44 protein-coding genes (1 of these 44 running past the window's edge) are annotated in these 57,671 nt (G+C 70.6%); 32 read left to right on the top strand and 12 right to left on the bottom strand.

The window, feature by feature from the left end; all coding sequences use genetic code 11:
- From ACWF79_RS08655 to ACWF79_RS08630, 6 genes are all read left to right on the top strand, one after another.
- A protein-coding gene (locus tag ACWF79_RS08655; RefSeq protein WP_453727315.1) for an ATP-binding protein crosses the window boundary here: on the top strand, positions 1-2,872 show its 3' portion. Its footprint begins 128 nt before the window's first position; 2,872 of the gene's 3,000 nt are visible here — the last part of the coding sequence; its start codon lies beyond the left edge, outside the window; it ends in the stop codon at positions 2,870-2,872.
- Between the two features lie 39 nt (positions 2,873-2,911).
- Positions 2,912-3,451 carry a hypothetical protein gene (locus tag ACWF79_RS08650; protein WP_453727314.1) on the top strand — a complete coding sequence of 180 codons (540 nt, stop codon included), beginning with the start codon at positions 2,912-2,914 and terminating at the stop codon, positions 3,449-3,451.
- Between the two features lie 62 nt (positions 3,452-3,513).
- Positions 3,514-5,772: a hypothetical protein gene (locus ACWF79_RS08645; protein WP_453727313.1), complete on the top strand. Its 2,259-nt coding sequence runs from the start codon at positions 3,514-3,516 to the stop codon at positions 5,770-5,772.
- A gap of 12 nt (positions 5,773-5,784) precedes the next feature.
- On the top strand, positions 5,785-6,402 hold the full coding sequence (locus ACWF79_RS08640) for a hypothetical protein (protein ID WP_453727312.1): 618 nt from the start codon (positions 5,785-5,787) through the stop codon (positions 6,400-6,402).
- Between the two features lie 121 nt (positions 6,403-6,523).
- Complete coding sequence (locus ACWF79_RS08635) at positions 6,524-7,966, top strand: WhiB family transcriptional regulator (protein ID WP_453727311.1); 1,443 nt, start codon at positions 6,524-6,526, stop codon at positions 7,964-7,966.
- A gap of 13 nt (positions 7,967-7,979) precedes the next feature.
- A complete protein-coding gene (locus tag ACWF79_RS08630; RefSeq protein ID WP_453727310.1) occupies positions 7,980-8,219 on the top strand; it encodes a hypothetical protein in 240 nt (79 codons plus the stop codon).
- A gap of 183 nt (positions 8,220-8,402) precedes the next feature.
- Here the strand turns inward: ACWF79_RS08630 and ACWF79_RS08625 are convergent, their stop codons facing one another.
- Positions 8,403-9,509 (bottom strand): threonine synthase, encoded by a 1,107-nt coding sequence (locus ACWF79_RS08625; protein ID WP_453727309.1) that lies wholly within the window; start codon positions 9,507-9,509, stop codon positions 8,403-8,405.
- A 190-nt stretch (positions 9,510-9,699) separates the two neighbouring features.
- Here ACWF79_RS08625 and ACWF79_RS08620 point away from each other — a divergent pair, with 190 nt between their 5' ends.
- A complete protein-coding gene (locus ACWF79_RS08620) occupies positions 9,700-11,274 on the top strand; it encodes a S8 family peptidase (RefSeq protein WP_453727308.1) in 1,575 nt (524 codons plus the stop codon).
- A gap of 75 nt (positions 11,275-11,349) precedes the next feature.
- Here the strand turns inward: ACWF79_RS08620 and ACWF79_RS08615 are convergent, their stop codons facing one another.
- Positions 11,350-12,843 carry a translation initiation factor 2 gene (locus ACWF79_RS08615; RefSeq protein ID WP_453727307.1) on the bottom strand — a complete coding sequence of 498 codons (1,494 nt, stop codon included), beginning with the start codon at positions 12,841-12,843 and terminating at the stop codon, positions 11,350-11,352.
- Positions 12,844-12,934: 91 nt separating this feature from the next.
- On the opposite strand from ACWF79_RS08615, the gene ACWF79_RS08610 reads away from it, so the two are divergent.
- On the top strand, positions 12,935-14,251 hold the full coding sequence (locus ACWF79_RS08610) for a DUF4190 domain-containing protein (protein WP_453727306.1): 1,317 nt from the start codon (positions 12,935-12,937) through the stop codon (positions 14,249-14,251).
- A gap of 166 nt (positions 14,252-14,417) precedes the next feature.
- Here the strand turns inward: ACWF79_RS08610 and ACWF79_RS08605 are convergent, their stop codons facing one another.
- On the bottom strand, positions 14,418-15,788 hold the full coding sequence (locus ACWF79_RS08605; protein WP_453727305.1) for a glycoside hydrolase family 18 protein: 1,371 nt from the start codon (positions 15,786-15,788) through the stop codon (positions 14,418-14,420).
- Positions 15,789-16,013: 225 nt separating this feature from the next.
- Between ACWF79_RS08605 and ACWF79_RS08600 the strand changes: the two genes are divergently transcribed.
- From ACWF79_RS08600 to ACWF79_RS08575, 6 genes are all read left to right on the top strand, one after another.
- Entirely contained in the window at positions 16,014-16,766 is a 753-nt protein-coding gene (locus ACWF79_RS08600; protein WP_453727304.1) for a GntR family transcriptional regulator, read from the top strand.
- A 220-nt stretch (positions 16,767-16,986) separates the two neighbouring features.
- On the top strand, positions 16,987-18,696 hold the full coding sequence (locus ACWF79_RS08595; protein ID WP_453727303.1) for a purine-cytosine permease family protein: 1,710 nt from the start codon (positions 16,987-16,989) through the stop codon (positions 18,694-18,696).
- A 156-nt stretch (positions 18,697-18,852) separates the two neighbouring features.
- On the top strand, positions 18,853-19,032 hold the full coding sequence (locus ACWF79_RS08590; RefSeq protein ID WP_453727302.1) for an SPOR domain-containing protein: 180 nt from the start codon (positions 18,853-18,855) through the stop codon (positions 19,030-19,032).
- A 45-nt stretch (positions 19,033-19,077) separates the two neighbouring features.
- Complete coding sequence (locus ACWF79_RS08585; protein ID WP_453727301.1) at positions 19,078-19,521, top strand: (deoxy)nucleoside triphosphate pyrophosphohydrolase; 444 nt, start codon at positions 19,078-19,080, stop codon at positions 19,519-19,521.
- Between the two features lie 187 nt (positions 19,522-19,708).
- Positions 19,709-20,128, top strand: a complete 420-nt coding sequence (locus ACWF79_RS08580; protein ID WP_453727300.1) for an ATP-binding protein — start codon at positions 19,709-19,711, stop codon at positions 20,126-20,128.
- A 147-nt stretch (positions 20,129-20,275) separates the two neighbouring features.
- On the top strand, positions 20,276-22,855 hold the full coding sequence (locus ACWF79_RS08575; protein ID WP_453727299.1) for a SpoIIE family protein phosphatase: 2,580 nt from the start codon (positions 20,276-20,278) through the stop codon (positions 22,853-22,855).
- Between the two features lie 76 nt (positions 22,856-22,931).
- Here the strand turns inward: ACWF79_RS08575 and ACWF79_RS08570 are convergent, their stop codons facing one another.
- Both ACWF79_RS08570 and ACWF79_RS08565 read right to left on the bottom strand, forming a co-directional pair.
- Positions 22,932-23,639: a PspA/IM30 family protein gene (locus ACWF79_RS08570; protein ID WP_453727298.1), complete on the bottom strand. Its 708-nt coding sequence runs from the start codon at positions 23,637-23,639 to the stop codon at positions 22,932-22,934.
- A 35-nt stretch (positions 23,640-23,674) separates the two neighbouring features.
- Positions 23,675-25,747 (bottom strand): TPM domain-containing protein, encoded by a 2,073-nt coding sequence (locus ACWF79_RS08565; protein WP_453727459.1) that lies wholly within the window; start codon positions 25,745-25,747, stop codon positions 23,675-23,677.
- Positions 25,748-25,906: 159 nt separating this feature from the next.
- Between ACWF79_RS08565 and ACWF79_RS08560 the strand changes: the two genes are divergently transcribed.
- Positions 25,907-26,926, top strand: coding sequence for a hypothetical protein (locus tag ACWF79_RS08560; protein ID WP_453727297.1), 1,020 nt, complete (start codon positions 25,907-25,909; stop codon positions 26,924-26,926).
- A gap of 112 nt (positions 26,927-27,038) precedes the next feature.
- Here ACWF79_RS08560 and ACWF79_RS08555 read toward each other — a convergent pair whose 3' ends face one another.
- From ACWF79_RS08555 to ACWF79_RS08540, 4 genes are read right to left on the bottom strand one after another with little or no spacing between them, the layout of a single operon-like run.
- The gene (locus ACWF79_RS08555) at positions 27,039-27,809 is read right to left on the bottom strand and encodes a succinate dehydrogenase/fumarate reductase iron-sulfur subunit (protein ID WP_453727296.1); all 771 of its coding nucleotides are present in this window, start codon (positions 27,807-27,809) and stop codon (positions 27,039-27,041) included.
- Positions 27,806-29,689: a fumarate reductase/succinate dehydrogenase flavoprotein subunit gene (locus tag ACWF79_RS08550; RefSeq protein WP_453727295.1), complete on the bottom strand. Its 1,884-nt coding sequence runs from the start codon at positions 29,687-29,689 to the stop codon at positions 27,806-27,808. Before ACWF79_RS08550 ends, ACWF79_RS08555 begins: the two co-directional genes overlap by 4 nt.
- A gap of 1 nt (position 29,690) precedes the next feature.
- Positions 29,691-30,527, bottom strand: coding sequence for a hypothetical protein (locus tag ACWF79_RS08545; RefSeq protein ID WP_453727294.1), 837 nt, complete (start codon positions 30,525-30,527; stop codon positions 29,691-29,693).
- 47 nt (positions 30,528-30,574) lie between these two features.
- Entirely contained in the window at positions 30,575-30,802 is a 228-nt protein-coding gene (locus ACWF79_RS08540) for a hypothetical protein (RefSeq protein ID WP_453727293.1), read from the bottom strand.
- A 264-nt stretch (positions 30,803-31,066) separates the two neighbouring features.
- On the opposite strand from ACWF79_RS08540, the gene ACWF79_RS08535 reads away from it, so the two are divergent.
- From ACWF79_RS08535 to ACWF79_RS08475, 13 genes are all read left to right on the top strand, one after another.
- Positions 31,067-33,574 (top strand): ABC transporter substrate-binding protein, encoded by a 2,508-nt coding sequence (locus ACWF79_RS08535; protein ID WP_453727292.1) that lies wholly within the window; start codon positions 31,067-31,069, stop codon positions 33,572-33,574.
- A gap of 314 nt (positions 33,575-33,888) precedes the next feature.
- Positions 33,889-35,790, top strand: a complete 1,902-nt coding sequence (gene typA, locus ACWF79_RS08530) for a translational GTPase TypA (RefSeq protein WP_453727291.1) — start codon at positions 33,889-33,891, stop codon at positions 35,788-35,790.
- Positions 35,791-36,201: 411 nt separating this feature from the next.
- Positions 36,202-37,821 carry a peptide ABC transporter substrate-binding protein gene (locus ACWF79_RS08525; protein ID WP_453727290.1) on the top strand — a complete coding sequence of 540 codons (1,620 nt, stop codon included), beginning with the start codon at positions 36,202-36,204 and terminating at the stop codon, positions 37,819-37,821.
- Positions 37,822-37,949: 128 nt separating this feature from the next.
- Complete coding sequence (locus ACWF79_RS08520; protein WP_453727289.1) at positions 37,950-38,879, top strand: ABC transporter permease; 930 nt, start codon at positions 37,950-37,952, stop codon at positions 38,877-38,879.
- Positions 38,872-39,816, top strand: a complete 945-nt coding sequence (locus ACWF79_RS08515; protein WP_453727288.1) for an ABC transporter permease — start codon at positions 38,872-38,874, stop codon at positions 39,814-39,816. The genes ACWF79_RS08520 and ACWF79_RS08515 overlap by 8 nt, the downstream gene beginning before the upstream one ends.
- Before the next feature lie 14 nt (positions 39,817-39,830).
- Complete coding sequence (locus tag ACWF79_RS08510; RefSeq protein ID WP_453727287.1) at positions 39,831-40,889, top strand: ABC transporter ATP-binding protein; 1,059 nt, start codon at positions 39,831-39,833, stop codon at positions 40,887-40,889.
- Positions 40,882-42,030, top strand: a complete 1,149-nt coding sequence (locus tag ACWF79_RS08505; protein ID WP_453727286.1) for an ABC transporter ATP-binding protein — start codon at positions 40,882-40,884, stop codon at positions 42,028-42,030. The genes ACWF79_RS08510 and ACWF79_RS08505 overlap by 8 nt, the downstream gene beginning before the upstream one ends.
- A gap of 151 nt (positions 42,031-42,181) precedes the next feature.
- Complete coding sequence (locus ACWF79_RS08500; RefSeq protein WP_453727285.1) at positions 42,182-43,810, top strand: peptide ABC transporter substrate-binding protein; 1,629 nt, start codon at positions 42,182-42,184, stop codon at positions 43,808-43,810.
- An 82-nt stretch (positions 43,811-43,892) separates the two neighbouring features.
- Positions 43,893-44,816, top strand: a complete 924-nt coding sequence (locus ACWF79_RS08495) for an ABC transporter permease (protein WP_453727284.1) — start codon at positions 43,893-43,895, stop codon at positions 44,814-44,816.
- Positions 44,809-45,795 (top strand): ABC transporter permease, encoded by a 987-nt coding sequence (locus ACWF79_RS08490; protein WP_453727283.1) that lies wholly within the window; start codon positions 44,809-44,811, stop codon positions 45,793-45,795. The genes ACWF79_RS08495 and ACWF79_RS08490 overlap by 8 nt, the downstream gene beginning before the upstream one ends.
- A gap of 6 nt (positions 45,796-45,801) precedes the next feature.
- Positions 45,802-46,776 (top strand): ABC transporter ATP-binding protein, encoded by a 975-nt coding sequence (locus tag ACWF79_RS08485; RefSeq protein ID WP_453727282.1) that lies wholly within the window; start codon positions 45,802-45,804, stop codon positions 46,774-46,776.
- Positions 46,769-47,827, top strand: a complete 1,059-nt coding sequence (locus ACWF79_RS08480) for an ABC transporter ATP-binding protein (RefSeq protein WP_453727281.1) — start codon at positions 46,769-46,771, stop codon at positions 47,825-47,827. The genes ACWF79_RS08485 and ACWF79_RS08480 overlap by 8 nt, the downstream gene beginning before the upstream one ends.
- 230 nt (positions 47,828-48,057) lie before the next feature.
- Positions 48,058-48,981, top strand: coding sequence for a hypothetical protein (locus ACWF79_RS08475; protein ID WP_453727280.1), 924 nt, complete (start codon positions 48,058-48,060; stop codon positions 48,979-48,981).
- Positions 48,982-48,987: 6 nt separating this feature from the next.
- On the opposite strand, the gene ACWF79_RS08470 is transcribed toward ACWF79_RS08475, so the two are convergent.
- Positions 48,988-51,186, bottom strand: coding sequence for a prolyl oligopeptidase family serine peptidase (locus ACWF79_RS08470; RefSeq protein ID WP_453727279.1), 2,199 nt, complete (start codon positions 51,184-51,186; stop codon positions 48,988-48,990).
- Between the two features lie 174 nt (positions 51,187-51,360).
- Between ACWF79_RS08470 and ACWF79_RS08465 the strand changes: the two genes are divergently transcribed.
- The 4 genes from ACWF79_RS08465 (at position 51,361) to ACWF79_RS08450 (ending at position 55,322) form a co-directional block, all read left to right on the top strand.
- A complete protein-coding gene (locus ACWF79_RS08465; protein ID WP_137993529.1) occupies positions 51,361-51,555 on the top strand; it encodes a hypothetical protein in 195 nt (64 codons plus the stop codon).
- A 55-nt stretch (positions 51,556-51,610) separates the two neighbouring features.
- Positions 51,611-52,513: an N-acetyl-1-D-myo-inositol-2-amino-2-deoxy-alpha-D-glucopyranoside deacetylase gene (gene mshB / locus ACWF79_RS08460; protein ID WP_453727278.1), complete on the top strand. Its 903-nt coding sequence runs from the start codon at positions 51,611-51,613 to the stop codon at positions 52,511-52,513.
- The gene (locus ACWF79_RS08455) at positions 52,510-52,854 is read left to right on the top strand and encodes a DUF6113 family protein (RefSeq protein WP_453727277.1); all 345 of its coding nucleotides are present in this window, start codon (positions 52,510-52,512) and stop codon (positions 52,852-52,854) included. The genes mshB and ACWF79_RS08455 overlap by 4 nt, the downstream gene beginning before the upstream one ends.
- A 185-nt stretch (positions 52,855-53,039) precedes the next feature.
- A complete protein-coding gene (locus tag ACWF79_RS08450; protein ID WP_453727276.1) occupies positions 53,040-55,322 on the top strand; it encodes a hypothetical protein in 2,283 nt (760 codons plus the stop codon).
- Between the two features lie 83 nt (positions 55,323-55,405).
- Here the strand turns inward: ACWF79_RS08450 and ACWF79_RS08445 are convergent, their stop codons facing one another.
- Positions 55,406-56,980: an alkaline phosphatase D family protein gene (locus ACWF79_RS08445; protein ID WP_453727275.1), complete on the bottom strand. Its 1,575-nt coding sequence runs from the start codon at positions 56,978-56,980 to the stop codon at positions 55,406-55,408.
- On the bottom strand, positions 56,977-57,555 hold the full coding sequence (locus tag ACWF79_RS08440) for a phosphoesterase (RefSeq protein ID WP_453727274.1): 579 nt from the start codon (positions 57,553-57,555) through the stop codon (positions 56,977-56,979). Before ACWF79_RS08440 ends, ACWF79_RS08445 begins: the two co-directional genes overlap by 4 nt.
- Positions 57,556-57,671: the final 116 nt, after the last annotated feature.

The following is a 57,671-nucleotide window of genomic DNA, read 5'->3' as shown; positions in this document are numbered from 1 at the left end:
GAATCGCCCCTCGCGGCCCCAGGGCGGCCGTGCGCAGGCGCGGCGTGAGGAGATGCGGCTGCCGTACCGCTACGCCGACGACATGATCTTCGTGCACGGCGACTCGGTGTGGACCGGCATCGTCCTGCCCACCTCGATCGACGAGTACCTGAACGCCACCGAGCTCCAGGCCATGGCCGAGGCGCCGGCCCGCGCGCTGCTCAACCTCGCGCGCGGCGACCGTAACGTCGAGTGCCACTACCGCAAGGTGTACCGGCCGATCACCGCCGTCGGCTGGGCCGAGGAGCTCAACGCCGTCGCCTGGGACCCGACCGAGAACTACAAGGCGTACAACTTCCGCAAGGCGGAGTACCAGGAGCGCATCGGGGCGATGCGCGAGCGGAACATCCTGCTGGTCAAGCTGGGTTCGCTCAAGCGCGGCTCCGGTGACGGCAGCGGTGTGCTGCCCGGCGGGGACGACCCGGTCGAGGACCTGGCCCTGTCGCGCGCCCTGACGGGTACGGCCGACAAGGCGACGGCCGCCGCGACCGGTGTCCACAACGAGTATCTGTCGCCCGTGCTGCTGGCCCAGTGGACGCAGGTGGCGCGTGAGGTGCACGAGAGCCTGGAGAGCCTCGGCGGTACGCCGCTGGCCCGCGAGGAACTGGTCTGGCTGATCCGCAAGCCCCTCCACGGCGACCTGCCGGTGCCGCCGGAGCCGGTGCTCGGCTCGCGGTCGTGGGGTCCGGACCAGTTCGACCTGGTCGTGGACTTCTCCGGCGAGAACCGCAAGACGCACATCGTGCTGCACCAGTACGACGAGGTCACGGGCGAGCAGCACACCAGCTACACGACGACACTGGTCGCCGCCAACTGGCCGACGGAGACCCGCTTCCGCCAGTCCACCGCGTGGGCGCGGTACGCGGCGCAGAACGTCGAGTTCCCCGTCGAGATCGACATGCGCTTCACGCTCATCCCGTACATGAGGTTCAAGGACCGCGCCGGGAAGATGAGCGGCAACCTCCTCGACGAGATGAACGACATGGCGAACTCGGGCCGTTCGCCCGACACCAAGCTCGCCAACCAGGTCACCCGCGCCCAGCACCTCGTGGACGACATCGAGGAGCACAAGATGCCGGGGATGGAGGCGCAGATCCGTTTCACGATCTCCGCGTCCGACCCGACGGAGCTGGAGCGGCGGCGCCGCATCCTGGAGATGCAGTTCAAGCAGGACCTGAAGGTCACCCTGCTGCGTCCGACGCGCCAGCAGTGGCGGCTGCTCCAGTCGCAGCTGCCGGGCAACGCCCCGAAGCTGCCGATCGCGCCGTACCTGCGGCTCCAGGAGGTGGAGCAGCTCGGCGCCGGCCTGCCGACGGCCGGCACGGAGCTGGGCGACAACCCCGAGCAGCGGTCCGGGAAGAAGCTCGGCTGGGTGGGCAACCTGGTCGGCTGGGCGGGCAAGATGCCGGTCCACTACTCCCTGCACGTCGGCCCGGCCCGTAACGACGGCGGTGGCCTCGCCATCGTCGGCGCGTCCGGTGGTGGTAAGTCCTCGCTGGCGCTGCAGAAGTTCTACGAGGAGTCGGAGTCGGGCGTCCGTTGCCTGGTCATCGACCCGAAGACGGACTTCGCGCAGCTCTGCTACTACCTGGGCTTCGGCGCCCAGGTGAACGACCCGGAGTTCGCGGCGGACGCGGAGCGGGGTGTGCTGGGGACGCCGGAGAGCCGGTTCCAGCCGGTGAACCCGGAGTTCTGGGCGGAGACGGAGGTCGTCGACCTTCTCAAGGGCCAGGCGGGTGTGCTCGACCCGTGGGTGATCGCGCGCGACGTCCCGTCGGGCCGGCTGCTGGCGGAATCGATGCTGCGTGGCTTCCTGGGCGACGAGGACTACCAGCGCGTACGCCTGCCCGTCATCGAGGCGATGGCGACGGTCGTCGGCTGGTACAACTCGGCGATCCGGCAGGCGACGGAGCAGGGCCTGAGCGCCCGCGAGGCCGAGGAGCGGGTGCCGAGGCCGACGCTGTGGAACGTTGTCGACGAGGTTGTACGGGCGTACGAGCACGCGCTCGCGACGAACGACCGCGAGGCGGCGAAGGACCTGAAGCTGGCGCAGATGCTCCTGACGGAGCTCAGGACGCTCCCGTACGCCCGCCTCGCCTTCGCGGAGAAGCCGCAGACGCTGTCCGCGATGCGCAAGCGCCGTACTGTCATCACGCTCCGTGGCTTCCAGTCGCCGGCCGCCTCCGACCCGCGTAACTGGAACCCGGCGGAGCGGCTCGCGGCGACGGCGCTGATGGCGGTCGTGGAGCTGGGCAGCCAGATGCTCGACGTCGGTTACGAGAAGAACCCGGTGACGGGCGAGATCGGCCTGCGCCCGAAGGCGCTGTTCGTGGACGAGGCGTACGTCGTCACGGCCACGGAGAGCGGCCGGGACCTGATGCGACGGGCACTGAAGCAGGGCCGTTCGTACCTGGCGGTGACCGTCCTGATCACGCAGCAGGCGATCGACCTGGTCCAGATCGAGGACTCCGAGGCGCGCAGCGGTGGCGCGAACCAGATCCACACGGTGTTCGCGTTCAAGCAGAAGTCCGCGCAGGAGGCGAGCCTGGTGGCGCCGCTCCTCGGCCGCCCGGAGACGGACGCCAAGGTGGTGTCGGCCCTCCAGGAGCTCCGCACGGGTGTCTGCCTCCAGCGCGACGCCGACAAGCGGGTCGGGACGGTGGCGGTGGACCTCGTCTTCAGGGAGATCCTCGCCGCCACGGACACCAACGGCACGACCCGCCCGTCGCGCCAGGGCGTCAACCCGCCGCTGAGCGTCTGGGACTGGACGTTCCTCCAGGAGACGAACGACCTGGACCCGACGCCGGCAGCGGAAGCCACGGCCGCGGTCTGACCCGCCTCGGCCCCCTCGAATCGACCCAAGGAGAATCCCATGCGCCTGTCCAAGACCCTCGCCGCCGGAGCCGTCGCGCTGACCGCGCTGGTGACGCTGACGGGGTGCGGCGGTGAGAGCGGCGGCGGCGAGTCGGGCGCCGACGGTTCGCTGAGCAAGTTGCCGAAGGCGGCGACGATCGCCGATGTCCAGCAGGCCGTCGTGGAGCGAGGGGTCGCATGCGACAAGCTGCGGCAGAGCCGCGAGGGGATGTCCTACATGGAGGACGAGGCCAAGGACCCCGCCTGGGGCATCAAGGAGCGCGCCGTCTGCAAGGACGGCGGGGGCGACGCCGTGACCCTGCTGCTCATCGGTGACATGGCCAAGTTCCAGGAGTCCCTGGCCAAGGGCGGACGATCCTTCTCGATCGGCCAGAACTTCGCGGTCGCCGCCGAGAGTGACTCGTCCGGCCAGAGCCTGGTGCAGAACGGCCTGGTCGTACTGTCCTGCGACGCGAAGGACCGGGAGAAGGTGCCCAGCGGCTTCGAGATCCACGAGGGCCTGGTCAAGGGCTGCTTCACCACGAACTACAACGCCTAGCCGCCCCCGCCCCGGAAACCCGGACCCCCGGAAGGAAACCGATATCCGTGCGCCGTAGGGCCATGTCACGCGGAACCCGTACCGTTCCCCGTTCGCCGGGCAGGCTGGTGCGCGGTGCCGGGCGAATCGTCAGAGTCGGCCTGTTCCTCGTCTTCGCGCTGGTCGCGCTGACGTTCTCCGTCCCGAACACGGCGCAGGCCATCGACCTCAACCTGAGCTGCAAGATCACCGGAGACGACGGCTACAGCCACGACAGCCCGGGTGCGAGCGGTGAGTCCATCATTCCCGCGGTCAACCAGTGGGAGGACACGGGCCAGACCGGCGAGGACATCAACGACACGAGGGGCATGGTTACTGGGGCGGTCAAACTGCCCAACAGCCCCGACCGGTACACGTTCTACGAGATCAACGGCATGCGGGGTCTCAACTGGACGACGACCTTCAAGAGCCGGATGGACGCCTCGGTCCCCGACGGCACCGATGGCAGCGGCGCCGACGACTGTTCAGTCATGGACTTCGTCAACAACGGCGTGGCGAACATGGTCTTCAACGGGACGAAGATCCTCACGCGTGCCGCCGTCTCCATCAAGGAACTGGCGTCCAACCCGAGCCCCCTCCGAGGCCTGTACGAGGGACGCAACGATGCTGTGACGACGCTGCAGAAGAACGTCTTCATCCCGGCCGTGCCGGTCATGATCATGCTCACGGGCATCTGGGTGTTCACGAAGTGGCGTGCGCAGCAGATGCGCGAGGTCTGGTCCGGAGTCGGGTGGGCCTGTCTGACGACGATCGCTGTCGTCACCCTTCTCGCCGGTGGCGGCGAGAAAAGCAACTACCACAAGGTCATCGACCAGGCGGACGCCGGCATCGCGAACTTCAACTCGCTGCTGGCGGAGGCGGCCCTCGCGGGTGTCTCCGGAAAAATGCAGTCGCCCTGCGACCTCGCGGAAACGGAGTCGAAGAACCGCGGGCTTCGTGCGTCGAGCTGCGCGATGTACGACACTCTCGCCTTCCGGCCGTGGGCCCTGGGACAGTTCGGCGAGAACGGCACGAACTGCATTTTCCGCGAGAACGGTGGCGCCAAGCTCAACAAGGGCGCGTGCGAGTCGAGCAGCGGTGAGTGCGACTACGGCCGAGGTGCGCGCTGCGACGACCTCCGGGTGAAGCAAGCCGTGGCGCAGTCCACGACCAACTATGACCGGTACCCGAGGAAGGGCGAAGCGAAGTCAGGAAGCAAGGAGGAATCACATTGGATGCCCATCCGCATGGACATCGCGGGTGGTGAGAGGGACGACATCCCGGACGAGGACGAACTTCCCAAGGACCAGAGCATCTACCCGGTCCCCTTCGGCGACTGGGCCGGGCACAACGCCGGCGGCCGGGTCGGGCTCGCCTTCTACTCCCTGATCGCCGCCCTCATCGTCGGCATCATGGTCATCGTGCTCAGCGCCCTCACGCTGCTCTGGCACGCCGTGACCCTGATCCTCATCATCCTGCTCCCGCTGGTCGCCACGCTCGGTATCCACCCCTCCCAGCAGAAGCTGCTGAAGGGCTGGCTGCAGACCTTCATCCACAGTTTTGTGCTGCGGGCAGGCTTCGGAGTCATCCTCACCATCCTGCTCGTGCTGTACCAGATGATCCTGCCCGCTCGGATCCCGCTGGGCATGCAGCTCCTCATGCTTCTTCTTGTCACCGTTGCCGTCGTGATGATGCTCAAGAAGCTCATCTCCGGGGAGTTCGGCCCGCAGATAGCCGGCGCCGCCAATCTGGGTGTCGGGGACATGCCGGGTGTCGTCGCCAGCAAGGCCGGTTCCCTCGTGGGGTCGGCAGGACGTATGGGCGCCGGTGCGGCCAAGTCCACCGGGCGGGTCGCGGCAGGGGCCGCCGGGAAGGGCGCCGGGTACGCCGCCCGCGGTGCGGACAAGAAGTGGAACGAGGGTCGCCTCCAGAAGGGCGGCTGGATCGCGCAGAACAACTCCAAGCGCCAGCAGCGGAAGAGCGCCCATCAGGCCAAGGCGGTTCAGGAGGAGCAGTACGCCAAGTACACGGGCGACCCGAAGGGCGACAACACCACCACCGAGGCGTCGACCGCCGAGAAGGCCCCCCGCCGTAGCGGTCGCGTCAGCCAAGGCGGTACCACTCCGCCCCCGGCGGCCACGCCGACCCCCGCGCCGCAGCAGCCGACGCCTCAGGCCGCGGCGCCCAAGCCGCAGCGGGTGCAGCCTGCGCAGCAGCCAGTGACGCAGCAGCCTGTTCAGCCGCAGCCGCCCCAGTTGCCCCCGCAGCGGCCGCCGGGGGACGACAACCGTATGCCCCGCTAGGAGGGACGTCCCATGACTCGCACCGACTCGGTCGTCGGGGCCATGCGTCGGCTGGTGCGGCAGGAGAAGAGTGATGCCTGGGCAGTCAAGCTGCTGCCCAGGCTCGTCTTCGGGCTCGCGGGGGCGTACACGCTCTTCATCCTCGCCTCCTCCAGCATGAGCTCGTTCATCACGATCTGCGCGCTGCTCGCGCTCGGACTGCTCGTGTTCCTGCTGCGGCGTCGTGGGCAACTGCTGCTGGCGTTCGGGTCGACCGTCCTGACCGCCGCGTTCGCCGGGTACTTCGCGGCCGTCGGGGACATCGCCCGGGGCGTCGCGGACAGCTGGCTCAGCGGTCAGGCCGTGTTCGGGTCCTGGGCGCTCGCCGGCATGGCGCTGCTCGGGGCCTGGATGGTCAAGGAGCATCCCGGGCGGCGCGGGCTCACCGTCGTGCTCGCCGACGTCGTGATCCTTGTGGCGGCCGGGGTCGGGACCGTCGTTCCCGAGGTCGCCGTGCCGCTCGGGTTTGCCGGCGTCGTCGCGGTGCTCATGTTCCGGGGCGGCGGGGGAGCCGCCGTGGGGCGCTTCGCGCGGCGGCTGGCGGGGCGGTTCCGGCGGTCCTCGGGTGACACCGAAGTGAATGGTTCGTAGAACTGATGGAAGTTCAGAGAGCTTTTCGGCGACTTGGTTACAGGTTGGAACAACTTTGCGGTCGCCATTTGCGCTGCTCTAGAGTCCCCAGGTATCAAAAAATGCCACGGGGGGCACTTTCATGGTCACAACCGCTCGCAGGACTCGTCCCGCACCGCCCATATCCACCGCCGCGGCCGCCGCGTCCCTCCCCTGCCGACGCCGACCGGACATCTTCCGCCATCCCCTTCTGGAGAACCCGCCCGTCGCCGCTGCCGAGTTGCCGCTCCAGGGTCGGCGCGCCCAGGCGCTGGCCCACGCGGCCCGGCAGCTCTGCGCCTCCTGCCCGCTCCAGCAGGAGTGCCTGCGTGACGCCGTGCTCCGCCCCGATCCGGGCGGGTACCTCGCCGGGACCACCGAGCAGGATCGGCGGCTCATCCGCCGTCAGCTCGGCATCGGCACCCCGCACGGCGACCTGACCGAGCCCGTCGACCTCCGGCGCCGGGGAGCCGAACTCGACGCCGTACTAGAGGCGTTCGCCCCCAGGCAAAAAAGCCAGCTTGGGACCCAGCCCGCGCGCCGGGCGGCCCGGCCCGGCCCACGGCTGCCCGCGATCCCACCCCAGAAGACACACCACGTAGCAGAGGTATCCATGGCGGTTCCGGCAGGCGAACGGATCACCTTCCCTCTCGATGATCCCGTTCTCGCCGTGCAGAAGGCCGTCCTCACGCCGCTGCTGCACGCCGCGCTTCCCGCCGTCGAAGCGACCGAGCAGCTCGCCGGCATGCTGGCGCACGTGCCGGCCGCCGGACTGACCCCGGAGCTGGCCGAGGCGTGCCGCCGCGCGCGCCGCTGCCTGGAGACCTGGCGCGCGGAGTGCGCCGACGACGCGCCCCGACTCCCGGCGGACACCGGGCTCGTCGGCTCGGTCAGCGTCGAGCTCGCCACCAGCGACCCGATCACCGCCCTGCGCCAGGACCTCTTCGAGCCCCTGCTGCGCCGCGTCTCGGAGTCGATCGTCCGCATCGAGTCCGTCATGTCCGTCCTGGACAGCACGGAGCGCAAGGAGAACGACGGCGCCGCCAAGACCGCGACGCTGGGGGAGATCCGTGTCTCGCTGCGCGAACTCGGCGCGCGCATACAGGCGTACGAGGGTGGCCTGACGTCACCCGTGCCGCGCCTGCGCGCCGTCGCCGGCGGGGACTCCAGAGACGCCAGGGATGCGGTCGTCCGCGCCCTGCCGCCCACGACGAGCCTGCGCCAGGCGGTGGACCGTGTGGTCGTCTCCTTCCCCGGCCCGTTCACCGCCCGCGACGTCCTGCTCGCCCTGCCTCCCGAGGTGTTCCAGGAGTCGGCGAAGTCCATCAGCAACCTGCTGTCCGCCATGGTCAAGTCCGGGCGGCTGCGGCGTGTTTCCCGGGGTACGTACGCCATGGAGTCCGTCGGAACAGTGGGGCTCAGGGGGAACGCGGATTCCCTCGCATCCGTGGGATCCTTGGAGTCCAGGGAACACTCCGGCCCTCGCGACCACTCGGGCCACTCCTTCGACGCTCCGTCGCCCGGCGACCTCGCCGCGCACTCCTGAAAGGATCCGAGTCGTGCAGCCCACGCCCCCGGCGGCCGAAGTCCGCATCTTCTCGCCCAACGCGGGCCTGGTCGACGGCGTTCCCGTCACCGCGCCGCCGTACGGCGACATCCAGGAGGTCGTCATCTCGATTCTCCAACAGCGCGCCCAGCAGTTCGGCGCCCCGGCCCCGGCGTCCATCACCGACGACCGGTACGGCGGCGCCATCCACCTCCTCATCCATCCGGACGGCACCACGGAGGCAGTGGACTGAGGCGGCCGGCGGGACGAAGGGCCGGCGGAACAACCCGCGCGCGGGCCATCCCTCTCGGGTGCCCCGCGCCTCGTCGCACACGGGGCGGTTACGAATCGGGTCGTACGGCTCCAGCGGCAGTGGGGTGAAGGGATGGGCCGTGTGCCCGCCGATCTCGGGTGAACAGGGTCAGGCACCCGCCACTCACAACCCCCCACCCACCCCCGTCTTCGCCCCCGCCCCGCAGAGCGGCAGCACCGTCAGTCCCGGGCGGGGTGGGGTCGCGCGTGCGGCTGCCCAGCAGGCTGCGGCCGTCGGTTCGACGAAGAGGCCTCGGCGGGCCAGGTCGACCTGGGCGGTGTGGAGCTGGTTCTCCGGCACCGTCAGGAAGGTGCCGCCCGTCGCCCGTACCGCCCGCAGGATCTGGGCGGCGCGCGGGGGGTTCGGGATCGCGATGCCCTCCGCGAGGGTGGGGCGGATCCGCACAGGAGCCGGTAGTTCGTCCGCGCCCGACGCGAACGCCTCGGCCAGCGGAGCTACCGCCTCCGCCTGTACGGCGATCAGCGCCGGGCGCCCGGCGATGAGGCCGTGGCCGTACAGCTCCTCGATGGCCAGGGCCGCGCCCAGCAGGAGCGTGCCGTTGCCGACCGGGAGGACGAGGGTGTCCGGGAGTCGGCCGCCGAGGTCCTCCCAGAGTTCGTACACGTACGTCTTCGTGCCGTGCAGGAAGTGCGGGTTGTAGACGTGCGAGGCGTAGAAGGTGCCCGGCTCGTCGGCCGCCGCGCGGGCCGCTCGTGCCGTCGCCTCGCGGTCGCCGGGCACGACGGTCAGCCGTGCTCCGTGGGCCCGGATCTGCTCCAGCTTCTTGGTCGACGTGCCCTCAGGTACGTACACCTCGCAGTGGAGGCCCGCCCGCGCGCAGTAGGCGGCGATCGCCGTGCCCGCGTTGCCGCTGCTGTCGGCGAGGACGCGGCGCGGGGAGAGCCGGCGCGCGAGTTCGGCCAGCATGACCGCGCCCCGGTCTTTGAAGGACAACGTCGGCATGAGGAAGTCGAGTTTGGCCGAGATGTCCTCGCTCAGAGGGACCAGCGGGGTGCGGCCTTCTCCGAGGGTCACCTCCGGTGAGCCCGTCGCCAGAGGCAGCGCCTCCTTGTAACGCCACAATGAATTCACGCGTGACGCAAGGGACGTGAGGGAAACGGGTGCGCTCGTGAATTCGAGGTCCCACGGGCCCCCGCACCGCGGACAGCACCAGGTGAGGGCGTCGGCGGGGGAGTGAATCCGGCATCGGGGGCACACGTAGGCCGTCATGCGCCTCAGGATGTCAGCTGTGTGGCACACGCGTGACGAGGCGTTCGGGACTCTTGTGTGATTCCTATGGATCCGTCAATCTTTCGCTCGGCAGCCGGATGTACGAAACGGCGAGGACACCTCATGCCGCTTTGTCATGTGCCTGCCATACCCCCACAGCAACGCACCACCAATGAGGAGGACCCCTCACATGTCAGTGATGCGTGACTCACGGCGCAGACTCGCCGCCGCCAGTGCCATAGCCGTCGCCGCCCTCGCTCTCGGCACCGCCGCCACCTTCCCGGCCACCGCCGCCGAGGCCGCCCCCGAGGGCGTGATCCAGAACGCCGGAGCCCCCGGGACGATCGACGGCAGCTACATCGTCACCCTGAAGGAGTCCGCCCCCGCGGAGACCTCCAAGGGCCGGGCGGTCGCGGCCAAGCACGGCGCGAAGATCAAGAAGACGTACACCGCGGCGCTCAACGGCTACAACGTCGAGCTCTCCGAGGCGCAGGCGAAGAAGCTCGCCGGCGACCCGTCGGTCGCGTCCGTCGTGCAGAACCGTGTCTTCACGGTCGACGGCACGCAGCCCTCCCCGCCGTCCTGGGGCCTGGACCGCGTCGACCAGCGGGCCCTCCCGCTGAACCAGAGCTACACCTACCCGGACACCGCGGGCCAGGGCGTCACGGCGTACATCATCGACACCGGTGTGCGCATCTCCCACAGCGACTTCGGCGGCCGGGCCTTCAACGGCTACGACGCCGTCGACAACGACAACGTCGCCCAGGACGGCCACGGCCACGGCACGCACGTGGCCGGCACCGTCGCCGGATCCGCCTACGGTGTCGCCAAGAAGGCCAAGATCGTCGGCGTCCGCGTCCTCAACAACCAGGGCTCCGGCACGACCGCGCAGGTCGTCGCCGGCATCGACTGGGTGACCCAGAACGCCGTGAAGCCGGCCGTCGCCAACATGAGCCTCGGCGGTGGCGTCGACTCCGCCCTCGACACGGCCGTGCGCAACTCGATCGCCTCCGGCGTCACCTACGCCGTGGCGGCGGGCAACGACAACTCCAACGCCTCCAACTACTCCCCGGCGCGGGTCTCCGAGGCCATCACGGTCGGCTCCACGACCAACACCGACGCCCGCTCCAGCTTCTCCAACTACGGCAGCGTGCTGGACATCTTCGCCCCGGGCTCCTCCATCACCTCGGCCTGGAACAGCAGCGACAGCGCCACCAACACCATCTCCGGTACGTCGATGGCCACCCCGCACGTCGCGGGCGCCGCCGCCGTCTACCTCGCGGACAACCCGTCGTCCACGCCGGCCCAGGTGGCGACGGCCCTGACCGGCGCCGCCACCCCGAACGTCGTCGGCAACCCCGGCACCGGCTCGCCGAACCGGCTGCTCTTCGTCGGTGGCGGCGGCACCACCCCGCCGCCCGGCAAGAAGTTCGAGAACACCGCGGACTACGCCATCGCCGACAACACGACCGTCGAGTCCCCGGTCACCGTCAGCGGCGTCACGGGCAACGCCCCCGCCGCCCTCCAGGTGCCCGTGAACATCGTTCACACCTACATCGGTGACCTTCAGGTCCAGCTGATCGCCCCCGACGGCACGGCCTACACGCTGAAGGGGTACGGCACGGGCGGCAGCGCCGACAACATCAACACCACGTACACGGTCAACGCCTCCTCCGAGGTCGCGAACGGCACGTGGAAGCTGCGGGTCAGCGACAACGCGCGGTACGACACCGGAAAGATCGACTCCTGGGCGCTGCAGTTCTGAGGCAGTGCGGAGTTCTGAACCGTAAGGGTTGAGTGAGGGGCGGTCGCCGGTCTCGGCGACCGCCCCTTGGTCGTGTCAGGGGGAGGGGACGGCTGCGTGGGAGTCCAGCAGCGCGTCCATGGTCTTCCTGGGGAGGGCCGGGTTGGCGGCCGCCGCCTGCACCAACTCCCCTTCTTCAACGAGTTGAAGAAGCCGCTCTCGCGGGAGCGCGGGGTTACGGGCCGCCCCCGCACGCACGCGTGCGTCCGGATCGCGCGTGAGCGCGTCGACGAGGACCGGGTCCGCCTCCGGGTCGAGCGTGGCCAGCAGGCGTACGGCGGGGCCCTCGGCGGTCCCGAAGCGGTCCGCCAGCCCGGCGACCGGGAAGCGCGGGAGGCCGAGGAGCCGGTCGCGGTTCCTCCCGGTGTACTCCAGGTAGCAGCGCAGGAGCAGTTCGCCGGGCGCCTCGGGGTGGTGCTGCGCGAGGATGATCCGTACGCCCAGGTCCTCGTCGGCGGCGAGGAGCGCGACGAGTTCGGGGGGCAGCTCCGGGTTGTGGGCGACACGGCGGCGCAGCAGGGGGTGCGCCGACCGGGCGTGCGCGAGGGGCGCCCCGTAGGGGTCCTGGCCCACCTGGACGACCTCGTGCGGGTCCACGACGTAGGCGATGGCCGCCCGCTCGTCCTCGGTCAGCTCGGGGCGTACGGAGATGGCGGTACGGACGCCGGGGTCCGGGTCCCGCGCGAGGAGGTCCACCAGGTCGCGGGGGAGGTCCGCCCGCCACGCGACCTCGCGGCGCGTCCTGGCGTCGGCGACGCGGGCGACGAGCGCGACGACGTCCGGCGGGGTGCTGTAGTTGTGCGCGAGGCACCAGAGGTCGTCGTCCTCCCGTTCCTGGAGCAGCTCGTCGACGACGGCCCGGGAGAGGCGGCAGTTGACGAGGATGTGGCTGTGGGCGTGCGAGCGGCTCCCGGGCAGCACGCGGAGCTGCCGCTTCATCTCCTCGGCGTCGTCCTCCGCCGCGACGTGGGCGGCCATCCGCTCGGCGGCGGCGCGCACGGAGGCGTCCGGGTCGGCGAGCAGGGCGGCTCTGCGTTCCTCGGACAGGTGGCGCCAGGCACCGGCGCCGTACACGCGGATCACGGGGTCGGGGTGGGTCGCCGCGCCGACGCGGAAGCGGAAGGGAACCTGGCGGGAGAAGTCCACCGACTGGAGTTCCTGTCCGTCGTACGTCGCGTACATCCGCTCGATCACGTGGTCGGGCAGGTGACGCGGCCAGACGTCCTGTCCCGGGCCGTCCGCCAGGCACGTCCGGACGAGCCAGTGTTCGTCGTCCACGACCCGCCCGCGCACCTCGCCGGGCACATGGGGGTTGCGGGCCAGCGCGCCACGCGCGCGTGGCGCCGGATGCGCGACGATCGCCTCGACGACCTCCGGGGGCAGTTCCCGGCGCCACCGGCAGAGGGACGACCAGGCCGCCTCGTAGGGCGGTTCGAGCAGCCGCAGGAGGATGTCGACGGGGGCGGCCGGATTGACGGCGAGGCCTTGCAGAGCCGCGCTCCCCGCTCCTTCGGTCGTCGTGGATGCCATTCGTGTACCGTCCCCGCCCCTTGACCACGTACGATGCGCCCGCCCGATCGCATGTTCGTACCGCCCGCCCGCCTACAGGAGCACCGTACTCGTGGAGCCCTCCCCGCCGCCCCAGGATTCCCAGCCGCCCCGCCAGGGCTGGCCCGCCCCCGAGCCGTCGGACCCGACCGGCCCGCCGGCGGCGTCGGCGGCCTCGGCGGCGTGGGCGGCTCCTGGGGTTCCGACGGCTCCCGGCGCGATTCCGACGGCTCCGGGGGCGATCCCGCCGGCTCCGGGCGGCCCCGGGGTCCCCCCGACCCCCGGCCCGTACACCTCCGCCCCCTACGGCCCGTACGGGCCCTACGGGCCCGGTGCCGCCGGCCCGGGCCTCGGCCCCTACGGGATGCCGCAGCAGCCCACGACCAACGGGATGGCCATCGCCTCTCTCGTCTCCGGTGTCGTCTGCTGCCTGCCGCCCCTCGGCCTGGTCCTCGGCCTGATCGCCCTGCCGCAGATCAAGAAGAGGAACCAGACGGGCAAGGGACTCGCCATCGCCGGCATCGTCCTGTCGTCCCTCAGCTGCCTCCTCCTGGTCGTCGGTCTCGTCTCCGGAGCCTTGGGCGACGCGTGGCGCGACTTCCAGAAGGGCATGGACGAGGCGGCGCGGTCGGATTCGACGTTCTCGCTGCGTACGGGCCAGTGCTACAACGTCGACGGCGAACTGGAGGCGGAGACCGCGGACGTCGAGGTCGTCGACTGCGAGCAGCCGCACGAGGGCGAGGTCACCGGCGGCTTCAAGCTCACCGGCTTCTCCAAGTGGCCGGGCGAGTCGTCCATCGACGACATCGCCACGAAGCGCTGCGGCGACATCGGCAACGCGTACGCGCTCGACAGCTGGGCCTTCCCCGAGGAGGTCTACGACTTCTACTACATGCCGAGCGGCGACAGCTGGCGGCTCGGCGACCGCGCCGTGACCTGCGCGTTCGTCGTCGACGGCGGCGAACCGATGAAGAGGTCGCTGCGCGCCGACAAGACCACCCTCGACGCCGACCAGCTCCACTTCCTCACCACCATGAGCCGGATCGACGACGTCCTCGGCGAGGAGCCGGAGGACGACGCGGACGAGGCCCTGGCTGCCAACAAGGCCTGGGCGGGGAAGGTCCACGACGCCCTCACCACCGCGAGCCGGGGGCTGAAGAACCACTCCTGGCCGGCGGCCACCACGTCCGAGGTGCCCAAGCTCGTCAAGGAGCTGGACGCGTCCGCGAAGCAGTGGGACAAGCTGGCGAAGTCGGCCGACGAGGACGTCTTCTGGGAGCACTACGACCAGGCGTACGCGGACACCTTCTGGGACTCGGAGTCCAAGGTCCGCGCGACCCTGAAGCTGGCGGCGACCCCGTCCTCGCCCGAGTCCGATTCCTCGGCCTGATCCCCGAGCCTGATCCCTCGGGCCGATCCCCGAGTCCCCGATTCCTCGGCCTGATCGGGGGATGCGCGCGGCCCGCCGCACGCGCGCGTGACGGGGCCGGGACTCCTTCCTGGAGTCCCGGCCCCGTCGTCATGCCTGGAGCGGTACCGGTGAGCGCCGTCGTCCGCTAGCGGCGGCCGAGGACGCGGTCGACGGCCGTGATCAGTTCGCCGTCGGGGGTGTCCCCGTCCAGCGACCAGAACATCGCGCCGCCGAGCCCCTTCGCCCGCACGTACGCCGACTTGGTGCGCAGGACCCACGGGTCGTCGTACGTCCACATGGTCGTGCCGTCGAAGAGCCAGGCGTGGCCGTTCCGCCAGTCGCGGTGCACCGTGTACGTCCCCGAGTCCGCGAGCTTCCTCAGCGCCTTGTAGTCCTCGTAACCGTTCGCCCAGGTGGCCGGGGCGGGGCCGGTCGCGGGTCGCCCGAGTCCGTTGCCGCCGCCCGTGACGCCCGTCCAGCCCTGGCCGTAGAACGGCATGCCCACCACGAGCTTGCGGGCGGGCGCGCCGCGCCGCAGCCAGTCGTTCACGGTCTGGTCGACGCTGAAGTCGCCGGACTTGGCGAAGAGCGCGGACTGCTGCGCCGTCGTGGACTCCCAGGAGCCGTGGAAGTCGTAGCCCTGGAGGTTCACGAAGTCGAGGTCCCGCATGATCTTGGGGACTTCGAAGCCCGCGTCGATCTTGGCGGGCGCGGTGGGGACGAAGGCGGTCAGCTCGTAGTGCGTGCGCTTGCCGCCGCGCTGGTTCCGCTGCTGCGACGTCGCGTACGCGTCGAGCTGCGTGCGGAACTCCCGTACGAGCGCGGTGAAGTTCTGCTTGTCCTCGGGGCGGAACACGGTGTCGGTGTCGCCCGCGGAGCCCGGCCACTCCCAGTCGAGGTCGATGCCGTCGAAGAGACCCGCGGCGGCTCCCGCGCCGCCACGGGCGCCGTCGGTGGGCAGGTTGCCCTTGATGTAGAGGTCGATGCAGGAGGCGACGAGGGCCTTGCGGGAGGCGGGGGTGCGGGCCGCGTCGGAGAAGTGGGTGGACCAGCTCCAACCGCCGAGCGAGATCAGGACCTTGAGGCCCGGGTGTTTCGCCTTGAGTTCGCGCAGCTGGTTGAAGTTGCCGGCGAGGGGCTGCTCGGCGGTGTCGGCGACACCGTCCACCGACCCCGCCGCGTCGAGCGGGCGTACGTAGTCGGCCCACGCGTCGGCCTCGCCGGGCACGTTGCCGGTGAAGCACTTTCCGTCCGGACTCACGTTGCCGAAGGCGTAGTTGATGTGGCTGAGTTTGGCCGCCGTGCCACTGGCGTCCAGGTCCTTGACCTGGAAGTTCCGTCCGTAGACGCCCCATTGGGTGAAGTAGCCGACCCGCTTGTACGCCGCGTGGTGCGGCGCGCGGTCGGTTTCCTGGTGCGAGGACGCGGGGTCGGCGCCCGCGGCGGGGGCGAGGCCGGCCACGAGGCCGAGGGAGAGGGCGGCGATCGTCAGCCGGGCAAGGGTTGTTCGGCGCATGAGGCTCGTTTCCTGTGCGTGTGCCGGAAGGGAGCGGTGCTCAGCGGTGCGCACAGGAAGCTATTGGTCTGGACCATTCGCGTCAAGAGGCGGGGCGTCCATACCTGCGGTAAGCGCAGACGTAAAGGCAAGTCATCACTTCGGGTGAAACTTTGGCCCATGCTTGCGGGCGGCCACCGAGGGTTGTCAATCTGTAGCTGTCCGTCAACCTGAGGGGAGTGTCCTGTGACGTTCGGTGAGCAGCCCGCCTATTTGCGCGTGGCGAGCGATCTCCGGAAGAAGATCGCCAACGGCTCGCTTCCGCCGCATACCCGTCTCCCCTCGCAGGCCCGCATTCGTGAGGAGTACGGAGTCTCGGACACCGTGGCCCTGGAGGCCCGCAAGGTGCTGATGGCCGAGGGGCTCGTCGAGGGCCGCTCCGGTTCGGGGACGTACGTCCGGGAGCGGCCGGTGCCGCGCCCGATCGCCCGCTCCGGATACCGGCCGCCGTCCGGGGCCAACCCCTTCCGGCAGGAGCAGGCGGCCGAGGGGGCGCGCGGCACGTGGGAGTCCAGCAGTGAGCAGGACCGCGCGAGCGCCACGGTGGCCGCACGGCTCGGCATCGAGCCCGGCGAGCGCGTGATGCGCACGCGTTACGTGTACCGGGACGCGGGCGAGCCGATGATGCTCTCCACCTCCTGGGAGCCGCTCGCGGTCACGGGTCGGACGCCCGTGATGCTGCCCGAGGAGGGGCCGCTCGGAGGCTGCGGGGTGGTGGAGCGGATGGCGGCGATCGACGTGGTCGTGGACAACGTGGTGGAGGAGGTCGGCGCCCGCCCGGGGCTCGCGGAGGAGCTCCTCGCGCTCGGCGGCGTCCCGGGGCACGTGGTGATGGTCGTGGAGCGGACGTACTACGCCTCGGGGCGGGCCGTGGAGACGGCCGACGTCGTGGTCCCGGCCGACCGGTACCGCATCGCCTACCACCTGCCGGTGCGGTGACGCCGAGGGACAGCCGCCCGCGCGGCGCGCCGGGACCTTCCTTGGCGCGCGAGCCGTCGTGACCGCTGGGCGGACGGGGTCGTCCGTGGGGCGTTTCCGGGAGTTTACGAGGCGTCAACTCCCGTAACCGCGAGGCAACCGCGTGCTGACCCCCGCCGTCACGCCCCGCTCCTACCTTCCTCGTCCGTACCCGCGATCCGGTCGGACGACAGGAGACCTCATGACGGACACGGTGACCCCGGCCGAGTCCCCGGCGGCCGCCCCGCCGCCCCGCCGCAGTTACGCCAAGCTCGCCGCCGACGAGAGCCGCGAGGACTACTCGCTCCGCTACGCGCCGCACTCCTTCCGGCGTTGGTCCCCCTCGATGGTGGCGGGTACGGCGCTCGGCGGCATCGCCTATCTCGCCGACTTCGCCATCGGCGCCTCGATCGTCTTCACCTACGGCTTCACCAGCGGCCTCGCCTCGATCCTCACCGCCGCGGCGATCATCTTCCTCACCGGCATCCCCATCGCCAGGGCCTGCGCGACGTACGGCCTGGACATGGACCTGGTGACCCGGGGCGCGGGCTTCGGCTACTTCGGCTCCACCCTCACCTCGCTCATCTATGCCTCCTTCACCTTCATCTTCTTCGCGCTCGAAGGCTCGATCATGGCCCAGGCCATGCACCAGGCCGTCGGGCTGCCGGTCGAGATCGGCTATCTGGTCACCACCCTCATCGTGATCCCGATCGTCTTCCGCGGCATGGGCGCCCTCGCCAAGGTGCAGGCCTGGACCCAGCCGATCTGGATCGTCGGCATGGTGCTCCCCTTCGTCGTGCTCGCCTTCGAGGCCCCCGACGCCTGGGGCGCCTTCGGCTCCTTCGGCGGTACGGAGGGCGCGGGCTCGGGCTTCTCGTGGATCGGCTTCGGCCTCGGCACGGGCGTCGCGCTCTCCCTCATCGCCCAGATCGGGGAACAGGCAGACTATCTGCGCTTCATGCCCGCGAAGACCGAGGCCAACAAGCGGCGCTGGAACCTCGCCGTGCTCGCCGCCGGACCCGGCTGGGTCGTCATCGGCGCGGCCAAGCAGCTCGGCGGCGCCTTCCTCGCCTTCGTCGCCCTGGAAGCCGTCGGCAAGACCCACGCCCTGGAGCCGATCGCCCCGCAGGTCGAGGCGCTCAAGCCCTGGCTCGGCACCTTCGCCCTGCCCGCCGCGGCCGTCTTCGTGATCGTCTCGCAGATCAAGATCAACGTGACCAACGCCTACAGTGGCTCGCTGTCCTGGTCGAACTTCTTCTCCCGCGTCACCCACCGGCACCCCGGCCGGGTCTGGTACATCTTCCTCAACCTCGCCATCGCGCTGACGCTGATGGAGATGAACATGTTCGCGGCCCTGGGCAAGCTCCTCGGCTTCTACTCCAACGTCGGCATCGCCTGGATCGCCGCGGTCGCCGCGGACCTCGTCATCAACAAGCGGGCCGGCTGGAGCCCGCCGTACATCGAGTTCAAGCGGGCCTACCTCTACTCCGTGAACCCGGCCGGCTTCGGCGCCATGGTGATCGCCTCGACCGTCTCGATCCTCGCCTTCTTCGGTCTCTTCGGCCCGTACGCGGAGGCCTTCTCCACCTTCATCGCCGCCGGTCTCGCACTGGTCCTCTGCCCCCTGATCGCCTGGGCGACCCAAGGCCGCTACTACCTGGCCCGCCCGAATCCGGTGAACGGCCCCGGAGTGGACGTGGCGGACGTGACGGCCACTCACACCTGCGCCGTCTGCGAGACGGCGTACGAGCTGCCCGACATCGCCGACTGCCCCGTGCGGAACGGGCCGATCTGCTCCCTGTGCTGCTCGCTCGACGCCGACTGCGGCGACGTCTGCCGCAAGGAGCCGGCGGCCGCCGGTCCGGTCCTGATGCCGATGCCGACCGTCCCGCAGACCGCCCCCAAGGCCTGATCTTCGGCCTCCCTTCGTCGGTTCCCGGCCGGATCCGTACCTCTTTGTGAAAACCCGTATCCGCTGTGTAAATGTCAGGCGTAAGGTCGGGCATATGCGGATTGCCATTTCAAGGAGATCCACGGAGACGTCCGGATCGGCGGAGGGAGATTCCCGATGACCGACAGCGGCCCTGTCCTGCCCTGGCTGGTCATACGGCAGGACGACAACGGCAACCGCTATCGGGTCGGGCGGTACGCGACGCAGGACGAGGCGCAGAAGGTGGCCGACAGCCTCGACGACCGGGGGCACAAGCAGCTCTACTGGGTGGAACGCATCGGCCAGCCCGCGCTCTGACCCGCGCCACCCCGCGCTTGACCCGCGCGGGTTACGCTCCGGCCCATGACAGAGAGCACGTCCGACCACGTGGCCGACCACGTGGTCGTGGTCGCCGGAGCCCTGTACGACCGGGGGCGCCTGCTGGCCGCGCGCCGCAGCGCCCCCGCCGAGCTCGCGGGCCGCTGGGAACTGCCGGGCGGCAAACTGGAGCCGGGCGAGAGCCCCGAGGAAGCCCTGGTCCGCGAGTTGCGCGAGGAACTCGGCGTGGAGACCGAGCCCGGCGAGCGCATCCCCGGCGAGTGGCCGTTGAAGCCCGGATACGTCCTCCAGGTGTGGACCGCCCGGCTGCTCTCCGGCGATCCCCGCCCGCTGGAGGACCACGACGAGCTGCGTTGGCTCGCCCGCCATGAGCTGGATTCGGTCGACTGGCTCGACCAGGACCGCCCCGCCGTCGCCGAGGCCGGCCTGCGCTGGCCGTCCGGCGCCACCGACGGAGCGCACGGCTGAGGCTCTACGCCTCGTCCGGCGCCACTGACGGAGCGCACGGCTGAGGCTCTACGCCGTTCGTGCCACCGTGCACCCCCTGGGCGCCTCGCCGCGATAGCCCGCACCGAATATCGGGTATGTGCTGATTAACCCCCCGAAAAAGGACGTGGGCGTCCCTTCTGGTGATGGGCTGGGGAAGTGAGCGGGCGTGATCGACACCGAAGGCGACTGCGTCGAGTGGAATTTCCCGGCGGAGGCCAATGCCGTGCGCACGGCGCGTCACGCGGTGCGCGACACGCTCCGGAGCTGGCGGATCGACTCGACGGTCGGTGACGTGACCGTCCTGCTGGTGAGCGAGCTGGTGACCAACTCCCTGCGCTACGCCTCCGGCCCGATCGGCGTCCGGCTCGTCCACCTCCAGCCCGGCGCGGACGACACCCCGCACCGCCCCGCCCTGCTCGTGGAAGTCTCCGATCCCCTTCCGGATGCACCCACCGAACGCGCCGCCGGCCCCGACGACGAGGGCGGCCGCGGACTCCAGCTCGTGGCCCGTTCCGCACGGCGGTGGGGCATCCGCAAGGGCAGATCGGGCAAGACAGTGTGGTTCGAGCTGGCCCTGCCGGGTTAAGAGAGGGAAGGGACAACGATCACCAGCGTCTCGGCCGGAAATGAACGAGACCACCCTGTGATCGTGAACGTCGTGCCGTCGGGGGCCGTAGTGCTGAATACTGCGGGCATGGCCGGTCCGGTGCGGTGAGCTGGAGGGGACGGTCGCGTGAGCGAGATACCTGAGTCGGCGAGCGGCGTCGTGTGGCAGAGCAGCCCGCCCGGCTCGATCTATGACTACATCCGGGTCGCCTCCTTCTCGATAGGGCCCGACGGGCTCGTCGACCAGTGGAGCAGGCGGGCCGTCGACCTCTTCGGCGTGCCTGCCGACGAGGCCATCGGCAAGGACCCGGTCGAGGCCTTCATGCCCGCCGACCTGCGAGAGCGTGGTCGTCGCCGGGTCACCGAGATCCTCGACGGCAAGGAGTGGACGGGCCTCGTCCCGTTCCGGATACCCGGGCAGAACCGGCGCGACGGAATCGCCGAGATGTACGTCATGCCGAGCCAGACACCGACCGGGGAGCGGGCCGCGCTCTGCATCGTCGTGGACGTGCGGGCGCTCCGGCACATCGAGACCGACCTCGCCGCTTCGCAGGCTATTTTCGGCCAATCCCCCTTCGGTTTTCTTCTCTTCGGCACCGACCTCACGGTGAAACGGGCCAACCAGCGCTTCGCCCGAGTCTTCGGCGGCTCGGCCGACGACCACCGGGGCCGCACCGTCCACGACTACCTCACGCGGCCCGAGGCCGACCGGATGACCGCCGCACTCCAGCGGGTCCTGGAGACCGGCGAGTCCGTCACCGAACTCCAGATCGTCGGGGCCCCGCCCGGCTCCACCGACCGGCGCCACTGGTCGATCAACCTCTACCGCGTGCACAGCGGCTCCGGCCGGCCCGTCGGCGTCGCCGGTCTGGGCATCGACGTGACCCGCCGCCACAACGCGGCCCGCGAGGCGGCCAGCGCCCGCCGCAACCTCGCCCTGCTCAACGAGGCAGGATCCCGCATCGGCAACTCCCTCGACCTGGAGGCCACCGCCCGCGAACTGCTCGACGTGGCCGTCCCCGGCTTCTGCGACCTCGCCTCCGTCGACCTCTACCAGGGCCTGCTGACCGGGGACGAGGCCCCGCCCGGACGCTGGGGGAGCTCCCACGACGTCGGCTACGGGGCGGGCAGCGCCGAACTGCGCCGGGTCGCCTTCGCCAGCGCCGTCTCCGACACCCCGCTGCGGACCCCCGAGGCCACCGGCGACCCCGACACGAGCGGCGGCTGTTGCGGCACCGGCCCCGTCGAGGTCGGCTCCGTCCACCGCTACCCGTTCAACTCGCCCTGCGCCGGAGCGCTCCGCACCGGCCGCGTACAGGCCGTGCCCGGAGGCGACGGCAGTCTCGTCCAGTCCACCCTCGTGGTCCCGATGGTCGCCCACGACACCGTCGTCGGCCTCGTCCAGTTCTCCCGGACCAAGGGCAGCGAGCCCTTCGGCGAGCGGGACCGGGCCCTCGCCGTCGAACTGGCGGCCCGCGCGGCGGTCTGCATCGACAACGCCCGCCTCTACCGCCGCGAACACGAGCGGGCCCTCATCCTGCAGCGCAGCCTGCTCCCGCCCGGGGACCCCGAGGCCGCCGGTCTCGACATCGCCTGCCGCTACCTCCCCGGCACCACCGCCACCGAGGTCGGCGGCGACTGGTTCGACGTCATCGAACTCCCCGGCCACCGCACCGCCCTGGTCATCGGCGACGTCATGGGCCGCGGCCTGCGCGCCGCCGTCGCCATGGGCGAACTGCGCACCGCGGTCCGCACCCTGGCCCAGCTCGACCTCGAACCCGCCGAGGTCCTCTCCCACCTCGACGAGATCGCCCGCGGCCTCGGCGCACCGGCGGGCGCCCAGCAGAGCGCCCGCGCCCACAAGGCCCGGGGCCCGGAACTCTCCGAGGTCTACCTCGCCACCTGCGTCTACGCCGTCTACGACCCGGTCACCCGGCGCTGCACCTTCGCCAACGCGGGCCACCTTCCCCCCGTCCTCGTCGAACCGGGTGAGAAGGCCCTGCTGCTCGACGTACCCCCCGGGATGCCGCTCGGCGTCGGCGGCGAGCCCTTCGAGGAGGTCGAGGTCGAGCTGCCCGAAGGCGCTCTGCTCGCTCTCTACACCGACGGCCTCGTCGAGTCCCGCGACCATCCCCTCGACGAGGGACTCACCGCCTTCCGGGGCGCGCTCACGGACACCGTCCTGCCCCTCGAGGACGTCTGCGACCGCGTGCTGACCACCCTCGACACCGGGCACGGCGAGGACGACATCGCCCTGCTGATGGCCCGTATCCAGGGACTCCCGTCCGAGGCGGTGGGGGACTGGCGGCTGCCCAGAGAGCCCCGCTCGGTCGGCCGGGCCCGCGAACTGGCCCGCGCCCAGCTCACCGCCTGGGACCTCGACGCGCTCGTGGACACCGTCGAACTGCTCGTCAGCGAACTGGTCACCAACGCCCTGCGCTACGGCGAGGGTGAGATCAGGCTCCGGATGCTGCGCGACCGCACCCTCGTGTGCGAGGTCTGGGACGCCGGGCTCGTCCAGCCGAGACGCCGCCGCGCACGGGACACCGACGAGGGCGGGCGCGGACTGCAACTGGTCGGACTCCTCAGCGCCGCCTGGGGATCGCGCCGCACCCCCCGGGGCAAGACCGTCTGGTTCGAACTGCCCCTGCCGGACGGCGACGGAGCCGCGGAGCCCACGGTGGAGCAGCTCCTGAGCATGTTCTGACCAGCCCCGGATCCTCCCGCGGGCGCGGTCGAAGAGCCTCCGTGCCCGCAGACGAGCCCGGGCGGCGGGCCGGGAGCTACTTCTTGAGCGCGGCGAGCCGCGCCTCGATCTCCGCGGTGTCGCCGAGCGCGTCCAACTGCTCGAACTGGGCGTCCAGCGAGGAGGCGGCCAGCTCCTGCTTGCCCATCGCCTTCGCCTCCTCGCGCCGCACCTTGTCCTCGAAGCGGTTCAGCTCGCTCGTGGGGTCCAGGACGTCGATGTTCTTCACGGCGTCCATCATCGTGTTCTGCGCCTGCGCGGTCCTGGCGCGGGCCACCAGCTCGTCCCGCTTCGACTGGAGCTCGCCCAGCTTGGTCCTCATCTGGTCCAGTCCGCTCTTGAGCTTCTCCACCACCTCGGTCTGCGCCGCGATCGTCGGCTCGGCCGTCCGGGCCTCCTTCTCCGACTGGAGCTGGCGCCCAAGCGCCACCTTCGCCAGCTGGTCGAACCGGTCCGCCTCCGCCGTCTGCCCGGCGGCACGCAGCTCGTCCGCCTTCCGGCTCGCCGCCAGGGCCTTCTCGCCCCACTCCTTCGCCGCGCCCACGTCCTCCTGGTGATCCTGCTCCATCAGCCGCAGATTGCCGATCGTCGTCGCGACCGCCTGCTCGGCCTCCGCGATGTTGTTGCTGAAGTCGCGGATCAGCTGGTCCAGCATCTTCTGCGGGTCCTCGGCCTGGTCAAGGAGCGCGTTGATGTTGGCCTTCGCCAGCTGGGTGACACGGCCGAGGATGGTCTGCTTGCTCATGGTCCTTCTCCTTGCGCACGAGGGGACTGAAAAGGTCAGAAACGGCCGCCGCCGCCCAGCCGGCCGCGCGTTCCTCCACCACCGAAACTGCCGGGTCCCCCGCCGAACCCGCCCCCGCCGAAACCGCCACCGAACCCCCCGCCATGGCCGCCGCCTCCCCTTCCACCGCCGAACAGTCCGCCGAGGATGATGCCGCCGAGCACCGCACCGCCGAGCCCGCCGCCGCCCCCTCCCACCCCTGTCGCACCGCCCAGGCCGTTCGGGTTCCCGTACGTACGGACGTCCTGCTCGGCGAGTTCCTGCGCGCGCCCGGCCAGCGCGTCGGCCTGCTGGGCCTCGGCGAGCGCGGACCGCGGGTCGTCGGCGGCCGCGAGGGCCCGGGCCTTCTCCAGCCGTCGCTGCGCCTCGGTCAGTCGGGTCCGGGCCTCGCTGCCCACGGCGCCCCGGTGCGTCGTGATGTAGTCGGTGGCCGCCCCGATCGCGGAACGGGCCGTCAGCATCACCTGATCGAGGAGCGCGCGGGCGCGCCGCGTGTCCGACTCGCGCTCCCGCGCGCCGGCCAGCGCCTCGTCGAGCGCCGCATCGGCCTCCTCGACCCGCCGCAGCGCGTCGAGCGGGTCGTAGCGGCCCGCGTCGACCGTCCGGCGTACGTCGGCGACGACGGACTCCGCCCGGGCGATACGGCCCTGGAGGTCGGCGGTGGAGACGCCCTCGGCCGTGCCCTGGAGCAGGCCGCGTGCGTCGGCGAGGTCCGCCTCGGTCTCGGAGAGCGCGGTCGGCAGCTTGCCCACGGCCTCGGCCAGCTCCTTCGCCCGCCGGTCCACGGCCTCGGTCAGCCGGGCCGCCTGGTCGACGGCCCCCTCGGCCGCCCGAATGTGGACCGCCGCGACGCCCTGGTCGCCGGAGCCGACGGCCTGCCGGGCCTGGTTCAGATGGGTGGTCGCGAACACCAGCCGGTCCTTGGCCTGTTCGGGGTCGCCGGCCACCGGCGAGGCGGCCGACTCGGCGTACCGCTCCCGCATCGCGGTGAGCGCCGCCTCCGCCGTCACGACCCGGCCGCTCTGCTCGCGGAACGCGGCCTCGGCGTGGGCGAGCGCCTCGGGGGCGTTGCGCTCCAGGGCGCGGAGCCGGTCGAAGTCCTCCGACTCGGCGTCGAGCCGGGCGTTCGCATCCCCGCAGCGCCGGACGATCTCGTCCAGCATCGAGCGGCGGGTCGCGTCGTCCTCGGGGAAGGCGTCGTCGAGCTTCTGCCGCAGCCGGAACGCGGCCGTCAGCTCCTCCTTGGCGAACGCCACCGCTTCGGTGAACGGGCGGGCCGCCTCCTCGCCGAACTGGGCCGTCGCGAAGCCGAGTTCCTCCTGGCTCGTGCGGACGGCGTCGTCGGTGTCGACCAGCGTCCGGCGTGCCTGCGCGTCCAGCTCGTTCAGCGGCGGCTGCGCGGGCTCCTTCGGGGCGCCCCAGCCCGGCCCTGCCTGCGGCTTCGGCGCACGGCCCGCGCCGGTCCCGCGCCTGCGGCGGGTCCAGGCGTACGCCGCGACGGCACCGGCCCCGCCGACGAGGACGACGGGGAGGACGAGGTCGGTCGCCGACGTGCCCTCGTCCGCGGCGCCGCCGGGGTCGGCGGGCCCGGGGGTGAGGGTGGGCGTGGGCACGGGCTGTCCGGCGAGGACGGCGCCGTAGCCGTTGGCCGCGCCGATCGCGGCGCCCGCCCAGTCGTTCTGCCGTAGCGCGGGCTCGATCGCGGTCCGCGCGACATCGTCGAGCTGTGCCGAGGTGAACCGGGAGTCGGGGTCGGCCGAGTAGCCGTACTGACGGTCGTGCGTGGCCACCGCGAGCAGGAGGTCGTCGACACCGAGGCCGTTACGGGTGGCGGTGGCGTCGGCCCAGCTCTGGGCCGAGCGCCCGGAGAAGTCCCGTACGTACACGACGAAGAGCTGCACCCGCCGGTCGTCGTAGAGCTGGTCGAGGGCCTGGGTGACCGGGGCCCGGCGGTCACCGAGCGCACCCACCTTGTCGGTGATCTGCCCGTCCCGGGAGAGCACGACGGGGTCGTCGGCCCGGGCGCCGTGAACGGCCGGCACGACCAGCCACCACGCCGCCACCAACATCGCGAGAAGGGCTCGGGTGGCTGTTCGCGTCACATGGGGAGGTTATGTCCCGATCTGCCGGTTCGCGACCCCGGCGGAAACCATTCTCCACAGGCTGACGTCACTGTCGGTAGCCGCCGCTACGGTGGTGATCACAGCGGTACGGATCTGGGGGTTCGGATGAGCGAGCGTGTACGTCTCTGGTGGCGGCGGGGCCGATGGGTCGCGCTGGTGCTCGCCCTGCTGCTGATCGTGCCGCCCACCGGTGCCGCGCTCGCCCTCCGGCTGAACTACACCGGGGACCTCCGCTCCGGCACGCTCAGCCGCGGCAAGGACGCGATCTGGCTGGGCCACGCCTGGGTGGACGGCCGGAAGAAGGACGCCGATCTCACCGCCTTCGCCGCCCGGATCAAGGGGACGGGGATACGGGACCTGTACGTGCACGCGGGCCCCCTGGAGCACGACGGCACCCTGCCCGCCGCCCGCTACCCCCGGGCGAAGTGGCTGATCGACGCCGTCCACCGCACGATGCCCGGGATACGGGTGCACGCCTGGCTCGGGGACATCCTGGCCACCGAGGGCCCCGACGGGCTGCGCCTTGAGGACGCGGGCTCGAGGGCCGCCGTCGTGGGCTCCGCCCGGCAGATCCTGGACGCCGGCTTCGACGGGGTCCACTTCGACCTGGAGCCCCTCCTCTCGGACGACGCGAACTACCTGTCCCTCCTCGACGACCTCGGCGAGCTGACCCGGGCCCGCAAGGCCCCGCTCTCCGTCGCCGCCCACCAGATCGACCCCCTGCCCGCCCTGCACTCGGTGAACGGCGCGGTCAGCGGCAGCGAGAAGTGGTGGTCGCAGGAGTTCTTCGGCCAGGTCGCCCGCCGCGTGGACCAGATAGCCGTGATGTCGTACGACACCTGGATGCCGCTGGAGGGGATGTACGGCGGGTACGTCGCCCAGCAGACGAGCCTCGCCCTGGAGGTCACGCCCGAGACCACCGACCTGCTCATGGGCCTGCCGTTCTTCCACGAGGACGACATCGGCCACCACGATTCGGCCGAGACCGTCGCGGCCGCGATCCGCGGCACCCGGCTGGGCCTGGGCCGCACGGACCACGACCGCGAGCGGTTCGGGGTCGCGCTCTACGTCGACTTCGCCGCGAAGGAGGAGGACTGGACCGCCTACCGCCGCGACTGGCACTGAACGGTCACGGGCAGGCGCGCGGGCGCGGCATCGGCGACGGACGCGGACGGGTGCGCGGCCTCGGCCACGGACGGGGGCACGGCCCCGGGCGCGGCCACCGACTGCCCGCGCCCTACGCCCCCCGTCGCCGGATCTTGTTGCCCAGCCAGACCAGGGGGTCGTACGAGCGGTCCACGACCCGCTCCTTCATCGGGATCAGAGCGTTGTCGGTGATCTGGATGTTCTCCGGGCACACCTCCGTGCAGCACTTCGTGATGTTGCAGTAGCCGAGCCCGTGCTCCTCCTGCGCCGTCCGCTTACGGTCGAGGCCGGTCTCGGCCGCCGCGTCCAGCGGGTGCATGTCCAGCTCGGCGACCCGCATCAGGAAGCGCGGCCCGGCGAACGCCGTCTTGTTCTCCTCGTGGTCGCGCACCACATGACAGGTGTCCTGGCAGAGGAAGCACTCGATGCACTTGCGGAACTCCTGGGACCGCTCCACATCCATCTGCCGCATCCGGTACTCGCCCGCAGCCACGCCCTCGGGCGGCACGAAGGCCGGGATCTCCCGCGCCTTCGCGTAGTTGAAGGACACGTCCGTCACCAGGTCGCGCACCACCGGGAAGGCCCGCAGCGGGGTGATCGTGAGCGTCTCCGCCCGGTCGAAGGTCGACATCCGCGTCATGCACAGCAGCCGGGGCCGGCCGTTGATCTCGGCGGAGCACGAACCGCACTTGCCCGCCTTGCAGTTCCACCGCACGGCGAGGTCCGGGGCCTGGGTGGCCTGCAGCCGGTGGATGATGTCGAGCACCACCTCGCCGTCGTTCACCTCGACCGTGAAGTCCGTCAGGTCACCGCCGTCGGTGTCGCCCCGCCACACCCTGAAGTGCGCGTCATAGGTACTCACTCGTACAGCTCCTCCTCGGCGAGGTACTTGACCAGCTCCTCCTTCTCGAACAGGGCGAGCAGGTCCGCGCGGATGGGTTCCGTCCGGGTCCGTTCGAGCGTGATGCCGTCGTCCGAGGGGTGGCAGAGCAGGTTCACCGCTCGCCACTCCCGCTCCATCGACGGGTAGTCCTCCCGGGTGTGCCCGCCCCGGCTCTCGGTCCGCTCCAGCGCCGCACGGGCCACGCACTCGCTCACCAGGAGCATGTTCCGCAGGTCGAGCGCCAGGTGCCAGCCCGGGTTGAACTGCCGGTGCCCCTCGACCCCGGCCCGCCGGGCCCGTACGCGCAGCTCGGCGATCCGCTCCAGGGCCTCGGCCATCTCGCCCTCCCGCCGGATGATCCCGACGAGGTCGTTCATGGTCTGCTGGAGCTCCTGATGGAGGGTGTACGGGTTCTCGGCGGACGGTTCCTCCGCCGCGCCGAACGGTGCCAGCGCCTCGGCGGCGGCCGCCTCGACCCCCGCCTCCGTGACCGCCGCGCGTGGGGCGGACGCCGCGTACTCCGCCGCGTGCCACCCCGCCCGCCGCCCGAAGACGAGCAGGTCGGAGAGCGAGTTGCCACCCAGCCGGTTGGACCCGTGCATGCCGCCCGCGACCTCACCGGCCGCGAAGAGCCCCGGGACGCCGACCGTGGCCGCCGTGTCCGAATCGACCGCGACACCGCCCATCACGTAGTGACAGGTCGGCCCGACCTCCATCGCCTCCGCCGTGATGTCGACGTCCGCCAGCTCCTTGAACTGGTGGTACATCGACGGCAGCCGCCGCTTGATCACCTCGGCCGGCATCCGGGTCGACACGTCGAGGAACACTCCGCCGTGCGGCGAGCCGCGCCCCGCCTTCACCTCGGAGTTGATGGCCCGTGCCACCTCGTCGCGCGGCAGCAGCTCGGGCGGGCGCCGGTTGTTGTCCGGGTCCTCGTACCAGCGGTCGCCCTCCTCCTCCGTCTGCGCGTACTTCTCCTTGAAGACGTCGGGCACGTAGTCGAACATGAACCGCTTGCCCTCGGAGTTGCGCAGCACCCCGCCGTCCCCGCGCACCGACTCGGTGACCAGGATCCCCTTCACCGACGGCGGCCAGACCATGCCGGTCGGATGGAACTGCACGAACTCCATGTTCACCAGCGGCGCTCCCGCGAGCAGCGCGAGCGCGTGCCCGTCGCCCGTGTACTCCCAGGAGTTGGACGTCACCTTGAAGGACTTGCCGATCCCGCCGGTCGCCAGGACGACGGCCGGCGCCTCCAGGACGAAGAAGCGGCCGGTCTCCCGCTCGTAGCAGAACACCCCCGCGACCCGCCCCGACTCGTCGCGCAGGACCTGGGTGACCGTGCACTCCTGGAAGACCTTCAGCCGGGACTCGTACTCCCCGGTCTCCTGGAAGTCCTCCTGCTGGAGGGCGACCGTCTTCTGCTGGAGCGTACGGATCAGCTCCAGGCCGGTCCGGTCGCCGACGTGCGCGAGGCGCGGGTACTCGTGACCGCCGAAGTTGCGCTGGGAGATCCGGCCGTCCGGCGTACGGTCGAAGAGGGCGCCCCAGGTCTCCAGTTCCCAGACCCGGTCGGGCGCCTCCTGCGCGTGCAGCTCCGCCATCCGCCACTGGTTGAGGAACTTCCCGCCGCGCATGGTGTCGCGGAAGTGGATCTGCCAGGTGTCGTGCGGGTTGGCGTTGGCCATGGAGGCGGCGATTCCGCCCTCGGCCATCACCGTGTGGGCCTTGCCGAACAGCGACTTGCAGATGACGGCCGTCCGCGCGCCCCGCTCGCGCGCCTCGATGGCGGCCCGCAGCCCGGCGCCGCCCGCGCCGACCACGACCACGTCCCACTGCTGCCGCTCCACTCGCGTCATGTCAGAAGATCCTCGGGTCGTCGAAGGTGCCGGTGGCGAGCAGGTACACGTACAGGTCGCAGACCGCGACCGAGACCAAGGACGTCCAGGCGAGCAGCATGTGACGGGCGTTCAGCCGGCCCACCAGGCTCCACATGCGGTAGCGCACCGGGTGCCGGGAGAAGTGCTTGAGCCGCCCGCCGACGATGTGCCGGCAGGAGTGGCAGGAGAGGGTGTACGCCCAGATCAGCACGATGTTGACCAGGAAGATCACGGTCCCCAGGCCCGCGTGGCCCCATGCGTAGGACGCGTCCCGGAAGGTCAGCACGGTGTCGTACGTGAGGATCGCGGCGACCGGCAGCGCGGCGTAGAAGAAGTACCGGTGGATGTTCTGCAGGATCAGCGGGAAGCGGGTCTCGCCGGTGTACGTCCGGTGCGGTTCGGCGACCGCGCAGGCCGGGGGAGAGGCCCAGAAGCCCCGGTAGTACGCCTTGCGGTAGTAGTAGCAGGTCAGCCGGAAGCCGAGCGGGAAGATCAGGATCAGCAGGGCGGGGGAGAGGCCCCACCAGCTGCCGAAGATCTCCCAGTTGGGGCCGTCCTTCATCGGGACGCAGTTCTCGGCCAGGCAGGGCGAGTAGAACGGCGAGACGTAGGGGGCCGCGTAGTAGTCGCTGTTGGCGAAGGCACGCCAGGTGGAGTACGCGACGAAGGCGAGCAGCCCGGCGGCGGTGACGGCGGGCGCCAGCCACCACCGGTCGGTCCGGAGGTGGCGCGGTGCGATGGCCGCACGGGAAGGGGAGTGCACGCCGGTGGCGGGCACCCCCCTTCCGGTGGGCGGCGGTTCGGTTCCTGTGGCCAAGATCGGTCTCCTGGGTCCGGGATCGGTCCGGGATCGTCCGGGATCTCCTAGGGCGCGTGCCGGTCGCGTGCTCCCAGGCCCTCGTCGTCCGAGTCCGTCCACAGCCCGCTGTCGTACGGGGTGTCAGGGATGGTCACGAGGTTCTCGGGGCGGCCCGGGGGCGCCGTCGGCACGCCGCTCCGCTCGGCCGCGATGCTGCGTTCCAGTTGTCCGACCGTGCGGACCAGCTCATCGAGGCAGCGCTTGACGGCCGCCAAATCGTCCTGAAGGGACATGGATTGCCCTCACTTCCGCGAATGCGGGTGGCGAACACGCGATGAGGGGAGAGTGTCGCGCGTCACATCCCGCTTGTGAAGCCATGTGTACGGGATTCCACTCGTCCGGAGAGCGGCGCCGCCCGGCGGTTGGGCCGCACGGGTGGGTTTGCCCCGCCCTGCCGCCGTGTCGCCGTGGCCGGATCCGATCCGTGCTTTTCAGTGTATGAGCAATCGGTGTGATCATCGCCAAATGCCATAAAACTGGACGAAGGGGTACAAGTCATGTCCCAGGTCGGCGCCCCTCGCGGGAGGACATGCTCCAGGAGCCCCCGCTCCCGCACGCTCCGCTCCGTCGCCACGCTCACCAGCGCCGTGCTGGCCATCTCGGTCCTGGCCGGATGCAGCTCCGCCGACGAAGCGGACGAGGCTCCGGCCGCCGCCCCGGACCACGCGCCCGCCGCGCGGGACCGGGTGAAGGACGGGGGCACCCTGAACTGGGCCGTGGACGCGATGCCCACCACGCTCAACGCCTTCCAGGCCGACGCCGACGGCGCCACCTCCCGTATCACCGGGGCCGTCCTCCCCGCCCTCTACACCCTCGACGAGCGCGGCAGGCCCCAGCGCAACGCGGACTACCTGGAGTCCGCGCAGGTGGTCGAGACGGAGCCCAAGCAGGTCGTCCTCTACAAGCTCAACCAGCAGGCCGTCTGGACCGACGGCCGCGAGATCGGCGCCCCCGACTTCGTGGCCCAGTGGCGCGCCCTGAACGGCCGGGACACCGCCTACTGGACCGCCCGCAACTCCGGCTACGAGCGGATCGAGAAGATCGAGCGCGGCAAGAACGACCTGGAGGTGCGGGTCACCTTCGGCAAGCCGTACGCCGACTGGCAGTCCCTCTTCACCCCCCTCTACCCGAAGGAGGTGATGGGCTCCCCGAACGCCTTCAACGACGGCGCGCGGACCACCCTGAAGTCCACCGCAGGACCGTTCCTGCTCAAGACCGCCGACCGCAAGGCCGGCACGGTCACCCTCGCGCGGAACCCTCGCTGGTGGGGCCAGGCTGCCAAGCTCGACCAGCTCGTCCTGAAGGCCGTCGAGCGCGAGGACCGCGTCGCCGCGCTCGCCGACGGCAACCTCGACCTGGCCGAGATCGACCGGGCGGCCGCCGACCGCATCGCGCTCGCGGTACGGGACGCCCGCGCCGGCCAGAGCGGCGCACAGGCCCTTCCCCACGGCCCTGGCTCCGCGATCACGCCGTCGGCGGCCCTGAAGTCCTGGGCGCTGGCGAACGGCTCCGACGAGGAGAAGGCGGAGATCGTCCAGGCCGCCCGCGAGGAGAACCAGAAGGCGATCGAGCGGTACGCGGCGGAGCAGCGGGCGCTCGCGAAGTTCGTGGTCCGCAAGTCGCTGGAGCCCGCGTACACCCAGCTCTCCTTGAACGGCGAGTCCGGTCCGCTCGCCGACGAGCGGGTACGGCGGGCGGTGGCCCGCACGCTCGACCGGCAGGAACTGGCCGAGGTCGTCCTCAAGCCGCTGGGGCTGCCTGCCCGGCCGCCGGGCAGCCACCTGGCCCTGGCAGGGCAGGCGGCGTACGCGGACGGCAGCGACGCCCTCGGCGACCAGGACACCCAGGAGGCGCGGGCGCTGCTCGCGGACGCCGGGTGGGTGCCGGGCGGCGCGGCGAAGAAGCCGGCGGGGACGAAGGCCGGCAGTGAGGCCGACAAGGAGAAGACGGACGCCGAGAAGAAGAAGGACGGCGCGGAGAAGGCGGACGGCGCCGAGAAGGAGAAGGACGGCGCCGACAAGAAGACCGACGCCGAGAAGAAGGCCGACCCCGACAAGAAGGTCGACCCCGACAAGAAGTCGTCCGACAAGGCCGGGAAGCCCGAGGCCGACGCCGCCTCCGACGAGGGCCTCTACATCGTCGGCGACGACAAGCCGGGCGGCACCGCCGCCCGCGTCGACGACAAGGCGGGCGAGCCCGCGATCGGCGCCGGAGGCCCCGAGAACGGCACCAACATCCTCGCTCCCGCCCCGGGCGCCGCCCTGCAGAACGTGGCCCTGCTGCGCCAGGCCGCCCTGCTCGACACCGGCACGAGCCGGGACGCCGGGACCGAGGCCAAGGCCCAGAACCCGGCCCGCCCCGACAAGGGCGTCGCCGGTGCCTACGCCCCGCGCGGCACCGCCGCCCCCGCCGTGCCGGCCGCCGCCACCCAGGCCCTCGGCAAGGACGGCAAGCCGCTCAGCCTCCGCTTCGTCCTGCCCTCGGGCCCCGGCTCGGAGTCGCTCCGCGCGGTCGGCGACAAGATCGTCCGGATGCTCGACGAGGTGGGGATCCGTACGGAGATCACCAAGGTCGCCGACGAGAGCTTCTTCAAGGACCACATCGCCGCCGGCGACTACGACCTCGCCCTCTACTCCTGGCCCGCGACCGCCTTCCCGGCGACCGACGCGCGGCCGATCTTCGCCAAGCCCGAGCCGGCCTCGGACGGCTCGCTCCTGGTCGAGCAGAACTACGCCCGCGTCGGAACGGACCGTATCGATCAACTGTTCGACCAGGCGGTGGCCACACTCGACGAGAAGGAGGCCCGCGACCTGGTCCGCCAGGCCGACGCCCGGATCTGGGCCGCTGCCGGATCGATTCCCCTCTATCAGCGCCCGCAGCTGGTGGCCGCCAAGCCCGAGCTGGTGAACGCCGGCGCCTGGGGCTTCGCCACCCCGCGCTACCAGGACATCGGCTACAAGAAGCCGGAGACGGCGAAGGGCGCGGAACGCAACAGCAACAAGTAGCCGAGAAACAGGCGAAACCGCAGGTCGCAACCTCAGAGTCCGCTCAAGTTCCTTGCCCGCCGGTGCCCCCGGCGGGCAGGATCGCGTCCGGCCCCTTGACCCGGCCCGTTCCGCACGCTCGGTGCCCCCACCCCCCTCGCCGCCACACGGCAGCACCGAGGCCTCGAACCCCTCAGTAGACCCTCTCGAATCCGGGCGGGGAAGCCCCTTGCGCGGCGGCCCCGTACCATGGGACATAGCCGTGGCGCGTCCGCCCGGCGGGCGTAAGAGGAACTGACGCCGCATCCCACGATCCGAGAGAAGCGCAAGCACCCATGCCCACGCGCCACGACATCCGTAACGTCGCCATCGTCGCCCACGTCGACCATGGCAAGACGACCATCGTCGACGCCATGCTCAAGCAGGCCGGTGCCTTCGCCGCCCACCAGCAGCTCGACGACCGCATGATGGACTCGAACGACCTGGAGCGTGAGAAGGGCATCACGATCCTCGCCAAGAACACGGCGGTGAAGTATCACCCCAAGGACGGCGGGGCCCCGATCACGATCAACATCATCGACACCCCCGGCCACGCCGACTTCGGTGGTGAGGTCGAGCGCGGTCTGTCGATGGTCGACGCGGTCGTCCTGCTCGTCGACGCTTCCGAGGGTCCGCTGCCGCAGACCCGGTTCGTGCTGCGCAAGGCCCTCCAGCAGCGCCTGCCCGTCATCCTCTGCATCAACAAGACCGACCGTCCGGACTCCCGGATCGACGAGGTCGTCAACGAGACCTACGACCTGTTCCTCGACCTGGACGCGGACGAGGACCAGATCGAGTTCCCGATCGTCTACGCCTGCGGCCGTGACGGCGTCGCCTCGCTGACCAAGCCGGAGGACGGCACCGTCCCGGCCGACTCCACCAACCTGGAGCCGTTCTTCTCCACGATCCTCGAGCACGTCCCGGCCCCGGTGTACGACGAGGAGGCGCCGCTCCAGGCCCACGTCACCAACCTCGACGCCGACAACTTCCTCGGCCGTATCGCGCTGCTCCGTGTCGAGCAGGGCGAGCTGCGCAAGGGCCAGACGGTCGCGTGGATCAAGCGGGACGGTTCGATCTCCAACGTCCGCATCACCGAGCTGATGATGACCGAGGCGCTCACCCGCAAGCCCGCCGAGGTCGCCGGCCCCGGTGACATCTGCGCCGTCGCCGGTATCCCCGACATCATGATCGGCGAGACCCTGGCGGACCCGGAGAACCCGATCGCGCTCCCGCTGATCACGGTCGACCAGCCGGCCATCTCCATGACCATCGGTACGAACACCTCGCCGCTCGTCGGCCGCGGTGGCACCGGCAAGGGCGCGGACGCCAAGGCCGCGGTCAAGGACCGCAAGGTCACCGCCCGCCAGGTGAAGGACCGCCTGGACCGCGAGCTCGTCGGCAACGTCTCGCTCCGCGTCCTCGACACCGAGCGTCCCGACGCCTGGGAGGTCCAGGGCCGTGGTGAGCTCGCGCTCGCCATCCTGGTCGAGCAGATGCGCCGCGAGGGCTTCGAGCTCACCATCGGCAAGCCGCAGGTCGTCACCAAGGAGGTCGACGGCAAGATCCACGAGCCCGTCGAGCGTCTGACGGTCGACGTGCCCGAGGAGCACATGGGCGCGGTCACGCAGCTCATGGGTATCCGCAAGGGCCGTATGGACAACATGTCGAACCACGGCTCCGGCTGGGTCCGCATGGAGTTCGTCGTTCCCTCCCGTGGCCTCATCGGCTTCCGTACGGAGTTCCTGACCAACACCCGCGGCACGGGCATCGCCCACTCGATCCACGAGGGCCACGAGCCGTGGTTCGGCACCCTGACCACGCGTAACAACGGCTCCCTGGTCGCCGACCGCGCGGGCGCGGTCACCGCCTTCGCGATGACCAACCTGCAGGAGCGCGGTGTGCTGTTCACCGAGCCCGGCACCGAGGTGTACGAGGGCATGATCGTCGGCGAGAACTCGCGCTCCGACGACATGGACGTGAACATCACCAAGGAGAAGAAGCTCACCAACATGCGCTCCTCCTCGGCCGACTCCTTCGAGGCGATCGTGCCGCCGCGCAAGCTCTCCCTGGAGCAGTCGCTGGAGTTCTGCCGCGACGACGAGTGCGTCGAGGTCACCCCGGAGGCCGTGCGCATCCGTAAGGTCGTCCTGGACCAGAAGGAGCGCGGCCGCACCGCGTCCCGCGCCAAGAACGGCTGACACGTCGGCTGACGCCGACTCAGACACAAGGCCCGGGCCCCCGCAGTCACTGTGGGGGTCCGGGCCTTTCGTCAAATCCATTTCATGGGCGGGGTGTCCGGATATCGGCCGTCGCTCTCCGGAACGTGTGTTAACGGTCCGTTTCGCGGGTGTCTGTCTGTGATCGCTTTGTCCGGATTTCGGTCTCATGACCCCCGGTGATGTTGTCAAACCGAGACCACTTAAGTGTGGTTTACAGCCCTGGCGTACTTAATAGTTGGCTCCATTGAGCTCGGGTCAATGGGTCACGCACTGTGGGGAGTGCCGACTCACGAGCACACTCGGGGCACATGAGTACAACGCCGTCAGGGGTGTCGGCGTACTCGGAAGTGCCCTTCTTGTAGTGACAAGTGGACTCATGAGGAGGAACCCATGCGCGGTGCCAAGAGCGCCAAGTGGGTAGTGGGCGCGACCATCGTGGCCCTGGCAGCGACCGCCTGTGGCGGCGGCAGTGGCAGTGACAACGCCTCGAAGGAGAAGGGCAAGCCCGAGGGCTATGTCTCGATCGACGTCGGTGAGCCCCAGAAGCCGCTGATCCCGGCCGACACCAATGAGTCGCTCGGTAGCTACGTCATCCAGTCTGTCTTCACGCAGCTGCTGGACTTCGACGCCCAGGGCAAGATCGTCTACACGAACGCCGAGTCGATCAAGACGACCGACTCGAAGACCTGGACGGTCAAGCTCAAGCCCGGCTGGAAGTTCCACGACGGCACCCCCGTCACGTCGACGTCCTACGTCAAGGCGTGGAACTGGTACGCCAACATCGAGAACAAGCAGCAGAACGCCTTCTGGTTCGAGGACATCGCCGGCTACGCCGACGTCCACCCGGAGAAGGGTGCCCCGACCAAGAAGGAGATGTCGGGCCTGAAGGTCGTCGACGACACGACCTTCACCATCGAGCTCTCCAAGCCGGTCCCGTACTTCGAGTACAAGCTCGGCTACACGACCTGGGCCCCGCTGCCCGAGGTCTTCTACAAGGACACCAAGGCGTTCGGCCAGAAGCCGATCGGCAACGGTCCCTACATCTTCGAGAAGTGGGACCACAAGAAGCTCATCCAGGTCAAGGCCAACCCTGACTACCTCGGCCCGAACAAGGCCAAGAACAAGGGTGTCCTCTTCAAGAACTACGCGACCGTCGAGGCCGCGTACCAGGACCTCCTCTCCGGCAACCTGGACATGATCCGCCAGGTCGGCCCGAAGGACCTGCCGAAGTACAAGCAGGACCTCGGCGACCGCGCGATCGAGCAGCCGTACGCGGCCATCCAGAGCCTCGTCCCGACCTTCTACTCGAAGACCTTCAAGGGCATCAACCCGAAGGTCCTCCAGGGTCTGTCGATGGCGATCGACCGGGACACGATCACGAAGACCGTGCTCAACGGCACCCGCCAGCCGGCCACCAGCTTCATCCCGCAGGGTGTCGCCGGTAAGCAGGACCTCGGCAGCGACGTCTTCAAGTTCAACCCGGCCAAGGCCAAGCAGCTCGTCACCGAGGGCGGCGGCGTTCCGGACAACAAGATCTGGATCCAGTACAACGCCGACGGCGGCCACAAGGAGTGGATCACCGCGGTCTGCGAGTCGATCCGCAACTCCACGGGCGTCGAGTGCATCCCGGACGCGAAGCCGGACTTCCAGACCGACCTGGAGGCGCGCGACAACAACCAGGTGAAGGCGATGTACCGCGGTGGCTGGGTCGCCGACTACCCGGTGAACGTCAACTTCATGCGTGAGCTCTACGGCACCACGGCCGAGGCGAACAACGGTCGCTTCTCGGACCCCGAGGTCGACGCGGCGTTCAAGAAGGGCGACAACGCGAAGTCCCTGGAAGAGTCGATCAAGCTCTACCAGGAGGCCGAGAAGCTCGTCCTCACCAAGATGCCGGCGATCCCGCTGTGGGAGTACAAGATCAACGGTGGTCACTCCGACGCTGTCGAGAACGTGACCGTCGACTTCCACGGTGACTTCAACGTCTACGAAGTCACCGTCAAGAAGTAACGAGCCCTACGGGCCCACCCCCACTCGGCCGTCACCCCGCCACCGCAACTGGCGGTAGGCCCCCGGGGCCGCTTCCCGCATCCAGGAAGCGGCCCCCGGGGCTGTAGGTATTCATATCGGAGGCAAACATGGGGCGTTATGTCGCGCGGCGACTGCTCCAGATGATCCCGGTCTTCATCGGATCAACCTTGCTGGTCTTCTCCATGATGTACGCGCTGCCCGGCGATCCCGTGCGCGCGCTCGCCGGAGAGCAGACCGTCGACCCGGCGCAGATCGCGGCGATGAAGAAGGAACTCGGGCTCGACCAGCCGCTGCTGGTCCAGTACGGGACCTATCTCGTCAACCTGCTGCAGGGCGACTTCGGCACGCAGATCGCCAGCGGGCGACCCGTCGCCGAGATCATTTCGGACGCGTTCCCGATCACGATCCGACTCACCCTGTTCGCCTTCACCTTCACCGCGCTCGTCGGTATCTCCCTCGGTGTCCTCGCCGGGCTGAAGGCCGACTCGCTCCGGGACCGCGGTCTGCTGGTCCTGACGCTGCTCCTGATCTCCGTGCCCTCGTTCGTGCTCGGTTTTCTCGCGCAGTACTTCTTCGCCCACCAGCTCGGCTGGGTCGACCCCAACGTGAGCGCCCTGGCCGAATGGGGCGAACTCGTCCTGCCGGCCATCGTCCTGGGCTCCTTGTCGTTGGCGTACGTCGCCCGGCTCACCCGTACCTCGATCGCGGAGAACCTGCGCTCCGACTACATGCGCACCGCGGTGGCCAAGGGCCTGCCGCGCCGCCGCATCATCGGTGTCCACCTGATGCGCAACTCCATGATCCCCGTCGTCACCTTCCTCGGCACCGACATCGGCGCCCTGATGGGCGGCGCCGTCGTCACCGAGGGCATCTTCAACGTCCAGGGTGTCGGCTACAACGTCTTCTCCGCGCTGAAGACGCGTGAAGGCTCCACCGTCGTGGGCATCGTGACCCTGATCGTGGTCGTCTACCTCGTCACCAGCCTGCTCGTCGACCTGCTCTACGCGGTCCTGGACCCGAGGATCCGTTATGCCTGAGGCACTCAAGGAAGCCGTCACCGAGCAGACCTCGACCGAGGCGGCCGCCGCCGCGCCGGCCGACAAGCGGGAGAAGCCGCGCAGCCTCTGGTCGGACGCCTGGCACGACCTGCGTCGCAACCCGATCTTCGTGGTCTCCTCCGTGCTGATCGTCGTCCTGCTGACGATGGCGCTCTTCCCCGGCCTGTTCACCAGCGCCGACCCGCGCCACGCGGACCTCGCCAAGCACTACCTCCAGAAGCCGAACTGGGGAAGCTTCTTCAGCGAGGACTGGTTCGGCTACGACATCCAGGGCCGGTCGATCTACGCGCGCGTCATCTACGGTGCCCGCGCCTCGATCGCCGTCGCCGTCGTCGTCACCCTGCTCGTCACCATCCTGGGCACGGCCGTCGGCATGCTCGCCGGCTACTTCGGCGGCTGGCTGGACACGATCCTCTCCCGCGTCACGGACATCTTCTTCGGCGTCCCCTTCATCCTCGGCGCGATGGTCGTCCTGACCTCCTTCGAGGAGCGCCACCTCTGGGTGGTCATCGCGGCCCTGGCCTTCCTCGGCTGGACCCAGATCGCCCGTGTCGCCCGCGGCTCGGTGATCACCATCAAGCAGGCGGACTACGTGATGGCGGCCAAGGCGCTCGGCGCCTCCACCACGCGGATCCTGCTCCGGCACATCCTGCCGAACGCCATCGCCCCGGTGATCGTGGTCGCCACCATCGCGCTCGGCGGCTACATCTCGGCGGAGGCGACGCTCTCCTTCCTGGGCATCGGGCTCGCCGAGCCGACCGTCTCGTGGGGTGTCGACATCTCCTCCGGTCAGGAGCAGCTGCGTAACGCCGCGTTCGTCCTGATCATCCCGTCGGTCATGGTGTCGATCACCGTTCTGGCGTTCATCATGCTCGGCGATGCGGTCCGCAGCGCCCTCGACCCCAAGCTGCGCTGAGGAGGGCGTACAACGTGAGCACTATCGACAAGACCGCGAGCGTCCCCGCCCCGCGCGGCGGCGACGAGCACACCGGCCCGCTGCTCGAAGTCCGTGACCTGCACGTGGAGTTCCACACCCGCGACGGTGTGGCCAAGGCGGTCAACGGTGTCAACTACAGCGTGAACGCGGGCGAGACGCTCGCCGTGCTCGGCGAGTCCGGGTCCGGCAAGTCCGTCACCGCGCAGGCCGTCATGGGCATCCTCGACATGCCGCCCGGCAAGATCCCCAAGGGTGAGATCTTCTTCCGCGGCGAGGACATGCTCAAGATGTCCGGCGAGGAGCGCCGGAAGATCCGCGGCCGGAAGATCGCGATGATCTTCCAGGACGCGCTGTCCTCCCTCAACCCGGTCCTCTCCGTCGGCTACCAGCTCGGCGAGATGTTCCGGGTGCACCACGGCCTCTCCAAGAAGGAGGCCAAGGCCAAGGCCATCGAGCTGATGGACAAGGTCAAGATCCCGGCCGCCTCGGCCCGGGTGAACGACTACCCCCACCAGTTCTCCGGCGGTATGCGCCAGCGCATCATGATCGCGATGGCGCTCGCCCTGGAGCCCGACCTGATCATCGCGGACGAGCCCACCACGGCGCTCGACGTGACCGTCCAGGCCCAGGTCATGGACCTGCTCGCGGAGCTCCAGCGCGAGTACAACATGGGCCTGATCCTGATCACCCACGACCTCGGCGTCGTCGCCGACGTCGCGGACAAGATCGCGGTCATGTACGCGGGCCGGATCGTCGAGACCGCCCCCGTCCACGAGCTGTACAAGCGTCCGGCCCACCCGTACACCCGGGGTCTGCTCGACTCGATCCCGCGCCTGGACCAGAAGGGCCAGGAGCTGTACGCGATCAAGGGCCTGCCGCCCAACCTGCTCCGGGTGCCCACCGGCTGCGCCTTCAACCCGCGCTGCCCCAAGGCCGACGACATCTGCCGCACGGAGATCCCGGCGCTCGCGCCGGTCACCGAGCAGGACGGCACGGAGCTGCCCGGTCGCGGCAGCGCCTGCCACTTCTGGAAGGAGACGATCCATGGCTGAGCTCAGCAAGAAGGACGACGCCGCGGACGCGACTCCGAACGTCACCGAGGTGCACGAGGCAGAGGTCGCCGGCGAGGCGGAGGCCGTGGCCGCCCTCGACGCGCCGGTCGAGCGCGGTGAGCCGATCCTGCAGGTGCGCAACCTGGTCAAGCACTTCCCGCTGACCCAGGGCATCCTGTTCAAGAAGCAGGTCGGCGCGGTCAAGGCCGTGGACGGGGTCTCCTTCGACCTCTACCAGGGCGAGACCCTCGGCATCGTGGGCGAGTCCGGCTGTGGCAAGTCCACGGTCGCCAAGCTGCTCATGACCCTGGAGCGGGCCACCGCCGGCGAGGTCTTCTACAAGGGCCAGGACATCACCAAGCTGTCCGGCCGCGCGCTGAAGGCCGTCCGCCGGAACATCCAGATGGTGTTCCAGGACCCGTACACCTCGCTGAACCCGCGTATGACGGTCGGCGACATCATCGGCGAGCCCTTCGACATCCACCCCGAGGTGGCCCCGAAGGGTGACCGGCGCCGCAGGGTGCAGGATCTGCTCGATGTGGTCGGTCTGAACCCCGAGTACATCAACCGCTACCCGCACCAGTTCTCCGGCGGTCAGCGCCAGCGCATCGGCATCGCCCGGGGCCTCGCGCTCAACCCCGAGATCATCATCTGCGACGAGCCGGTCTCCGCCCTGGACGTCTCCGTCCAGGCGCAGGTCATCAACCTGATGGAGAAGCTGCAGGACGAGTTCAACCTCTCCTACGTCTTCATCGCCCACGACCTGTCGATCGTCCGGCACATCTCGGACCGGGTCGGCGTGATGTACCTCGGCAAGATGGCCGAGATCGGTACGGACGCGCAGATCTACGACCACCCGACGCACCCCTACACCCAGGCGCTGCTCTCGGCGGTCCCCGTTCCGGACCCGGACGCCCGTGAGGGCCGCGAGCGGATCATCCTCACCGGTGACGTCCCCTCGCCGGCCAACCCGCCGTCGGGCTGCCGCTTCCGCACCCGGTGCTGGAAGGCCGAGGAGAAGTGCTCCACGGAGGTCCCGCTCCTTGCGATCCCCGAGCGTTTCCAGGGTCTGGACACCCCGGCCGCGCACGAGTCGGCGTGCCACTTCGCCGAGGAGAAGGACGTCGTCCACGCGGTGTAGCACCGTCAGCCGTCCACGAGGGCGCCCCGGCCATGACGGCCGGGGCGCCCTCGCGCATCTGTTCTTCCGGGTGTCGTAAAGGTGCATACCCTCCGAATGCGGGTGATATTGGGGCTCTCAGTAGAGACCCAGGATCCTCGGGAGGAACCTCATGCGCGGAGCCACGCACGCCAGGTGGGCCGCACTGGCCGCCGCCGTCGCCCTCACGGCCACGGCATGCGGCGGCGGAGACGACGGCGGAGGCGGTGGTGGCGCGGACGGCATCGTGAGCTCCTCGTGGGGCGACCCGCAGAACCCGCTGGAGCCGGCGAACACCAACGAGGTCCAGGGCGGCAAGGTCCTCGCCATGATCTTCCGGGGGCTCAAGCAGTACGACCCGAAGACCGGCGCGGCCAAGGACATGCTCGCCGAGAAGATCGAGACCACGGACTCCACCAACTTCACCATCACGGTCAAGGACGGCTGGACCTTCTCCAACGGCGAGCCGGTCACCGCGAACTCCTTCGTGGACGCCTGGAACTACGGCGCCCACCTGAAGAACAATCAGAAGAACTCCTCCTTCTTCGGCCAGATCGAGGGCTACGACCAGGTCCACCCCGAGAAGGGTGAGCCGACCTCCGAGACCATGTCGGGCCTCAAGGTCGTCGACCCCAGGACCTTCACCGTCAAGCTCACCCAGAAGTTCTCCACCTGGCCCGACACCCTCGGCTACGCCGCCTTCTCCCCGCTCCCGAAGGCCTTCTTCGACGACCACGCCGGCTGGCTGAACAAGCCCGTCGGCAACGGCCCGTACACGGTCGACTCGTACGCCAAGGGCTCCCAGATGGAGCTGAAGCGCTGGGACGGCTATCCCGGCACGGACAAGGCGCAGAACGGTGGCGTGACCCTCAAGGTCTACACCGACAACAACACCGCCTACACCGACCTGACCGCCGGCAACCTCGACCTCGTCGACGACGTGCCGGCCTCCCAGCTCAAGAACGTCGAGGCGGACCTCGGCGACCGGTACATCAACGAACCGGCCGGCATCATCCAGACCCTCGGCTTCCCGTTCTACGACCCCGCGTGGAACAAGCCCGGTCAGGAGAAGCTCCGCCAGGGCATCTCCCGGGCGATCAACCGCAAGCAGATCACCGACACGATCTTCCAGAAGACCCGCACGCCGGCCGTCGACTGGACCTCCCCGGTCCTCGGCGAGGAGGGCGGCTTCAAGGACATCTGCGGCGACTTCTGCAAGTACGACGCCGCAGAGGCGAAGAAGCTCGTCGCCGAGGGCGGCGGCATCCCCGGCGGCACGATGAGGATCTCGTACAACGCCGACACCGGCTCCCACAAGGAATGGGTCGACGCCGTCTGCAACTCCATCAACAACGCGCTGGGCAACAACCGGGCCTGCGTCGGCAACCCGATCGGCACCTTCGCCGACTACCGCAGCCAGGTCTCCACGCAGAAGATGCCCGGCCCCTTCCGGGCCGGCTGGCAGATGGACTACCCCCTCATCCAGAACTTCCTGCAGCCGCTGTACTACACGAACGCCTCGTCCAACGACGGCAAGTACACGGACCCCGAGTTCGACAAGCTCGTCGACCAGGCCAACGCCGAGTCCGACATCGGCAAGGCCGTCGAGACCTTCCAGCGGGCCGAGGAGGTCCTCCGTGACGACATGGGCGCGATCCCGCTCTGGTACCAGAACGGCAGCGCGGGCTACTCGGAGCGCGTCTCCGGCGTGATGCTCAACCCCTTCAGCGTCCCGGTCTACGACCAGATCAAGGTCAACTGACGCAGCGCGTCGGCGTACGGCCCGGCCCGGCGTTCCCCCAGGCGCCGGGCCGTACGCCTACCCCACACCCCCGGAGCACCTCATGGGTCGTTATGTGATCCGGCGTCTGCTGCAGATGATCCCGGTCTTCATCGGCGCCACCCTGCTGATCTTCCTGATGGTGAACGTGATGGGCGACCCCATCGCGGGCCTCTGCGGCGACCGCGCCTGCGATCCCGCGACCGCCGCCCAGCTGGAGAAGGAGTTCGGCCTCGACAAGCCCGTCTGGCAGCAATACCTGACCTACATGGGCAACCTCTTCACCGGCGACTTCGGTACGGCCTTCAACGGCCAACCGGTCACCGAGCTGATGGGCAGCGCCTTCCCGGTCACCATCCGGCTCACCGTCGTGGCGATCCTCTTCGAGATCGTCATCGGCATCAGCCTCGGCGTCCTGACGGGCCTGCGGCGCGGCCGCCCCGTCGACACCACCGTCCTGCTGCTGACGCTGGTCGTCATCTCGATCCCGACCTTCGTCACCGGTCTGCTGCTCCAGCTCCTCCTCGGCGTGAAGTGGGGCTGGATCAAGCCCGCCGTCTCCTCCGAGGCCACCTTCGACGAGCTGATCGTCCCCGGCCTCGTCCTCGCCTCCGTCTCCCTCGCGTACGTCACCCGGCTCACCCGGACCTCGATCGCGGAGAACAAACGCGCCGACTACGTCCGTACCGCCGTCGCCAAGGGCCTGCCGCGCCGCCGGGTCATCACGCGCCACCTGCTGCGCAACAGCCTCATCCCCGTGGTGACCTTCATCGGCGCCGACATCGGCGCGTTGATGGGCGGCGCGATCGTCACCGAGCGGATCTTCAACATCCACGGCGTCGGCTACCAGCTCTACCAGGGCATCGTCCGGCAGAACACCCAGACCGTCGTCGGCTTCGTGACCGTCCTCGTCATCGTCTTCCTGCTGGCCAACCTCCTCGTCGACCTCCTGTACGCCGTCCTTGACCCGAGGATCCGCTATGCCTGAGCATCCTGAGCCGTTCGACGACGGGCGCGCCATCGACCACACGGGGGCGGGCGGCGCCACGGACCTCGCCATGGAGGAGGGCGCCTCGCTGGAGAAGACGCCCGGCGGCCCGCAGGGCACCGGCCCGGCCGGCAAGCCCCGCTCGCTCTGGTCCGACGCCTGGCACGACCTGCGGCGCAACCCGATCTTCATCGTCTCGGGCCTGATCATCCTCTTCCTCGTGGTCATCGCCATCTGGCCGTCCCTCATCGCGAGCGGCGACCCCCTCCAGTGCGACCTGTCGAAGGCCCAGGAGGGCTCCCAGCCCGGCCACCCCTTCGGCTTCAACGGCCAGGGCTGCGACGTGTACACCCGTACGGTCTACGGCGCCCGGACCTCCGTCGCCGTCGGCGTCCTCGCCACCCTCGGCGTCGCGATCCTCGGCTCCCTCCTCGGCGGCCTCGCCGGCTTCTTCGGCGGCGGCTGGGACGCGGTCCTCTCGCGGATCACCGACGTCTTCTTCGCCATCCCGGTCGTCCTCGGCGGCCTCGTCCTGCTCTCGGTCGTCACCAGCGCCACCATCTGGCCCGTCATCGGCTTCATGGTGCTGCTGGGCTGGCCGCAGATCTCCCGCATCGCCCGCGGCTCGGTCATCACCGCCAAGCAGAACGACTACGTGCAGGCGGCCCGGGCGCTCGGCGCCTCCAACTCCCGCATGCTGCTCCGGCACATCGCGCCCAACGCCGTCGCACCGGTCATCGTCGTGGCGACCATCGCCCTCGGCACGTACATCTCGCTCGAAGCGACCCTGTCGTACCTCGGCGTCGGGCTGAAGCCCCCCACCGTCTCCTGGGGCATCGACATCTCCTCGGCCTCGCAGTACATCCGCAACGCCCCGCACATGCTGCTCTGGCCCGCAGGCGCGCTCGCGATCACCGTGCTCGCGTTCATCATGCTCGGCGACGCGGTGCGCGACGCCCTCGACCCGAAGCTGAGGTAGGCGCCCATGCTGCTCGAAGTGCGCGATCTGCACGTGGAGTTCCACACCCGGGACGGCGTGGCCAAGGCGGTCAACGGGGTCAGCTACTCGGTCGACGCGGGCGAGACCCTGGCCGTCCTCGGCGAGTCCGGCTCCGGCAAGTCCGTCACCGCCCAGGCCGTCATGGGCATCCTCGACATCCCGCCGGGCAGGATCACCGGCGGCGAGATCCTCTTCCAGGGCCGGGACCTGCTGACGCTCAAGGAGGAGGAGCGGCGCCAGGTCCGGGGCGCGAAGATGGCGATGATCTTCCAGGACGCGCTGTCCTCCCTCAACCCCGTGATCAGCGTCGGGGACCAGCTCGGCGAGATGTTCCAGGTCCACCAGGGCATGTCCCGCAAGGACTCCCGGGCCAAGGCCGTCGAGCTGATGGACCGGGTCCGCATCCCGGCCGCCAAGGAGCGCGTCGGGCAGTATCCGCACCAGTTCTCCGGCGGTATGCGCCAGCGCATCATGATCGCGATGGCGCTCTCCCTCGAGCCCGACCTGATCATCGCGGACGAGCCGACGACCGCCCTCGACGTCACCGTCCAGGCCCAGGTCATGGACCTCCTCGCCGAGCTCCAGCGCGAACTCGACATGGGCCTCATCCTCATCACCCACGACCTCGGCGTCGTCGCCGACGTCGCCGACAGGATCGCCGTGATGTACGCGGGCCGGATCGTCGAGACCGCGCCCGTCCACGAGATCTACAAGGCACCCGCCCACCCCTACACCCGGGGCCTGCTCGACTCGATCCCGCGCCTGGACCAGAAGGGCCAGGAGCTGTACGCGATCAAGGGCCTGCCCCCGAACCTGCTGGCCATCCCGCCCGGCTGCGCCTTCAACCCGCGCTGCCCCCTGGCCAGGGACGTCTGCCGCACCGACGAGCCGCCGTTGTACGAAGTGTCGGAGGAACGCCGCAGCGCGTGCCACTTCTGGCAGGAGGCCCTCCGTGGCTGAGCCGATTCTCCAGGTCCGCGACCTGTACAAGCACTACCCGCTGACCCGGGGCGTCGTGTTCAAGAAGCAGGTCGGCGCGGTCAAGGCCGTCGACGGCGTCGACTTCGACCTGGCGGCGGGGGAGACCCTCGGCATCGTGGGCGAGTCCGGCTGCGGCAAGTCGACCGTCGCGAAGATGCTGGTCAACCTGGAGCGCCCGACCTCCGGAACGATCCGCTACAAGGGCGAGGACATCGCCGCGCTGTCGCCGCGCGCCCTGCGGGCCGTCCGCCGCAACATCCAGATGGTCTTCCAGGACCCGTACACCTCGCTCAACCCCCGGATGACGGTCGGTGACATCATCGGGGAGCCGTACGAGATCCATCCCGAGGTCGCCCCGAAGGGCGACCGGCGGCGGAAGGTCCAGGACCTCCTCGACGTCGTCGGCCTCAACCCGGAGTACATCAACCGCTATCCGCACCAGTTCTCCGGCGGCCAGCGGCAGCGCATCGGCATCGCGCGCGGCCTCGCGCTCCAGCCGGAGATCATCGTTGCGGACGAGCCGGTCTCGGCCCTCGACGTCTCCGTCCAGGCCCAGGTCGTCAACCTCCTGGAGAAGCTCCAGAGCGAGTTCTCGCTCAGTTACGTCTTCATCGCCCACGACCTGTCCATCGTCCGCCACATCTCCGACCGTGTCGGCGTCATGTACCTGGGCCGGATCGTCGAGATCGGCACCGACAGCGAGATCTACGACCACCCCACGCACCCCTACACCCAGGCCCTGCTGTCGGCGGTCCCGGTGCCCGACCCGGACGCGCGGGCGCACCGCGAGCGGATCATCCTCAGCGGCGACGTGCCCTCGCCCGCCAACATCCCCTCCGGCTGCCGCTTCCGCACCCGCTGCTGGAAGGCGCAGGAGCGCTGCGCGCTCGAAGTCCCGGCGCTGGCGGTCCCGGCGGTCTTCCGGCTCACGGACACCCCGGCGAAGCACGACTCGGCGTGCCACTTCGCGGAGGAGAAGCACGTGGTCCCGACGGAGGAGGGGCGGGAGGGGCCGGGAGGCGCCAAGTAGCGGGCGCATGTCCGAGCAAATCATCGTCAAACGTGTTAACGCACAGGCAACTTGACCGACCCGGATCCGATATACGAACGCGCCAAGCTCGACAGCGTACGGCCGTGCGGGTGCCGTAGGCCGGCCGGAGCGCGCCATGTCGCCCCGGCCGGCCGCCACCACCCTCGACTTGCCGGTCGAATATGCGGAACCGCTTGTTTCGGTCCGTGGTAGCGGTGAGTATCGGCTCCGTGACAGTGACACGACCGGCACGTCTCACCGGCGCCGCGCTGTGCGGCGCGCTCGCGCTCGTCATCGTCGTCTGGCTCCTGCGGGACCTCGCGGCCTTCGGCTCACCCGCCGAACTCGGCTGGTACTGGGCCGGGGACCCCACCTTCCTGCTCCGGAGCAGGTCCGCCACCTCCCTGCTCGACCCGCTCCTGCTCGTCGCCTACGCGGCCACCGCGATCGCCGCGCTCCGCTCGTCGCTCGCCGCCCCCGCGCTCGCCACGGCAGGCGCCGTCACGCTCGCCCTGCGGCTGCCCGGTCTCTGGGCCACCGGCGTCGAGGCGCTCGTCACGACCCTCCTCACGCTCGCCCTCGCCGCCGGTCTCGTCGTCACCGCCGTCGCGGGCCGCCGCCCGGCGGACGACCTCCCTCCCGCCAGGCCCCGTACGGGCCCCGCGCTCGCTGCCGGGGTCCTGTGCGCCGGGGCCGGGGTCGCCTGGGCAGCCTGGGAGGTGCACTGGGGGCGGGCGTTGCCGGTCGAGGCGACCGTCGACCGGTTCACCGGTGGCCGCTCGCTCCTCCTGCCCGCGCTCGCGGTTCCCCCGGCCTGGCTGAACGTCATGCTCGCCGTTCTTTTTCTGACGGCCGCCGGCAGCGCCTTCGCCCGCGCCCCGCACGCCCGGCCCCTCGGCCTGCTCGCCGGGCTGCTCCTGACGGGCTGGGGGTTCGCCGGGGTCTGTGCCGCCTTACGGTTCGGCTGGGGCGAGCACCTCGCCGCGCTGGACGGCGACGGCCGGCTCGCCCTCGCCACCTCGGCGTACGGGCTGCTCGCGGGGGCCGCCGTGCTCGTCCTGTGCTCCGTGCGCGGCGCACCCCACGCCACGGGCCGTCACCCGGTGGCCGCGCTGCCGCCCGCCCCGCCGCACCCCCGTCCGCCCGGCTGGTGAGCTCGACTAGCGGTCGAGGCCCAGCGCGCGCTTGAGGAAGTCCACCTGAAGCAGCAGCAGGTTCTCCGCCACCTGTTCCTGCGGGGTGATGTGGGTGACGCCCGTCAGCGGCAGTACCTCGTGGGGCCGCCCCGCCGCGAGCAGCGCCGAGGAGAGCCGCAGTGTGTGGGCCACCACCACATTGTCATCGGCGAGGCCGTGAATGATCATCATCGGCCGGGCCGGCTCCTCCGGCGCCGACAGACCGTCGTCGGTCACCAGCGAGTTCGCCGCGTACACCTCCGGGCTCTCCTGCGGTGTCCCGAGGTACCGCTCGGTGTAGTGGGTGTCGTACAGCCGGAAGTCCGTCACCGGTGCCCCCGCGACCGCCGCGTGGAAGACGTCGGGCCGCCGCAGCACGCCGAGCGCGGCGAGATAACCGCCGTACGACCAGCCCCGGATCGCCACCCGGTCCAGATCGAGCGGGAAGTCCTTCGCCAGCGCGTGCAGCGCCTCGATCTGGTCGTCGAGAGTCGGCGTCAGATCGTTCTTGATCGCCTTCTCCCACGCCGGTGACCGGCCCGGCGTACCCCGCCCGTCCGCGACGATCACGGCGAAGCCCTGGTCGGCGAACCACTGCGACGTCAGGTGCGGGTTGTGCGCGGCGACCACCCGCTGGCCGTGCGGACCGCCGTACGGATCCATCAGCACCGGAAGAGGCCCGTCGCCCTCCGCGTACCCGGAAGGGAGCAGCACGGCGCACGGAATCCGCCGTGCGCCCCCCTCGACGAGTCGCACGCCCGCCGACAGCACCGGCGTCTCCGCGTGGGAGCCGACCACCGCCACCTGCTCGCCGTCCCGCAGCACCCGCGCCACACTCCCCGGCGCGTCCGGCCGGGCCGAGACCAGCACCGTCACCCCTCCGCCGCGCACCGCCGAGTGCACCCCTACGCCCTCCGAGACGCGCTCCACGCCCCGCTCGCTCACCCGGTACACATGGATCTCGCCGGTCTCCGGCTCCGTCCGCTCCTCACCCGCCGAGGCCGACACCAGGACGTCGTCCTCCCCGATGTCGAGCACGCTTCTGAGCTGCAGTGCCGCACCCGTCAGCGCCCGGTCCCCGACCGCGAGCACGCGCGCCCCGCCCTCGCCCGCCCGTCGCCCACCGCCACCCTTCTGCGGATGCGCTTCGCGCGCTTGATCTTCGATCCGTACGAGACGTCCGCCCGGAGCCCACGCCGGCACCCCCGGCAGCAGCTCCAGCCACACCGGGTCCTCGTCCGCGTGCACCGTCCGCGTCGCCCCGGTCGCCGGGTCCACGGCCAGATGCAGCTGGGTCCGCTGGTCACGCGCCTGCACGAGCAGCAGCGGCGCCCCGTCCCCCGACCAGTGCACCCGGGCCAGATACGGATACCGTTCCCGGTCCCACTCGACCTCGGTCCGCTCGCCGGCCAGATCCACCACGTACAGCCGCACCTCCGCGTTCGGCGTCCCCGCCGCCGGATACGGCACCACCTGAGGTTCCCGCTCCGGATGCGCGGGATCGGCGATCCACCACCGTCGTACCGGCCGGTCATGGGCGCGTGCCACCAGCAGACGGTCCGAATCGGGCGACCACCAGAACCCCCGCGACCTGCCCATCTCCTCCGCCGCGACGAACTCCGCGAGCCCGTACGTCGTGTGGGCGTCCTCCGGCTCCGCGAGCGCCCGGTCACCCTCCCCGTCCGCGCCCGTCACCCGCAGCGCGCCGCCCACCACATAGGCGACGAGCCGCCCGTCCGGCGACGGCCGGGGGTCGATCACCGGCCCGGGCACCGGGAGTTCCCGCGCGGTCCCCGCCCGCAGCTCCGCCGCGAACAGCCGCCCCGACAGCGCGAAAGCGGCCAACTCCACGGCCGCGTCCACCGCGTACGCCACGATCCCGCCCGACCCCTCACGGCTCCGCTCCCGCCGCGCCCGCTCCTCGGCCGACAACTCCTCGGCCGCGCCCGCGAGCAGCGTCTCCGGGTCCGCGGCGAGCCGCTCCCGCGGCCCGGTGTCCCGGGGCAGGTCCAGGACCCACAGTCCGTGCGAGCGGTCCGTCCCGGACGACGAGCGGACGAACACGACGCGTTCGCCGTCCGGCGAGACCGTGAACGTACGCGGGGCGCCGAGGGTGAAGCGCTGGGTCCGGGCGTACTGGCGAGGGAACGAGAGCGGGTACGACGGCAGTTGCGTGGAGGTCATACGACCGAAACTAGCGCCGTGCGCCCCCCATGTGCCTCCGTACACCATCAATGCGGTGCCACACATAGTTATGATCGGTAGCTGTGGGTGGGTAGGGAAGAACTGACACCTGGCACATGCTCGCCGACCTGACCGTCCGAATATCCGACCGAAGAAGTGTGGAGGTGAACCGCCGTGGCACTCTCGATTTCGGCGGTGGTGCTGCTGGCGATCGTCGTCTTCCTGCTGATCCGGAAATCCGGACTGAAGGCTGGACACGCGGCGGTCTGCGCGCTCCTCGGGTTCTATCTCGCGAGCTCGTCCATCGCCCCGTCCATCAGCACGCTCACCACGAACGTGGCGGGCATGATCGGCGGCCTCAAGTTCTGAGCCCCCGCGCTCGGGGGTGTCCGGCGGTCCCCGGCCCGCCTCGTAGGGTGGGGCCATGACGGTTCTCCCAGCCCGTCGTCTGCTCCTGGTGCACGCGCACCCCGACGACGAGTCGATCAACAACGGCGCCACCATGGCCAGGTACGCGGCCGAGGGCGCCCAGGTCACGCTCGTGACCTGCACGCGCGGCGAGGAGGGCGAGGTCATCCCGCCCGAGCTCGCCCACCTCGCGCCCGACCGGGAGGACCGGCTCGGACCCCATCGCGTCGGCGAGCTCGCCGACGCGATGAAGGAGCTGGGCGTCACCGACCACCGCTTCCTCGGCGGCCCCGGCCGCTTCCGCGACTCCGGGATGATGGGCGTCGAGCAGAACCGGCGCGAGAACGCCTTCTGGAACACGGACGTCGACACCGCCGCCCCGTATCTGGTGGAGATCATCCGCGAGACCCGCCCGCAGGTCATGGTCACCTACGACCCCGACGGCGGCTACGGACACCCCGACCACATCCAGGCCCACCGCGTCGCCATGCGCGCCGCCGAGCTGGCCGAGGACGCCGCCTACCGCCCCGACCTCGGCCCGGCCCACACGATCGCGAAGATCTACTGGAACCGTGTCCCCCGTCCGCTCGCCGAGGCCGCGTTCGGCCGGCTGCGCGCCGAGGGCGCCGGGTTCCCCGGCATCGCGGACATCGACGACGTACCGGGCGTGGTGGACGAGGACCTGATCACCGCCGAGATCGACGGCGAGACCGCCTGGGCGGCCCGCAAGGCCGCCGCGATGCGCGCCCACGCCACCCAAATCGCCGTCGAGGGAACCTTCTTCGCGCTCTCGAACGATCTGGGACAACCCATCCTCACCACGGAGCACTACCAGTTGGTCAGGGGCACGCCGGGCGCGCCGGAGGGCGTGCGCGAGACGGACCTCTTCGCAGGCATCACGAGTGAGGACGGCGAGTGAACCTCCGCATCGTCTGGTACGTCGTCCTCCTCGTCCTCGGCGCCCTCGTCGGTGTCGCGGGCTCGTTCGTCCAAAACGCCTGGTTCCCCGGCGGGTTGATCCTCGCCCTCCTCGCCGCCGCGGCCGTCTTCTACGGCGGTCTGCGGGCCACCGACACCCAGCTCGGGATCGTGGTCCCCGGGGCGGGCTGGCTCGGCGCCGTCGTGCTGCTCAGCCTCGGACGCCCGGAAGGCGACGGGGTCTTCGGCGGCGGTGCCGCCGAGATGATCTACCTGCTCGGCGGCATGGCGATCGCTGTGATGTGTGCCACGATGTCGCGGCCCGCCCGACCGGCCCCGTGAACAGGGTGACTTGAGAGGAGCTTCGGTGAAGGGCTGCCCCGACTTCGGCCGGATTGCCCCGTACTGGATCCCCCGCCGCCGGGTGCCTGCGGGCGACGGCCAGTATGGTGGTGCGCGCCGCCGAGCCGCCCGGGTACACGTGCACCAGCAAGAGCGGGCGGTGGAGCCAACCGGGAGAACCTGCTTTGAGTCGTGAAACTGGTCGAGAGACTGACAGTTCGTCCTCCGGCGCCCAGGGGCGCGGTGGAGCCGCGTACCCGTCCGGTACGCCGCCGTACGGATCCCGCCAGTATCCGTCGCTCCACCCCCTGCAGGACGGGTCCGACGAGACGGCCGGTGCCGCCGCCGCGCCGCCCGCTCCTCCGCAGCCGGAAGAGCCGAAGACCGAGACCACGCTGACCACCCGCATCCGGATCAACATCCCGGGTTCGCGGCCGATCCCGCCCGTGGTCGTCCGCAAGCCGGTCGGCGACGCCTCCTCGGACTCCGTGCCCGCTCCGGCCTCCGAGGCGCCGGCACCGGCCCCCGCGCCGGAGGCCGCGGCCGCTCCGGCGCCCGCTCAGGCCGAGCCGCCCAAGGCCGAGGACAAGCCGACGAGCGACTGGTTCGCCCCGCGCAAGTCGGCCACGCCCGACGCGCCTGCGGCCCCGGCTCCCTCCGCGGGGCCCTCCACGGCTCCTCCCGCCGGTCCTTCCGCCCCGGCCGGGAAGTCGGGCCTGTCCCAGCTCTCCGAGCCCGGCGCGCCGCGCCCCGGCGCGCCCGGACGGGGCTCGGGTCCGGGTGCCTCGGGCCCGGGACGCACGCCTCCGGCGGGCGTACGGCCCCCGGCGACGGGCGGCCAGCCGCGCGGCGCCGGTTTCGCCGGTCCCGCGACGGGCGGCATCCCGAGGGTCGGCGGCGCGTCGATCTCGGCCACGCCCGCGTCCGGTACGCCGATGTTCCTCGCGACCCCGCCGCAGGACGAGGCCGCGTACGGCCCCGACGGCGCCCCCTACTCCCAGGGCCCCGCAGCCCCGAACGGCCCGACGACGGGCCCCGTGACGGGCAACAGCACCATGGGCGGCGCGCCTATGGGTGGGCGACCCATGGGTGGTGGCCCCACGGCGGGCAACCCGCTGGCAGGCGCCGGACCCATGGCTGGCAACCCGCTGGCGGTCGGCGACCCCCTGACGGGTGGGCCGTCGAACCCCGGTGACCCCCTGGCCGGCACCGCGCCGACCGCCGGTGACCCCTTCGGGGGAGGCCCGCGGATGTCGGACGACACCGCCGTCCTCACGCCCCAGAACCCCGGCCCGGGCGCCCCCGGCCCCGGACAGGCCCCGCCCGGTGGCGGCCACGTCTCCGGGGACACGCTCACCAGCGGCATCCCGGTCGTCCCCTCGGGCCCGGACCTGACGCCCCGGGCCCAGGACCGAGGATTCTCGACCCCCGAGTACGTCGGCGGCGCCCCGGCCGAGCCGCGCCCCGCGCCCTCGTCCCCCGCCCCCGCCTCCTCGTCCCGCTCCTCCGCCCCGCCGAAGAAGGGCCGCTCCAAGCTGGTCCTCGTCGGTGCCGGCGTCTTCGGCCTCGCCGGTGTCGCCTACGGCGCCGGGCTGCTCCTCAACCACTCCGACGTCCCCAAGGGCACGACCGTCCTCGGCGTGGACATCGGCGGCGGTACGAAGGAGGAGGGCGTCAACAAGCTGGAGGCCGCCCTCGGCAAGCGCGCCCACGCGCCCCTCAAGCTCAACGTCGGCGGCAAGACGGTCGAGCTCGCCCCGGACAAGGCCGGTCTCTCCCTGGACAGCCAGGAGACCGTCCGCGCCGCGGCGGGCAGCGACTACAACCCCGTCTCCGTGATCGGCTCCCTCTTCGGCGGCGAGCGGGTCGCCGAGCCGAAGCTCCCGGTCGACGAGGAGAAGCTGGCCGTCGCCCTGACCGACGTGGCCGGCGCCTCCGGCTCCGCCACCGAGGGCACAATCAAGTTCTCCCCCGGCAAGGTCACCGCCGTGGAGGGCAAGCCGGGCAAGGGCCTGGACGTCGCCCGTTCGATGCTCTTCGTCAAGGACGCGTACCGCGCCCAGGTCGAGACGGGCAAGGCGAAGCCGGTCGAGCTGCCCGTCGTCACCCGCGAGCCCACGATCACCAAGGCCGAGCTGGACCGGGCGATGAGGGAGTTCGCCCAGCCCGCGATGTCCGACGTGATCCTGATCAAGGCGGGGTCCAAGGAGATCAAGTTCGGCCCGGCGCGCTCGCTCCCGCAGATCCTCTCCATGAAGCCCGTCAACGGCCGCCTGGTGGAGGTCTACGACAAGAAGGCGATCGAGCGGCTCCTCGACGGCGTCTTCGACGGCATCATGATCACCAAGGCCGACGGCAAGAAGCACCAGGTCTCCGCCGACGACGTGGCGTTCGTCATGCGCGACGCCCTGATGGGCAAGACCCTGGCCGAGCGGACGAAGACGATCGACCTCAGCGGCCAGGGCTGACGAGGGCCGGACGACCGACGTACGCGCGAAGGGCCCGTCCCACCGGTGGAGACCGGCGGGACGGGCCCTTCGGCCGTCCACCGTCAGTCGCGGCGGTACTGCGCCGGCGAGCCCTTGGTCGCCGGGTCCTCGTACGAGCCCGCCTTCCCGCGGTCCACGTGGAAGGTGGTCAGCGTGGAGACGGGCGACGCCGGGTCGCGGCGGTCGCCGATCACCCGCATGTGCGCGCTGAAGCGCTGCGGGGTGACCTCGTAGACGTCGTAGCCGTAGCGGTTGCCCTCGAAGTACTTCAGGTGCGGGTTGGCCGCCCCCATGACAGGCCCGTTCGTGGCGTTCCAGCTCGCCGAGTAGGCGCCCGAGGTCACCGAGTGCGCCGTGAACTCCGTACCGATGACGGGGGAGGAGACGTCGTCGAAGTCGGGCCGGATGTCGTCGACGAACGCCGAGTGCCAGTCGCCGGTGATGACGACCAGGTCCTCCATGCCCGTGCTGTGCACATGGCCGAGGATCTCCTTGCGCTCGGCGCGGAAGCCGTCCCACTGGTCGGTGAACATGTACGAGCCGCCGGGACGGCCCCGGAGCTGGCTGAGCATGATCGAGTTGGCCCACACGTGCCAGGTGTCGGGGGCGCCGTCGATGTTCTTCTTCAGCCAGTTCTTCTGCCCGGCGCCGAGGATCGTGCCGTCGGCGAGGTTCTGGGCCGAGCGGTACGAGCGCAGGTCGAGGACGCTCAGCTCCAGCAGGTCGCCCCAGCGGCGCACGCGGTGGATCTCCGGGTCCGGCAGCGCGGTCCTGGTCCCGGCACCGCCGTCGCGGTGCGGCATGTTCTCGTACCAGGCCTGGTACGCGGCCGCCCTCCGCTGCATGAACGGCGCGCCGCCGCCCGTACCGGAGTAGTCGTTGACGACCTCGTGGTCGTCCCAGGTCAGGAACCACGGGTGGGCCGCGTGCGCCTCGCGCAGGGAGGCGTCGCCCTTGTAGAGCGCGTGCCGGCGACGGTAGTCGGCCACGGTGAAGACCCCCGGGCCCTCGTGGTCGCGGACGTGGTCGGCGGGGACGCCGCCGACCTGACCGTGCTCGTAGATGTAGTCGCCGAGGTGGACGACGAAGTCGACGTTCTCGCGGGCGATGCCCCGGTGGGCCGCGTAGAAACCGTCGTGGAACGCCTGGCAGTTGGCGGCGGCGAAGCGGACCGAGGCGATGCTGCCGACGGGCGCGGTCTTCGTACGGCCGATCCGGCTCCGCCTGCCCAGCGCCTTGAAGGCGTACCAGTAGTGGATGCCCGGACGCAGCCCGGAGACCGGGACGTGCACGCTGTGGCCGAGCGTCGCGGAGGCGGGCACGGAGCCGCTCGCGACGATGTTCCGCAGCTGGGGGTCGGTGGAGACGAACCACTCGACCTCGACGATCTCACTCAGCTTCTGCTCGGCGGCCAGCGGCTCGGGGGCGAGCCGCGTCCACAGCACGACGCTGTCGGGCTGCGGGTCGCCCGAGGCGACGCCGAGGGTGAACGGCGCCGGGTCGTAGTCGGCGCCGAGCGCCTGGGCGGCCTCCAGGGCCTGCGCGGGCGACAGTCCGGCGGAGAGCGGCCAGACGAGGTTCAGGGCGCCGGCGGCTCCGGCCGCCTTGAGCAGATCGCGGCGGTTGAGCCTGGTCACTTGAGTCCCCCCGTGGCGTGCAGCGTGAGCGATATGGCGTCGGCGTACCCGTCGTTGGACGTTCCGCTGCCGGTGCGCGTGAAGACGAGCAGCACCCGCGCGGAGCGCGCGGTACGCGGCACCCTCGCGGTCGCGCTGCGCTCCAGGAGCGCGGTACGGGACAGCCGCTCGGCGGCCGTCACCGGTCCGAGCACGGAGAGGGCCACCGGGGTGCCCTGGGCGTCGCGGAACTCCACGGACAGCCGGGCGCCGTCCTCCTGCGCCGCGTACCCGCCGAGCCATCCGGCGAGCGTGTAGCTCACCTGCCCGGCGTCGATGTGCAGCCACCCCGTGGAGCCGTTCCGGGGCAGGGCGATGTCCTGGACGAGCGCGGTACGGGGGCTGTTGCCGCCGGAGAAGAACCGGCTCCCACGACTGGCGGGCCCGGGGTCACCGGCCCCGGGGTAACCGTTCCCCAGGGCGTACGAGATGAGCGCGGGCGCCCCTTCGGCCACCACCCACCCGGTCACCTCGGTGACGGGGGCGGCGGACCCGCCGGGTCCGCTCTCCGCGTCGCCGTTGACTACGAGATTCACTCGAGCCTCCTCGATCAAGCGCTGTGGTTCGTCCACATGGCGCATGTATCGCAGCAGTCAGGAGTGAACTCTTGAAGGCCAGTTGGGGAACGGGGGCCGGGAGTTGTACAGACAAC

This window comes from Streptomyces sp. NPDC054975, from assembly GCF_053609105.1.
This window is presented reverse-complemented; position numbering and strand designations above follow the sequence as displayed.

Coding starts and splice junctions, on each gene's coding strand:
- ACWF79_RS08620 (WP_453727308.1), top strand. CDS start 9,700: ATGTCAGTGATGCGTGACTCACGGCGCAGACTCGCCGCCGCCAGTGCC.
- ACWF79_RS08635 (WP_453727311.1), top strand. CDS start 6,524: ATGGTCACAACCGCTCGCAGGACTCGTCCCGCACCGCCCATATCCACC.
- ACWF79_RS08570 (WP_453727298.1), bottom strand. CDS start 23,639: ATGAGCAAGCAGACCATCCTCGGCCGTGTCACCCAGCTGGCGAAGGCC.
- ACWF79_RS08560 (WP_453727297.1), top strand. CDS start 25,907: ATGAGCGAGCGTGTACGTCTCTGGTGGCGGCGGGGCCGATGGGTCGCG.
- ACWF79_RS08505 (WP_453727286.1), top strand. CDS start 40,882: ATGGCTGAGCTCAGCAAGAAGGACGACGCCGCGGACGCGACTCCGAAC.
- mshB (WP_453727278.1), top strand. CDS start 51,611: ATGACGGTTCTCCCAGCCCGTCGTCTGCTCCTGGTGCACGCGCACCCC.
- ACWF79_RS08625 (WP_453727309.1), bottom strand. CDS start 9,509: ATGACGGCCTACGTGTGCCCCCGATGCCGGATTCACTCCCCCGCCGAC.
- ACWF79_RS08645 (WP_453727313.1), top strand. CDS start 3,514: ATGTCACGCGGAACCCGTACCGTTCCCCGTTCGCCGGGCAGGCTGGTG.
- ACWF79_RS08500 (WP_453727285.1), top strand. CDS start 42,182: ATGCGCGGAGCCACGCACGCCAGGTGGGCCGCACTGGCCGCCGCCGTC.
- ACWF79_RS08590 (WP_453727302.1), top strand. CDS start 18,853: ATGACCGACAGCGGCCCTGTCCTGCCCTGGCTGGTCATACGGCAGGAC.
- ACWF79_RS08595 (WP_453727303.1), top strand. CDS start 16,987: ATGACGGACACGGTGACCCCGGCCGAGTCCCCGGCGGCCGCCCCGCCG.
- ACWF79_RS08640 (WP_453727312.1), top strand. CDS start 5,785: ATGACTCGCACCGACTCGGTCGTCGGGGCCATGCGTCGGCTGGTGCGG.
- ACWF79_RS08520 (WP_453727289.1), top strand. CDS start 37,950: ATGGGGCGTTATGTCGCGCGGCGACTGCTCCAGATGATCCCGGTCTTC.
- ACWF79_RS08535 (WP_453727292.1), top strand. CDS start 31,067: ATGTCCCAGGTCGGCGCCCCTCGCGGGAGGACATGCTCCAGGAGCCCC.
- typA (WP_453727291.1), top strand. CDS start 33,889: ATGCCCACGCGCCACGACATCCGTAACGTCGCCATCGTCGCCCACGTC.
- ACWF79_RS08540 (WP_453727293.1), bottom strand. CDS start 30,802: ATGTCCCTTCAGGACGATTTGGCGGCCGTCAAGCGCTGCCTCGATGAG.
- ACWF79_RS08470 (WP_453727279.1), bottom strand. CDS start 51,186: ATGACCTCCACGCAACTGCCGTCGTACCCGCTCTCGTTCCCTCGCCAG.
- ACWF79_RS08550 (WP_453727295.1), bottom strand. CDS start 29,689: ATGACGCGAGTGGAGCGGCAGCAGTGGGACGTGGTCGTGGTCGGCGCG.
- ACWF79_RS08525 (WP_453727290.1), top strand. CDS start 36,202: ATGCGCGGTGCCAAGAGCGCCAAGTGGGTAGTGGGCGCGACCATCGTG.
- ACWF79_RS08515 (WP_453727288.1), top strand. CDS start 38,872: ATGCCTGAGGCACTCAAGGAAGCCGTCACCGAGCAGACCTCGACCGAG.
- ACWF79_RS08495 (WP_453727284.1), top strand. CDS start 43,893: ATGGGTCGTTATGTGATCCGGCGTCTGCTGCAGATGATCCCGGTCTTC.
- ACWF79_RS08585 (WP_453727301.1), top strand. CDS start 19,078: ATGACAGAGAGCACGTCCGACCACGTGGCCGACCACGTGGTCGTGGTC.
- ACWF79_RS08605 (WP_453727305.1), bottom strand. CDS start 15,788: ATGCGCCGAACAACCCTTGCCCGGCTGACGATCGCCGCCCTCTCCCTC.
- ACWF79_RS08650 (WP_453727314.1), top strand. CDS start 2,912: ATGCGCCTGTCCAAGACCCTCGCCGCCGGAGCCGTCGCGCTGACCGCG.
- ACWF79_RS08615 (WP_453727307.1), bottom strand. CDS start 12,843: ATGGCATCCACGACGACCGAAGGAGCGGGGAGCGCGGCTCTGCAAGGC.
- ACWF79_RS08485 (WP_453727282.1), top strand. CDS start 45,802: ATGCTGCTCGAAGTGCGCGATCTGCACGTGGAGTTCCACACCCGGGAC.
- ACWF79_RS08490 (WP_453727283.1), top strand. CDS start 44,809: ATGCCTGAGCATCCTGAGCCGTTCGACGACGGGCGCGCCATCGACCAC.
- ACWF79_RS08565 (WP_453727459.1), bottom strand. CDS start 25,747: ATGTTGGTGGCGGCGTGGTGGCTGGTCGTGCCGGCCGTTCACGGCGCC.